Annotated in this window: 43 protein-coding genes and 1 riboswitch (1 of these 44 only partly in view); of the genes, 29 read left to right on the top strand and 14 right to left on the bottom strand. The window is 73.2% G+C overall.

The features are described 5' to 3' along the window. Positions 1-321 precede the first annotated feature (321 nt). Complete coding sequence (locus AC07F3_RS22615) at positions 322-1,635, bottom strand: SWIM zinc finger family protein (RefSeq protein ID WP_479116259.1); 1,314 nt, start codon at positions 1,633-1,635, stop codon at positions 322-324. Between the two features lie 108 nt (positions 1,636-1,743). On the opposite strand from AC07F3_RS22615, the gene AC07F3_RS22610 reads away from it, so the two are divergent. The 5 genes from AC07F3_RS22610 (at position 1,744) to sucD (ending at position 8,555) form a co-directional block, all read left to right on the top strand. Further along, positions 1,744-2,850: an ATP-binding protein gene (locus AC07F3_RS22610; RefSeq protein WP_479116258.1), complete on the top strand. Its 1,107-nt coding sequence runs from the start codon at positions 1,744-1,746 to the stop codon at positions 2,848-2,850. After that, positions 2,847-5,087 (top strand): DUF5682 family protein, encoded by a 2,241-nt coding sequence (locus AC07F3_RS22605; RefSeq protein WP_479116257.1) that lies wholly within the window; start codon positions 2,847-2,849, stop codon positions 5,085-5,087. The genes AC07F3_RS22610 and AC07F3_RS22605 overlap by 4 nt, the downstream gene beginning before the upstream one ends. Before the next feature lie 5 nt (positions 5,088-5,092). Beyond that, positions 5,093-6,238 (top strand): VWA domain-containing protein, encoded by a 1,146-nt coding sequence (locus AC07F3_RS22600; RefSeq protein WP_479116256.1) that lies wholly within the window; start codon positions 5,093-5,095, stop codon positions 6,236-6,238. 231 nt (positions 6,239-6,469) lie between these two features. Next, positions 6,470-7,648, top strand: coding sequence for an ADP-forming succinate--CoA ligase subunit beta (sucC, locus tag AC07F3_RS22595; RefSeq protein WP_388976261.1), 1,179 nt, complete (start codon positions 6,470-6,472; stop codon positions 7,646-7,648). A 22-nt stretch (positions 7,649-7,670) separates the two neighbouring features. Further along, on the top strand, positions 7,671-8,555 hold the full coding sequence (gene sucD, locus AC07F3_RS22590; protein WP_479116255.1) for a succinate--CoA ligase subunit alpha: 885 nt from the start codon (positions 7,671-7,673) through the stop codon (positions 8,553-8,555). 93 nt (positions 8,556-8,648) lie between these two features. Here the strand turns inward: sucD and AC07F3_RS22585 are convergent, their stop codons facing one another. Beyond that, a complete protein-coding gene (locus tag AC07F3_RS22585; RefSeq protein WP_479116254.1) occupies positions 8,649-10,148 on the bottom strand; it encodes a sigma factor-like helix-turn-helix DNA-binding protein in 1,500 nt (499 codons plus the stop codon). 165 nt (positions 10,149-10,313) lie between these two features. Here AC07F3_RS22585 and AC07F3_RS22580 point away from each other — a divergent pair, with 165 nt between their 5' ends. Next, the gene (locus AC07F3_RS22580; RefSeq protein ID WP_479116253.1) at positions 10,314-12,254 is read left to right on the top strand and encodes a cell division protein PerM; all 1,941 of its coding nucleotides are present in this window, start codon (positions 10,314-10,316) and stop codon (positions 12,252-12,254) included. Positions 12,255-12,281: 27 nt separating this feature from the next. Here the strand turns inward: AC07F3_RS22580 and AC07F3_RS22575 are convergent, their stop codons facing one another. Further along, positions 12,282-13,046, bottom strand: coding sequence for a hypothetical protein (locus tag AC07F3_RS22575; RefSeq protein ID WP_479116252.1), 765 nt, complete (start codon positions 13,044-13,046; stop codon positions 12,282-12,284). A 318-nt stretch (positions 13,047-13,364) separates the two neighbouring features. Here AC07F3_RS22575 and purN point away from each other — a divergent pair, with 318 nt between their 5' ends. Further along, positions 13,365-14,045 carry a phosphoribosylglycinamide formyltransferase gene (gene purN / locus AC07F3_RS22570; RefSeq protein ID WP_479116251.1) on the top strand — a complete coding sequence of 227 codons (681 nt, stop codon included), beginning with the start codon at positions 13,365-13,367 and terminating at the stop codon, positions 14,043-14,045. Further along, the gene (gene purH / locus AC07F3_RS22565) at positions 14,032-15,606 is read left to right on the top strand and encodes a bifunctional phosphoribosylaminoimidazolecarboxamide formyltransferase/IMP cyclohydrolase (RefSeq protein ID WP_479116250.1); all 1,575 of its coding nucleotides are present in this window, start codon (positions 14,032-14,034) and stop codon (positions 15,604-15,606) included. The genes purN and purH overlap by 14 nt, the downstream gene beginning before the upstream one ends. A 102-nt stretch (positions 15,607-15,708) precedes the next feature. On the opposite strand, the gene AC07F3_RS22560 is transcribed toward purH, so the two are convergent. Further along, the gene (locus AC07F3_RS22560) at positions 15,709-16,350 is read right to left on the bottom strand and encodes an RDD family protein (protein ID WP_479116249.1); all 642 of its coding nucleotides are present in this window, start codon (positions 16,348-16,350) and stop codon (positions 15,709-15,711) included. Between the two features lie 207 nt (positions 16,351-16,557). Between AC07F3_RS22560 and AC07F3_RS22555 the strand changes: the two genes are divergently transcribed. The 6 genes from AC07F3_RS22555 (at position 16,558) to AC07F3_RS22530 (ending at position 22,291) form a co-directional block, all read left to right on the top strand. Then, positions 16,558-17,418 carry a bifunctional methylenetetrahydrofolate dehydrogenase/methenyltetrahydrofolate cyclohydrolase gene (locus AC07F3_RS22555; RefSeq protein ID WP_114037099.1) on the top strand — a complete coding sequence of 287 codons (861 nt, stop codon included), beginning with the start codon at positions 16,558-16,560 and terminating at the stop codon, positions 17,416-17,418. Positions 17,419-17,436: 18 nt separating this feature from the next. Continuing rightward, positions 17,437-17,934, top strand: a complete 498-nt coding sequence (locus AC07F3_RS22550) for a DUF3017 domain-containing protein (protein WP_479116248.1) — start codon at positions 17,437-17,439, stop codon at positions 17,932-17,934. Between the two features lie 239 nt (positions 17,935-18,173). Next, the gene (locus AC07F3_RS22545; protein WP_479116247.1) at positions 18,174-19,343 is read left to right on the top strand and encodes a sensor histidine kinase; all 1,170 of its coding nucleotides are present in this window, start codon (positions 18,174-18,176) and stop codon (positions 19,341-19,343) included. Beyond that, complete coding sequence (locus tag AC07F3_RS22540) at positions 19,340-20,014, top strand: response regulator transcription factor (protein ID WP_479116246.1); 675 nt, start codon at positions 19,340-19,342, stop codon at positions 20,012-20,014. Before AC07F3_RS22545 ends, AC07F3_RS22540 begins: the two co-directional genes overlap by 4 nt. A gap of 111 nt (positions 20,015-20,125) precedes the next feature. After that, positions 20,126-21,118, top strand: coding sequence for a helix-turn-helix domain-containing protein (locus AC07F3_RS22535; RefSeq protein ID WP_479116245.1), 993 nt, complete (start codon positions 20,126-20,128; stop codon positions 21,116-21,118). A 183-nt stretch (positions 21,119-21,301) separates the two neighbouring features. After that, positions 21,302-22,291 (top strand): malate dehydrogenase, encoded by a 990-nt coding sequence (locus AC07F3_RS22530; RefSeq protein ID WP_479116244.1) that lies wholly within the window; start codon positions 21,302-21,304, stop codon positions 22,289-22,291. A 75-nt stretch (positions 22,292-22,366) separates the two neighbouring features. Here AC07F3_RS22530 and AC07F3_RS22525 read toward each other — a convergent pair whose 3' ends face one another. Beyond that, on the bottom strand, positions 22,367-22,681 hold the full coding sequence (locus tag AC07F3_RS22525; RefSeq protein WP_479116243.1) for a hypothetical protein: 315 nt from the start codon (positions 22,679-22,681) through the stop codon (positions 22,367-22,369). Between the two features lie 52 nt (positions 22,682-22,733). On the opposite strand from AC07F3_RS22525, the gene AC07F3_RS22520 reads away from it, so the two are divergent. Next, positions 22,734-22,979, top strand: coding sequence for a helix-turn-helix transcriptional regulator (locus AC07F3_RS22520; RefSeq protein WP_053728356.1), 246 nt, complete (start codon positions 22,734-22,736; stop codon positions 22,977-22,979). Further along, positions 22,979-23,482, top strand: a complete 504-nt coding sequence (locus AC07F3_RS22515) for a hypothetical protein (RefSeq protein WP_479116242.1) — start codon at positions 22,979-22,981, stop codon at positions 23,480-23,482. The genes AC07F3_RS22520 and AC07F3_RS22515 overlap by 1 nt, the downstream gene beginning before the upstream one ends. Before the next feature lie 70 nt (positions 23,483-23,552). Here AC07F3_RS22515 and AC07F3_RS22510 read toward each other — a convergent pair whose 3' ends face one another. Genes AC07F3_RS22510 through AC07F3_RS22500 form a run of 3 tightly spaced genes read right to left on the bottom strand, consistent with a single transcriptional unit; the run spans position 23,553 to position 25,221 of the window. After that, complete coding sequence (locus AC07F3_RS22510) at positions 23,553-24,281, bottom strand: isocitrate lyase/PEP mutase family protein (RefSeq protein WP_479116241.1); 729 nt, start codon at positions 24,279-24,281, stop codon at positions 23,553-23,555. Next, positions 24,269-24,727: a carboxymuconolactone decarboxylase family protein gene (locus tag AC07F3_RS22505; RefSeq protein WP_479116240.1), complete on the bottom strand. Its 459-nt coding sequence runs from the start codon at positions 24,725-24,727 to the stop codon at positions 24,269-24,271. The genes AC07F3_RS22510 and AC07F3_RS22505 overlap by 13 nt, the downstream gene beginning before the upstream one ends. Next, on the bottom strand, positions 24,724-25,221 hold the full coding sequence (locus tag AC07F3_RS22500) for a carboxymuconolactone decarboxylase family protein (protein ID WP_479116239.1): 498 nt from the start codon (positions 25,219-25,221) through the stop codon (positions 24,724-24,726). Before AC07F3_RS22500 ends, AC07F3_RS22505 begins: the two co-directional genes overlap by 4 nt. 46 nt (positions 25,222-25,267) lie before the next feature. On the opposite strand from AC07F3_RS22500, the gene pdxR reads away from it, so the two are divergent. After that, entirely contained in the window at positions 25,268-26,674 is a 1,407-nt protein-coding gene (gene pdxR / locus AC07F3_RS22495; protein ID WP_479116238.1) for a MocR-like pyridoxine biosynthesis transcription factor PdxR, read from the top strand. 12 nt (positions 26,675-26,686) lie between these two features. On the opposite strand, the gene AC07F3_RS22490 is transcribed toward pdxR, so the two are convergent. Next, on the bottom strand, positions 26,687-27,547 hold the full coding sequence (locus AC07F3_RS22490; RefSeq protein ID WP_479116284.1) for a hypothetical protein: 861 nt from the start codon (positions 27,545-27,547) through the stop codon (positions 26,687-26,689). 158 nt (positions 27,548-27,705) lie between these two features. On the opposite strand from AC07F3_RS22490, the gene AC07F3_RS22485 reads away from it, so the two are divergent. Together AC07F3_RS22485 and AC07F3_RS22480 are read left to right on the top strand one after the other, a co-directional pair. Continuing rightward, a complete protein-coding gene (locus tag AC07F3_RS22485) occupies positions 27,706-27,972 on the top strand; it encodes a hypothetical protein (RefSeq protein WP_189389511.1) in 267 nt (88 codons plus the stop codon). Positions 27,973-28,026: 54 nt separating this feature from the next. Next, positions 28,027-29,208, top strand: a complete 1,182-nt coding sequence (locus tag AC07F3_RS22480; RefSeq protein ID WP_479116237.1) for a glutathionylspermidine synthase family protein — start codon at positions 28,027-28,029, stop codon at positions 29,206-29,208. A gap of 436 nt (positions 29,209-29,644) precedes the next feature. Here the strand turns inward: AC07F3_RS22480 and AC07F3_RS22475 are convergent, their stop codons facing one another. Then, positions 29,645-30,352: a polysaccharide deacetylase family protein gene (locus AC07F3_RS22475; protein WP_479116236.1), complete on the bottom strand. Its 708-nt coding sequence runs from the start codon at positions 30,350-30,352 to the stop codon at positions 29,645-29,647. Positions 30,353-30,718: 366 nt separating this feature from the next. Here AC07F3_RS22475 and AC07F3_RS22470 point away from each other — a divergent pair, with 366 nt between their 5' ends. Genes AC07F3_RS22470 through AC07F3_RS22460 form a run of 3 tightly spaced genes read left to right on the top strand, consistent with a single transcriptional unit; the run spans position 30,719 to position 33,768 of the window. Continuing rightward, positions 30,719-32,488: a hypothetical protein gene (locus tag AC07F3_RS22470; RefSeq protein WP_479116235.1), complete on the top strand. Its 1,770-nt coding sequence runs from the start codon at positions 30,719-30,721 to the stop codon at positions 32,486-32,488. Between the two features lies 1 nt (position 32,489). Then, positions 32,490-32,867 (top strand): hypothetical protein, encoded by a 378-nt coding sequence (locus AC07F3_RS22465; protein ID WP_479116234.1) that lies wholly within the window; start codon positions 32,490-32,492, stop codon positions 32,865-32,867. A gap of 7 nt (positions 32,868-32,874) precedes the next feature. After that, positions 32,875-33,768 carry a hypothetical protein gene (locus tag AC07F3_RS22460; protein WP_479116233.1) on the top strand — a complete coding sequence of 298 codons (894 nt, stop codon included), beginning with the start codon at positions 32,875-32,877 and terminating at the stop codon, positions 33,766-33,768. Between the two features lie 6 nt (positions 33,769-33,774). Here AC07F3_RS22460 and rocD read toward each other — a convergent pair whose 3' ends face one another. Further along, the gene (rocD, locus tag AC07F3_RS22455; protein ID WP_479116232.1) at positions 33,775-35,010 is read right to left on the bottom strand and encodes an ornithine--oxo-acid transaminase; all 1,236 of its coding nucleotides are present in this window, start codon (positions 35,008-35,010) and stop codon (positions 33,775-33,777) included. Positions 35,011-35,101: 91 nt separating this feature from the next. Then, positions 35,102-35,192, top strand: a riboswitch (ZMP/ZTP riboswitch). 29 nt (positions 35,193-35,221) lie between these two features. Between rocD and AC07F3_RS22450 the strand changes: the two genes are divergently transcribed. The 3 genes from AC07F3_RS22450 (at position 35,222) to AC07F3_RS22440 (ending at position 38,659) form a co-directional block, all read left to right on the top strand. After that, positions 35,222-36,493, top strand: coding sequence for a serine hydroxymethyltransferase (locus tag AC07F3_RS22450; protein ID WP_479116231.1), 1,272 nt, complete (start codon positions 35,222-35,224; stop codon positions 36,491-36,493). A 410-nt stretch (positions 36,494-36,903) separates the two neighbouring features. Next, positions 36,904-37,965: a tryptophan--tRNA ligase gene (trpS, locus tag AC07F3_RS22445; RefSeq protein WP_479116230.1), complete on the top strand. Its 1,062-nt coding sequence runs from the start codon at positions 36,904-36,906 to the stop codon at positions 37,963-37,965. Positions 37,966-38,080: 115 nt separating this feature from the next. Next, a complete protein-coding gene (locus AC07F3_RS22440) occupies positions 38,081-38,659 on the top strand; it encodes a 2'-5' RNA ligase family protein (protein ID WP_479116229.1) in 579 nt (192 codons plus the stop codon). A 301-nt stretch (positions 38,660-38,960) separates the two neighbouring features. On the opposite strand, the gene AC07F3_RS22435 is transcribed toward AC07F3_RS22440, so the two are convergent. Together AC07F3_RS22435 and AC07F3_RS22430 are read right to left on the bottom strand one after the other, a co-directional pair. Beyond that, entirely contained in the window at positions 38,961-39,716 is a 756-nt protein-coding gene (locus tag AC07F3_RS22435) for a decaprenylphospho-beta-D-erythro-pentofuranosid-2-ulose 2-reductase (protein WP_479116228.1), read from the bottom strand. Between the two features lie 45 nt (positions 39,717-39,761). Beyond that, positions 39,762-41,147, bottom strand: a complete 1,386-nt coding sequence (locus tag AC07F3_RS22430; protein ID WP_479116227.1) for an FAD-binding oxidoreductase — start codon at positions 41,145-41,147, stop codon at positions 39,762-39,764. A gap of 278 nt (positions 41,148-41,425) precedes the next feature. Here AC07F3_RS22430 and AC07F3_RS22425 point away from each other — a divergent pair, with 278 nt between their 5' ends. The 4 genes from AC07F3_RS22425 to AC07F3_RS22410 are packed head-to-tail and all read left to right on the top strand — an operon-like array spanning position 41,426 to position 44,254. After that, on the top strand, positions 41,426-41,965 hold the full coding sequence (locus tag AC07F3_RS22425; RefSeq protein WP_479116226.1) for a phosphatase PAP2 family protein: 540 nt from the start codon (positions 41,426-41,428) through the stop codon (positions 41,963-41,965). Beyond that, entirely contained in the window at positions 41,962-42,912 is a 951-nt protein-coding gene (locus AC07F3_RS22420) for a decaprenyl-phosphate phosphoribosyltransferase (RefSeq protein ID WP_479116225.1), read from the top strand. Before AC07F3_RS22425 ends, AC07F3_RS22420 begins: the two co-directional genes overlap by 4 nt. Beyond that, the gene (locus tag AC07F3_RS22415; protein WP_479116224.1) at positions 42,909-43,367 is read left to right on the top strand and encodes a GtrA family protein; all 459 of its coding nucleotides are present in this window, start codon (positions 42,909-42,911) and stop codon (positions 43,365-43,367) included. Before AC07F3_RS22420 ends, AC07F3_RS22415 begins: the two co-directional genes overlap by 4 nt. After that, positions 43,355-44,254, top strand: coding sequence for a YihY/virulence factor BrkB family protein (locus AC07F3_RS22410; RefSeq protein WP_479116223.1), 900 nt, complete (start codon positions 43,355-43,357; stop codon positions 44,252-44,254). The genes AC07F3_RS22415 and AC07F3_RS22410 overlap by 13 nt, the downstream gene beginning before the upstream one ends. Here AC07F3_RS22410 and AC07F3_RS22405 read toward each other — a convergent pair. Further along, on the bottom strand, positions 44,223-44,496 hold the end of the coding sequence (locus AC07F3_RS22405) for a D-alanyl-D-alanine carboxypeptidase family protein (protein WP_479116222.1). It continues 1,031 nt past the right edge of the window; the window shows 274 of its 1,305 coding nt (coding positions 1,032-1,305); its start codon lies beyond the right edge, outside the window; its stop codon occupies positions 44,223-44,225. The two genes, AC07F3_RS22410 and AC07F3_RS22405, sit on opposite strands and share 32 nt — an antisense overlap.

Genomic DNA, 44,496 nt, shown 5'->3' with positions numbered 1-44,496 from the left:
CCTCCTTGCGGGGGCACCCCGCCACGTCCCCACCCGACCGAACAGCGCCCGCCCCTGACCCTTTGGTTCCGGTCCAGACACCGCACCACCACGGCCTCCGCCCGCGCAGACATGCACCCGTCCGTGATCCTTTGGATCGGGTCCGGGCGTCGCGCCGCCACGGCCTCTGCCCGCGCAGACACGTCACGTCCGTGACCCTTTGGTTCCGGTCCAGGCTCAGTCGTGCGGCCACGGTTCTGTGGGGGTGGGCACGTCCTGTCCGTGATCCTTTGGATCGGGTCCGGGCGTCGCGCCGCCATGGCTTCCGGCCGAGCTGCCCCCTCATGTCAGTGCCACCGGCTCTGAGTCCTCGGGCCATGCCGTCAGCGGGGTGAAGCCTCTGTGGCCGCATTCGCCGAAGACCGTGATCGGGGCGCCTCCGGAGAGGGCGAGCAGTCTCCACAGGCCGGGGCGAGTTGTTGCTGTGCGGGGTATGGGGAGGCTCAAGTCTGTTGTTGTGTCGGTCAGTTGCCAGCCTTCGGATGGTTCGGGTGGGGGGATGGGGATCGCTGCCTTCAGGGTTGCCGGGTACGCCTCCAGCCATGGGTCGTTCAGGAGGGCGCGGGCGTAGTGCTCGACCGCATCGGTCGCCGTGCCGCCCGGCGGCGGGGTTTGGGGAGCGGTCGTGCCGTAGCGCTCGCCCAGGGCTGCCCTCAGCTGGCCCGCGCCGGGGTACGGGGTGAGCTCCGCGTCGATGGACAGGCCCACCGGCAGCGTCGTTTCGGGGGAGCGGCCCGCGGCTCCGAAGTCGAGTATCAGCGCGGGGCCCGACTCCCTTCCGTGCAGCCAGATCCGGCGCGTGGTGAGCTTCGTGTCGGCCGTGTCGTACTGGGCGAGCACCTGCCAGCTGTCGCGGATCGCCGGGCCCTGGGGAGCGGCGGGCACGCCGATGCGCGAGCGGACCGTCGCGGCCAACTGTGCGGGCAGCATGTCACGGCCCAGCCAGGCCCGGTCGAGCAGGTGCAGCATGCCGCACTCTTCCAGGAGCCGCATCGGCCAGCCCGGGCCGGAGCTCGGGATCGCTCCCAACTCCCTTACCCGTGCGGCCAGTCCTGGGGCCTGGGCGTCGACCATGCGGGCCGCCGTCTCCTCCCACAGGGCGTAGCCCGGCCCTTCGGTCGCCGCCAGGCCGCCGCGCAGCAGATCCGCCAGGCGCTGCTCCAGCTCTGTGGCTCCCGCCGTGATCCGTTCGGCTCGTCTTTCGGCTCTTCGTCTGGCCGCTTCCGCGTCAACGGGGAGAGTTGGGACTTCTTTCGGCTGGTTCCTTTTTTCCGTCAGCCACTCGGCTGCCCAGTCGGGTGGTGCGGTCGGAGGTACCTGTTCGTCCGACCAGAGCAGGAGCAGGCCCACCGCGTGTTTGCACGGGGCCTTCCGGCTCGGGCAACTGCACTTGTAGCTCGGACTTGTTGTGTTGATTACTGTTCTGTACGGCTTGCTGCCGCTGCCCTTGCACAGGCCCCACACCCCCCTGTCGTCGCACCCGCTCTCCGACCACGGCCCCGCCACGCCGAGCTGGCTTCCCGCTGCGCGTGACGCATCGTCAGGTGCGAGTGCCAGCACCTGCTCCGACGTCCAGCGCGCCCCCTGCTGAGTCATGTTCCCGAAGGTACGGGTGACCACTGACAATCGGTTTTGACCTGCGGCGATGACGGATTGTCAGTGGCGTGGTGCACGGTTGGAGCACAACGATCCGGAGGGGGAGTCATGACCGTGAACGTCGAATCCCGCGGGGAAGAGGCCCTGCGGCCGCACGCCGAGCACGCCTTCGCGCACGAACTGGCCGCGCTGGCCGCGTCCGACGACCGGCCCCGGCCCGCGCGGTGGCGGCTCTCGCCGTGGGCCGTCGCCACCTATCTGCTCGGCGGCACCCTGCCCGACGGCACCGTGATCACGCCGAAGTACGTCGGGCCCCGGCGCCTCGTCGAGGTGGCCGTCGCCACGCTGGCCACCGACCGCGCGCTGCTGCTTCTCGGCGTCCCCGGCACCGCCAAGACCTGGGTGTCGGAGCACCTGGCGGCCGCCGTGAGTGGCGACTCCACCCTGCTCGTGCAGGGCACCGCCGGCACCCCGGAGGAGGCCATCCGCTACGGCTGGAACTACGCGCAGTTGCTCGCCCACGGGCCGAGCCGTGACGCGCTCGTGCCCAGCCCCGTCATGCGGGCCATGGCGCAGGGCATGACCGCCCGGGTCGAGGAGCTGACCCGCATCCCCGCCGACGTGCAGGACACGCTGATCACGATCCTGTCCGAGAAGACGCTGCCCATCCCGGAGTTGGGCGCCGAGACCCAGGCCGTCCGGGGCTTCAACCTGATCGCCACCGCCAACGACCGCGACCGCGGGGTCAACGAGCTGTCCAGTGCGTTGCGGCGCCGCTTCAACACGGTGGTCCTTCCGCTGCCCGCCACCGCCGACGCCGAGGTCGACATCGTCTCGCGCCGGGTCGACCAGCTCGGCCGCTCGCTCGACCTGCCCGCCGTGCCCGACGGCATGGCGGAGATCCACCGCGTCGTCACCGTCTTCCGCGAGCTGCGCGACGGCGTGACGGCCGACGGCCGCACCAAGCTCAAATCCCCCTCGGGGACGCTCTCCACGGCCGAGGCGATCTCCGTGGTGACCGGCGGGCTCGCGCTCGCCGCCCACTTCGGCGACGGCGTGCTCAGGGCGGGCGACGTGGCCGCCGGGCTCCTCGGCGCGGTGGTGCGCGATCCCGCGGCGGATCGCGTGGTGTGGCAGGAGTACCTGGAAACGGTGGTCCGCGAGCGGGACGGCTGGAAGGACTTCTACCGCGCCTGCCGCGAGGTGTCCGTATGACCCCCGCGCTCCTCGGCGTGCGGCACCACGGGCCCGGCTCGGCGCGCGCCGTGCTGGCCGCGCTGGAGGCGGTCCGGCCGCGCGCCGTGCTCATCGAGGGGCCGCCCGAGGGCGACGCCCTGCTGACCCTCGCCGCCGACGAGGCCATGCGGCCGCCGGTCGCGCTGCTCGCCCATGTCGTCGACGATCCGGGGCGCGCCGCGTTCTGGCCGATGGCCGGGTTCTCCCCGGAGTGGGTGGCCATCCGGTGGGCTCTGGCGCACGGGGCGCAGGTCCGCTTCATCGATCTGCCCGCCGCCCACTCGCTCGCGATGGAGGAGGGCGGGGTGCCGGGGGTCGACCCCGTCGGCGCGCTCGCCGGGGCCGCCGGGTACGACGACCCGGAGCGGTGGTGGGAGGACGTGGTCGAGCACCGGGACACCGCGGCGGACCCCCTCGCGCCGTTCGCCGCGCTGGGCCGGGCCATGGCCGTGCTGCGCGAGACCTACGGGGACGCCGCGCGTGATCTCGTGCGCGAGGCCTTTATGCGGCAACAAGTACGTTCTGCGGTGCGGGAGTTCGGGCGTGATGTCGCTGTGGTGTGCGGGGCCTGGCACGTGCCCGCGCTCGCCGGGAAGTTCACCGTCGCCGCCGACCGTGCCCGGCTCAAGGGGCTGCCCAGGGTCAAGGCCGAGCTGACCTGGGTGCCCTGGACGCACCGCAGGCTCGCCCGGCGCAGCGGCTACGGCGCGGGCATCGACTCGCCCGGCTGGTACGGGCATCTGTTCAGCGCTCCCGACCGGCCGGTCGAGCGGTGGATGACCAAGGTGGCCGGGCTGCTCCGCGAGGAGGACCGCCAGGTCTCGTCGGCCCATGTCATCGAGGCCGTCCGGCTCGCCGGAACGCTGGCCGCGCTGCGCGGCCGACCCCTGCCCGGCCTCGCCGAGACCACCGACGCCGTACGGGCGGTGATGTGCGAGGGCTCCGATGTTCCGCTCGCCCTGATCCGGGAGCGGCTGATCGTGGGCGACGTGCTCGGCGAGGTGCCCGACGCGGCGCCCGCCGTCCCGCTCCAGCGTGATCTCGTCCGGACCCAGCGCGGTCTCCGGCTCAAACCGGAGCCGCTGGAGCGGGAGTTGGAGCTCGACCTGCGCAAGGACACCGATGCCGGGCGCAGCCGGCTGCTGCACCGGCTGCGACTGCTCGGCGTCGGCTGGGGCGAGCAGACGGGAGCCCGGTCCACCGGCACCTTCCGGGAGAGCTGGCGGCTGCGCTGGGAGCCCGAGCTGTCGGTGCGGGTCGCCGAGGCCGGGGTGTGGGGCACCACCGTGCTCGGCGCGGCCACCGCCAAGGCCGACGCGGACGCCGCGGCCGCGACCCGGCTCGCCGAGATCACCTCGCTCGCGGAGCGCTGCCTGCTGGCCGAGCTGCCGGACGCCCTGCCCGTGGTGATGCGCGCGCTCGCCGACCGGGCCGCGCTCGACACGGACGTCGCCCACCTCGCCCAGGCCCTGCCGGCCCTCGCCCGCACCCTGCGCTACGGCGACGTGCGCGGCACCCCGACCGCCGGTCTGGCCGAGGTCGCGGCGGGGCTCGCCGAGCGGATCTTCGTCGGCCTGCCGCCCGCCTGCGCGGCCCTGGACGCGGACGGCGCCGCCGAGATGCGCACCCACCTGGACGCCGTGCACACCGCGACCGGCCTCCTGGCGGACGCGGCCGGGCTGCGCGAGCGCTGGTCCACCGTGCTCACCCGGCTCGCCTCGCGGGACACCGTGCCCGGCCTCCTCCGCGGCCGCGCGGTGCGGCTGCTGCTCGACGACGGCCGGATCGAGGGCGAGGACGCGGCTCGTCACATGGGCCTCGCGCTCTCACCGGGCACGGAGCCCGCCGACGCCGCCGCCTGGATCGAGGGGTTCGTCGGCGGGGCCTCGGGCGGCGGCATGCTCCTGGTCCACGACGAGCGGCTGCTCGGCCTGGTGGACGGCTGGCTGACGAGCGTGTCGCCGGACGCGTTCACCGACGTACTGCCCCTGCTGCGCAGGACGTTCGCCGCCTACGAGGCGGGCGTGCGGCGCACGCTGGGGGAGCTGGTGCGGCGCGGGCCCGGCGTGCGTACGGGACAGGGCGACGCCGCCGCGCCCGGCTTCGGGCCCGCTCTCGACGTCGCCCGCGCCGACGCCGTCCTTCCCCTGCTGGACCTTTTGCTGGGCAGGGACCAGCTCGACTACTCCAACGGCCTTGCGGAGGTGGGGAGATGACCAGCATGCGACCCGACGCTGACGAACGGCTGCGGCGCTGGCGGCTCGTGCTCGGCGGGGAGCCCGGCGCCGACGGGACCGGCCGCGCCCTGACCGGGCAGGACGCCGCCATGGACGGCGCGCTCACCGCCCTCTACGGCTCCGCCAAGGGCGCGAGCAAGGATCGCGGAGCCGGGCTCGGGGCGTCCGCCCCGTCCGTCGCGCGCTGGCTCGGCGACATCCGTACGTACTTCCCGAGTTCCGTGGTGCAGGTCATGCAGCGCGACGCCATCGAGCGGCTAGGGCTGGCCACCCTGCTCCTGGAGCCGGAGATGCTGGAGGCCGTCGAGGCCGACGTCCATCTCGTCTCCACCCTGCTCTCGCTCAACAAGGCGATGCCCGAGACCACCCGCGAGACCGCGCGCGCCGTGGTGCGCAAGGTCGTCGAGGACCTGGAGAAGCGGCTCGCCACCCGCACCCGGGCCACCCTCGCGGGCGCCCTCGACCGCACCGCGCGGATCAGCAGGCCCCGCCACCGCGACATCGACTGGGACCGCACGATCCGGGCCAATCTCAAGAACTACCTCCCCGAGCACGGCACCGTCGTGCCCGAGCGGCTCGTCGGACACGGGCGGGCCGCGCGGGGCGTGCGCAAGGACGTCGTGCTGTGCGTCGACCAGTCCGGGTCGATGGCCGCCTCCGTCGTCCACGCCTCCGTCTTCGGCGCCGTGCTCGCCTCGATGCGCTCGATCGCCACCCGGCTGGTGGTCTTCGACACCGCCGTCGTCGACCTCACCGACCAGCTGGACGACCCGGTCGACGTCCTGTTCGGCACCCAGCTCGGCGGCGGCACCGACATCAACCGCGCGCTGGCGTACTGCCAGGCGCGGATCACCCGTCCTGCCGACACCGTGGTGGTTCTCATCAGTGATCTTTACGAGGGCGGGATACGGGACGAGATGCTCAAGCGGGTCGCCGCGATGAAGGCGTCCGGGGTGCAGTTCGTGGCGCTGCTCTCGCTGTCCGACGAGGGCGCCCCGGCCTACGACCGCGAGCACGCCGCGGCCCTGGCCGCCCTGGGCGCCCCGGCCTTCGCCTGCACCCCCGACCTGTTCCCCGAAGTGATGGCCGCGGCCATCGAGCGGCGCCCGCTGCCGATACCCGAGGCGTGAGCGAGCTCATACCGCAACGCGCTGAGCAGGGTGATCTGTGACAGGTATCACCGCCCAGGTGTGATCTGTGATTTAGGGACCTACGTCCCGCGGAGATAACCTGCGAGACGGACATGCCGCGTGCTCGGACACCGTGTACGCCTCCCTCAGTGACAGCGCCGTCACGTTGCCCTTCGCGGCACGCCCAGCAGACAACGGAACCGCGATACCACTGAAAAGGGACGGACGCGCGTGGACCTGTTCGAGTACCAGGCGAGGGACCTCTTCGCCAAGCACGGTGTACCGGTGCTGGCCGGTGAAGTGATCGACACGCCTGAGGCGGCGCGCGAGGCCACTGAGCGTCTCGGCGGCAAGTCGGTCGTCAAGGCGCAGGTGAAGGTCGGTGGCCGCGGCAAGGCCGGCGGCGTGAAGCTGGCGGCCGACGCGGACGAGGCCGTCGCCCGCGCGACGGACATCCTCGGCATGGACATCAAGGGCCACACGGTCCACAAGGTGATGATCGCCGAGCTGTCCCCGGAGATCGAGGCGGAGTACTACGTCTCGTACCTCCTCGACCGCACCAACCGCACCTTCCTTGCCATGGCGTCGGTGCAGGGCGGCATGGACATCGAGGAGGTCGCGGAGAAGACCCCCGAGGCCCTCGCGAAGGTCCCGGTCAACGCCGTCGAGGGCGTCGACATCGAGAAGGCCCGCGAGATCGTGGCCCTGGCGAAGTTCCCGGCCGACGTGGCCGAGGGCGTCGCCGAGGCCATGGTGACCCTGTGGAAGACCTTCGTCGCCGAGGACGCGCTCCTCGTCGAGGTCAACCCGCTGGTGAAGACCAAGGACGGCCGCATCCTGGCCCTCGACGGCAAGGTGTCGCTGGACGAGAACGCCGAGTTCCGTCAGCCCGACCACGAGGCCCTTGAGGACAAGGCCGCGGCCAACCCCCTCGAGGCGGCCGCCAAGGCCAAGAACCTCAACTACGTGAAGCTCGACGGCGAGGTCGGCATCATCGGCAACGGCGCGGGTCTCGTCATGAGCACCCTGGACGTCGTCGCGTACGCCGGTGAGAACCACGGCGGCGTGAAGCCGGCCAACTTCCTCGACATCGGCGGCGGCGCGTCCGCCCAGGTGATGGCGAACGGCCTGGAGATCATCCTCGGCGACCCGGACGTCAAGTCCGTGTTCGTCAACGTCTTCGGCGGCATCACCGCCTGCGACGAGGTCGCCAACGGCATCGTCCAGGCGCTGGCCCTGCTCGCCGAGAAGGGCGAAGAGGTCACCAAGCCGCTCGTCGTGCGTCTCGACGGCAACAACGCGGAGCTGGGTCGCAAGATCCTCAGCGACGCCAACCACCCGCTGGTGCAGCGCGTGGACACCATGGACGGCGCGGCCGACAAGGCCGCCGAGCTCGCGGCTGCGAAGTAAGGGAAGAGGTTAAGACACCACCATGGCTATCTTCCTCACCAAGGACAGCAAGGTCATCGTCCAGGGCATGACCGGCGCCACCGGCATGAAGCACACCAAGCTCATGCTCGGTGACGGCACCAACATCGTCGGTGGCGTGAACCCGCGCAAGGCCGGCACCTCCGTCGACTTCGACGGCACCGAGGTCCCGGTCTTCGGCACCGTCAAGGAAGCGATGGAGAAGACGGGCGCCGACGTCTCCGTCCTCTTCGTCCCGCCGGCCTTCGCCAAGGCCGCCGTCGTCGAGGCGATCGACGCGGAGATCCCCCTCGCCGTCGTCATCACCGAGGGCATCGCCGTCCACGACTCCGCCGCCTTCTGGGCGTACGCGAACTCCAAGGGCAACAAGACCCGCATCATCGGTCCGAACTGCCCGGGTCTGATCACCCCCGGCCAGTCCAACGCCGGCATCATCCCGGGCGACATCACCAAGCCGGGCCGTATCGGCTTGGTGTCGAAGTCCGGCACGCTGACCTACCAGATGATGTACGAGCTGCGCGACATCGGCTTCTCGTCCGCCGTCGGCATCGGTGGCGACCCGGTCATCGGCACCACGCACATCGACGCGCTCGCCGCGTTCGAGGCCGACCCCGAGACCGACCTGATCGTGATGATCGGCGAGATCGGCGGCGACGCCGAGGAGCGTGCGGCCGACTACATCAAGGCCAACGTCACCAAGCCGGTCGTCGGCTACGTCGCGGGCTTCACCGCGCCCGAGGGCAAGACCATGGGCCACGCCGGCGCCATCGTCTCCGGCTCCTCCGGCACCGCCCAGGCGAAGAAGGAGGCCCTTGAGGCCGCCGGCGTCAAGGTCGGCAAGACGCCGACCGAGACCGCCAAGCTCGCGCGCGCCATCCTCGGCAGCTGAGCACCGCCTGACGGAGCCCGGCTCCGCGGGTACGCATGAAGGGCCCGCACCCCTCCCGGGGGTGCGGGCCCTCGTGCGTACGGGGACGGGCGGTCAGCGGATGTCGAGCACCAGGCGGGCCGGACCGCGGGCGGGCTCCGAGCGCAGTTTGTCGCGCAGTTCCAGGTCCTCGCTGGTCAGCTGCTGCGGGCCGTAGTGGGCGGGGACGCCGCTGACGCGTGCGCCGGGGGGCACCGGGCGGACGTGGTAGGGCGGCACCGTCACCACGCTGAAGGCCGTCGCCCCGACGATCAGGGTGGTGAAGGCGATCGCGGCCCGGGTCCAGAACCGGCGCCGTCGCTCGCCCCCGGTGCGTACGACCGGGGGCGACGGCAGCCGGGTGACGGACTCGGGTCCGGCGAGCGCGAGGTCGGTGATGCGTTCGCGCAGCACCGAGGACAGCTCCTGCGGGCTCGCGGCCCCCGCCGCCGCGGGCACCCGGCGGGCGATGGCCTCCCGGGCGTGCAGCAGGCGGTTGGCGGCGGCCGGGGTGCTCGCCTGCGTCTCGGCCGCGGTCTCCGGAAGGTCGAGCCCGAGGCCGTCGTACAGCATCACCGTGCGCCGGTAGGCGGGCGGCAGATCGAGCAGCGCGTCGAGCAGCGCCCGGCGTTCGGGCTCGGCGGGCGGGTGGTCGGGACGTTTGTGGGCGCGCCGGAAGCGGTGCCAGGGGGCCATCGCGTATTCGTACGCGGCCGCCCGCACCCACCCCGCCGGGTCCCGGTCGGTGGCGACCTCGGGCCAGTTCTCCCAAGCCAGGTGGAAGGCGCGCTCCACCGAATCCCGGGAGAGCCGGGTCCGCCCGGTGAGCAGGTAGGCCTGCCGCGCGAGGGCGGGCGCGGTCGCCTCGTAGAGCGCGTCGAACGCGTCGGCGGGGGTGAGCGGGCCCGGCACGGCGGCCTGCTCGGGGTGCGGGGCGGCGGGCGCGTCCGCGGCGAGCGGCGCCGGAGCCTCGGCCACCACCCCACCCCCGGGTCCGCCCGCCGCGGCCTCCTCGTCGATGTCCCCGGGCCGCTCGGGAAGCAGCGGGCCGCTCCTGACGGGTGCTCCGGCGCCGCTCAGCGCGCCGGAGTTGAGCGCCTTGGCGGGCTCGGGCACGGAGGCGGGCGCGGGCGCCGGGGGGTGGTGGCGGGTGTGCGGCGCGGCCAGGGGCTTCGCCGTGCGTCCCCCCGGCCGCGACGGCTTGGGGCCGTCGGCGGCCGGTTTGGGCCGGGGGTGTGCCGCGTGCGGCTTCGGGTGCGACGCGGCGGACTTGGCGTGCTGGGCGCGGGCCGTGTCCTGCCCGCCGGAGCCGTCCTCGTCGGGCGCGTCCTGCTCGGCCACGGCCGCCATCTCTTCCTCGATGGTGGCAAGCAGCCGGGCGTAGTTCTCCCCCTTGCGTCCGCGCGGCGTGGCGCGTCCCGTCTCCCAGGAGCGCACGGTCGCCCGCGTGACGCCGACGGCCGTCGCCACCTGCGCCTCGCTCAGGTCCTTGGCCTCCCGCAGGCGGCGCCGTTCCTTGGGGGTGGGCAGGGGGGAGGCATCGGTGTCGTTGGTGTCGGCCGTGCTCTGTGTCATGAAGGGCTCCTAGGGCTCCCCGCGAAGGCCGTAACGGTGGTCGCACCCTCGGCGCCGCAGCGCGCGGCACCCCGGGTGAAAAAGTACATAAACGTATATTGGGCGACACATCGGTCATTTGCCTGTTACGCGTAGAAAGCGCGTGTCGTTGGCAGCATGGCCCGCGTGACCCAAGTGACCGACCGCAGCCTGACGTTGCTTCCCGCCCAGGCGCGCTCCTCCGTACTCGCCACCTGTTTTCTGCGCGGCGCGATCGCGGCGGGGCTCGGGCTCGGCGCCCTGGCCGTGCTCGTGATGGTGCTGTGGATCAGCTCCCCCTACCCCGACAGCGGGCCCGGCGGCGCCCTGCGCACGGCGGCCTCCCTGTGGCTGCTCGCCCACGGGACGCAGCTGGTCAGACCCGGCACCCTGAGCGGGACACCGGCGCCGGTCGGCGTGGTCCCGCTGCTCCTGGTGGCCCTGCCCGCCTGGCTCGCCCACCGCGCGGCCCGCGACGCGATGCTTCCCCAGGACGAGGACCACGAGCCGTACGAGGACGGCGAAGCCGGGCCCGCGCCCTCGGGGCGGGCCGTGTTCTGGGCGGTGACGTGCGGATACCTCGTGGTCGCGACGGCCACCACGCTGTACGCGGCCACCGGGCCGCTGCCCGCCGACCCGCTCAGCGCCGGGCTGCACCTGCCGCTCACGGTGGCGCTCGCGACGGCCGCCGGTGTCTGGACCGCGCACGGCCGCCCGCTCGGGCCGCTGCCCGACCGGGTGCCCGAGCGGCTGCGGACCGCGCTGGTGGACGTATCCACCAGCGCCGCCGTGCGGGCCGCCGGGGCCGCGGTCGCGGTGCTCCTCGGCGGCGGGGCGCTGCTCGCCGCGGCCGGACTCGCCTGGCGTCTCGGCATCGCCGAGGACTCCTTCCTGCGGCTCGCCGAGGACTGGTCGGGACGGTTCGCGGTCCTGCTGCTCGGCCTCGCGCTGGCCCCCAACGCGGCCGTGTGGGGCGCCTCGTACGGACTCGGACCGGGCTTCGCCGTCGGTACGGGGGCCGTCGTGAGCCCGCTCGGAGTGGCGGGCGACCCCGCGCTCGCACACTTCCCGCTGCTCGCCGCGGTGCCGACGGGCTGGCACGGGTCCTGGTGGAACTGGGCTGCGGCCGGGGTGCCACTGGTGGCCGGGGCGGTCCTCGCCCGGTGCGCCGCGCGCTCCGCGGCCGCCGAGGGGTGGGGGCGGCGGGAGACCGCGCGGGTCGCCCTGACGGCAGCGGTCCTGTTCGGCTGCGCCCTCGCGGTGGTCGCCGCGCTCGCGGGCGGCCCGCTCGGCACCGGCGCGCTCGCGGCGTTCGGCCCGGTGTGGTGGCGCACGGGCGGCGCGGCCCTGCTGTGGGCGGTGGCGGTGGGGGTGCCGGGGTCGGTGGCCCTGCGGGCCTGGCACACACGGACCCGGGCGGGCGCACGGCGGCGGCCCCTGCGGGCGCGGATCGCCGGAGTGTTCTCGTGGCGGCCCGGTCGGCGCGCGGCGGCGGTGGTGCCGGTGGCCGACGAGGGTGGGGCGCCTGCGGTCGGGGCCGAGTACTCCTACGACTTCCTGCCCGCGGGCGGGGGCGGACTCTGGCACGAGGACGGTGCGCGGGAGGCCCGCTGGGCGGCGCTCAAGGAGGCGTCGGGCGGGCTCATGGCGGACATTCCGCCGGTCGCGGGCGGCGCGGCCGCGGCGTTCCCGGGCTTGGTCGCGGAGGGAGCGGTTCCGCCCGAGCCCCATCCCCAGGCTCCGGCCCAGGCCGCGGCCGAGCGTGGCGCGGATGTTCCGTTGTCCCAGACCTCGGCCGAGCGTGGTGGGGGCGTTCCGTTGTCCCAGTCTCCGGCCGGGTCGGGCGCGGAGTCCGGCTTCGCGCCCGGCCCCTTCCCCGGCTGGAGCCCCGACCCGGGCCCCGCGTCGCAGGGGTGGGCAGCCGAGCCCGAGCCGGGCCCGGCCGGCGCGTCCGGCTGGGGGCCGGGGTGGTCCGCGCCGGGAGCGGACGGCGCCCCCGCCTCGCGCCCGGAGTGGCCCGCCCCCGAAACCGACCCCGAACCGGAGCCCGATCCCGCGTCCCGCACGTGGCCCGACCCCGCCGAGTAGGGCCAACTGCCGTGATCGTGGGCCGAGTTACTCCTTGACCCCGAACAGCGGCACCAGCTTCTCCGGGAGGAGGTCGTTGCAGGCGAGCTGGCCCGTCTTGGTCAGGGCGTCGTCCACGCACGTGTAGTAGTCGCGGTACACGAGCTGCATCGTGAAGCTGGAGGCCACCACCGTCAGCGCCAGGACCGCCGTGACCAGGCCGGTCACCGCAGCCGTCAGCTGCGGCCTGCCCTGCGGGGCGGGCGGCGCGGCCGGTGCCGGCGAGGTGGCGGACGGCTCCGCCGGGGGCTTCGGCTTCGCCCGCAGGGAGCTGATCGCCCAGTACAGGCCGAGCGCCCCCAGGAGCAGTGCGATCTCCGGCATGTCGAACAGGGCGAAGAAGAACCCCCACATCCCGGACAGCAGCGCGTAGCGGGCGCGGCGCTGGGCCGGGTCCGTGGGGTCCCAGCGCAGGCCGGGCGGGGGAGGCGGGTTCTGGCCCGGGCCTCCCTCCGGGCGTTCGGGGCGCTGGCCGAAGCCGCCCTGCGCGCGGCCGGGCTGCCGGTCGCTCCACTGACTGCCCCAGGGCGAACCCTGGTGGTCGCCGCCCTCGCCCGGCGCTGGGTGGCGCGGCTGCCAGGGCTGGTCGGGGCGGCCCTCGGGCGGCGGGGCGAAGGGGTTGTCGTCGGCGGCGTCCGCTCCGGTGCCGCTTCCCGTGCCCTCGGGCCCCGAGTTCCCCGGGTCCGTCGAATGAGGGGAGCCGGGGGTGGAGGACTGGCGGGCTGCGAACAGCTGGTGGCGTCGGTCCGGCATCTGGTGAACGTCTTCCCCTCGGACCCACGACCGGCCGGTCCGGCCAGCGGGGTCACATCTCGCAATACAAGTGAACAAACAAGTCGAACAAGCACGTGAGCCCGGGCCCGTCCCCGGTCTCGTTCACGTGAGACAGGTCTCGTCTCGCGGCGTCCTCCCAGACGCTACCTGGCGGTCCGGCCCCCGTCCCGTGGGGGCCGTCCGGTGTGCCGGTATCGTTGCTGACGGTCGGCGCTTTCGTAGAGTTCCCCGTATCGAGGGGCGCGATTCGTTCGTACGACCACACAAAGACGTACGACCGCGAGAAAGAGCCCCGCCGTGGCCTCCCCGCCCCCCTCCGCGTCCCCTTCCCCTGACGGACCCCCGCCCGGAACACCCGGCGCCGCCCGCCTCGTCGTCCTGGTGTCCGGGTCCGGCACGAATCTGCAGGCCCTGCTCGACGCCATCGCCGCCGATCCGGACGGATACGGCGCCGAGATCGTGGCCGTCGGCGCCGACCGGGACGCCATCGCCGGTCTGGAGCGCGCCGAGCGGGCCGGGATCCCGACCTTCGTCTGCCGGGTCAAGGACTACGCCTCGCGCGAGGAGTGGGACGCGGCGCTGGCCGCGGCGACCGAGGCGTACGCGCCGGACCTGGTCGTCTCGGCCGGGTTCATGAAGATCGTGGGGAAGGAATTCCTCGCCCGGTTCGGGGGCCGCGTGGTCAACACCCACCCCGCGCTGCTGCCCAGTTTTCCCGGAGCCCACGGCGTCCGCGACGCGCTCGCGTACGGCGCCAGGGTCACCGGGTGCACCGTCCACTTCGTCGACGACGGCGTCGACACCGGCCCGATCATCGCCCAGGGCGTGGTCGAGATCCGGAACGAGGACGATGAAGCCGCTCTGCACGAGCGGATCAAGGAAGTCGAGCGACGGCTGCTCGTCGAGGTCGTGGGGCGCCTGGCCCGCGACGGCTACCGCATTGAGGGACGAAAGGTTCAGATCGGTGAACTCGGTTAAGACGGACACCGTCAAGCCCATCCGGCGGGCGCTGGTCAGCGTCTACGACAAGACGGGTCTGGAAGAGCTGGCGCAAGGGCTCCACGCGGCCGGGGTCGAGCTGGTGTCCACCGGGTCGACCGCCGCGAAGATCGCCGCCGCCGGAGTGCCCGTCACCAAGGTCGAGGAGCTCACCGGGTTCCCCGAGTGCCTCGACGGGCGGGTCAAGACGCTGCACCCCAAGGTGCACGCGGGCATCCTCGCCGATCTGCGCCTGGACGCGCACCGCGCCCAGCTCGACGAGCTCGGCGTGCGCCCCTTCGAGCTGGTCGTCGTGAACCTCTACCCGTTCAAGGAGACCGTCGCCTCGGGCGCGAGCCCCGACGAGTGCGTCGAGCAGATCGACATCGGCGGCCCCTCGATGGTGCGCGCCGCCGCCAAGAACCACCCCTCGGTCGCCGTCGTCACCAGCCCCCAGCGGTACGCGGCCGTGCTCGACGCCGTCAAGAACGGCGGCTTCGACCTGACCGCGCGCAAGCGCCTGGCGGCCGAGGCGTTCCAGCACACGGCGGCCTACGACGTGGCCGTCGCGTCCTGGATGACCAACGTGTACGCGCCCGAGGAGGACGGGGCCCAGCTGCCCGAGTTCCTCGGCGGCACCTGGGAGCGCAAGTCGACGCTGCGCTACGGCGAGAACCCGCACCAGGCCGCCGCGCTCTACACCGACGGACAGCCCGGCGGCATCGCCAACGCCGAGCAGCTGCACGGCAAGGAGATGTCCTTCAACAACTACGTGGACACCGAGGCCGCGCGCCGTGCCGCCTACGACCACGACGAGCCCTGCGTCGCGATCATCAAGCACGCCAACCCGTGCGGCATCGCGGTCGACGCGGACCTCGCGGCCGCGCACCGCAAGGCCCACGAGTGCGACCCGCTCTCCGCGTTCGGCGGCGTCATCGCCGTCAACCGGCCCGTGACGGTGGCGATGGCCGAGCAGGTCGCCGAGATCTTCACCGAGGTCATCGCGGCCCCGGACTACGAGCCCGGCGCCGTCGAGGTGCTCGCCCGCAAGAAGAACATCCGGGTGCTCAAGGTGGACGGCACCCCGCACCAGCCCGGCGACCTCAAGTCGGTCTCCGGCGGCGCGGTGCTCCAGCAGACCGACGTCTTCCAGGCCGAGGGCGACGACCCCGCGAACTGGACGCTGGCCAGCGGAGAGGCCCTGAACGAGGCCGAGTTGAAGGAACTCGCCTTCGCCTGGGTCGCCTGCCGGGCGGTCAAGTCCAACGCGATCCTGCTCGCCAAGGACGGCGCCTCGGTCGGCGTCGGCATGGGCCAGGTCAACCGGGTCGACTCCGCGAAGCTCGCGGTGGAGCGGGCCGGCGAGGAGCGCGCGCGGGGTTCGTACGCCGCGTCCGACGCGTTCTTCCCGTTCCCCGACGGCTTCGAGATCCTGGCGAACGCCGGGGTCAAGGCCGTGGTCCAGCCCGGCGGTTCGGTCCGCGACGAGCTGGTGGTCGAGGCCGCGAAGAAGGCGGGCGTGACGATGTACTTCACCGGCACGCGCCACTTCTTCCACTGACCACGGACACGCGAAGGGCCGCGCCCCTCGACGAGAGGAGCGCGGCCCGGTCCGTGACCGGCCCACCCGTCCGGGGGGCCGGTCACGCCGCAGCGCTGCGGGTCAGACCGACTTGACGACCACGGTCGAGCACACCTTGTCGGCGAAGGTCTGCTTCTTGGTGTCCCACAGCGGCCAGAGCCAGCCGAGGTAGCAGGCGATGCTGTCCAGGAAGTGGGCGAGACGGCGAACGAACGCCATGCCGAAGCCGATCGGCTGGCCGTCCGCCTCGCGCAGCAGCTTGATGCCGACGGCCTTCTTGCCAGGGGTCTGGCCGGTGGTGCCCTCCTTGTAGATGAGCCAGAGCCCCACGCCGATGAGGGCGAGGAAGCCGAGGAGCGAGAAGACGACGCTGATGCCCTTGCCGCCACCGGCGGCGGCGATGATCGCCAGGACGCCGTACGGGACGCCCATGATCAGGCCGTCGATGATGGTCGCACCGACGCGCTGGATCCAGCCGGCGTACGGGGGCATGCCGCCGTTGTAGCCAAGGGGGGCCTGCGGGTACGCGCCGTAGGGCTGCTGGCCCGGGACCTGGCCGGGCTGCTGCGGGTAGCCGTAGCCCTGCTGCGGCGGGACGCCCTGGGGGGCCTGCTGCGGGTAGCCGTAGCCGGGCTGGCCCTGCTGCTGGCCGTACGGGTTGCCGCCCTGCGGGGGCTGCTGGGGCTGCTGCCCGTAGGGGTTGTTCGGGTCGCCGAAGCTCATGACGGATTTTCCTCCGTTGGTGTTGCGGGGACGACGCGGTCCGAGCGGAGGAAAAAAGCTGTTCTGAGCGGTTAGCCCCCCGGCACTGCCCGCGGCACTGCGCGGGTCATCGTTCTAAATAAGACATAAGTTTGTCCAGCCGGTTGCTGGATGCGTTGTGCAAGTGCAACTTGGGCGATCATGCGTCGCCCTGAAAGAATGGGAAACATGACCGCCCAGATTCTCGATGGCAAGGCCACCGCCGCAGCGATCAAGTCCGAACTGGCCGTCCGTGTGGCGGCCCTGAAGGAGCGGGGCGTCACGCCCGGCCTGGGAACCGTGCTGGTCGGGGAGGACCCCGGCAGCCAGAAGTACGTCGCGGGCAAGCACCGCGACTGCGCGCAGGTCGGCATCGCCTCCATCCAGCGCGAGCTGCCCGCGACCGCGACGCAGGAGGAGATCGAGGCGGTGGTGCGGGAGTTGAACGAGGACCCCGCCTGCACCGGCTACATCGTCCAGCTGCCGCTGCCCAAGGGCATCGACGAGAACCGCATCCTGGGCCTGATGGACCCGGCCAAGGACGCCGACGGTCTGCACCCCACGAACCTCGGGCGCCTCGTCCTCAACGAGCCCGGCCCGCTGCCCTGCACCCCGTACGGCATCATCCAGCTGCTGCGCAAGCACGGCGTGGAGCTCAACGGGGCCGAGGTCGTCGTGGTCGGACGCGGTGTCACCATCGGCCGCTCGATGCCGCTGCTGCTCACCCGCCGCTCGGAGAACGCGACGGTCACCCAGTGCCACACCGGCACGCGTGACCTGTCGGCACACCTGAAGCAGGCCGACATCATCATCGCCGCGGCCGGTGTGCCGCACCTGATCAAGCCCGAGGACGTGAAGCCGGGCGCGGCCGTGCTCGACGTCGGCGTCAGCCGCGACGAGAGCGGCAAGATCCTCGGCGATGTGCACCCCGGCGTCGCCGAGGTCGCCGGCTGGCTCTCGCCGAACCCCGGCGGAGTGGGCCCGATGACCCGCGCCCAGCTGCTCGTCAACGTCGTCGAGGCGGCCGAGCTCGCCGCCGACGCCGGCTGACCGGAAAGGCCTGAGGCCATGGGCGCTGGTACGAGTCACGAGCCGGCCAAGGAAGCGGAGCCGTCGGCCGCGCAGGGCGAGTCCGCTCCGGACGCGTCCTCGGCGCGTGCCCGCACGGGCCGCTCCCGCCGGTTCCCCTCCGTCACACGGGACACCGCACGCCCCGAGGGCGGCGGGCGCGCGGCGCCCGGTGACGCCTCGGCACCCGCCCGCCAGTGGCCCCTGCTCTCGGTGCTGCTCGCGGTCGGGCTCGGGCTGCTGACGGTGGCGACCGAGCCGTTCGGGCAGGCCTTCCGGGTCGGCCTCGTCATCATCGGCGCGGCCCTGCTGGCGGGCGCGGCCCTGCGCTGGACGCTGCCGTCGGTCGGCATGCTGGCCGTGCGCTCCCGCTTCACCGACATCACCACGTACGGGGTGCTCGGGCTGGCCATCGTGCTCCTGGCCCTGATGGCCCAGCCCCGGCCCTGGCTGAACGTGCCGTTCCTGGAGGACGCGGTCCACTTCACCGTGCGCTAGCGGATCACGCGCGCTCCAAAGGGGCGCGTGGCCCCGCACTCTCCCCCGGATGAGTGCGGGGCCACGCCCCCGCCGGCCGGCCTCCGCCCGAAGAACCTACGGCGGTCTGCCCGGGCGGTCGTCCGCCGCCGGGTTGAACTCCCTCTGGTACAGCGGCAGTAGACGCCCGTCCCCTGCAACTGCCGTTGTACCGCCAGGGGTTGACGTCCGCGCGTGCGTGCCGGGGTTACCCTGCGACGATGCGGATCCGCCCCCAGGTCGCCGATGTGCTCATCGCGGTGGCGCTGACGTGTGTCTCCGCGGTGCTCGGCCAGGAGTCCGGGAGCCAGGGCTGGGACCCGCTGGACGCCTGGGGATACCTGCTGGTCGCGCTCGCCGGGCTGCCGCTCGCGTTCCGGGTCAGGGCGCCGCTGGCCGTACTGCTCTGGACGCACCTCGTCTTCGTCGTCTACGTGGCGAGCGGCTACTGGCCCGTCGTGACCACCTTCGGTCCGATGCTCGCGCTGTACACGGTGGCCTCGCTGTGCGCCCTGCGCACGGCGGTGGGCTGCGGGGTCCTCATGACGGGGGCGTGGATCTACGCCGGGGCGGTGAGCCCGCGCGGCTCCATGGCGTCCGTCGTCACCCAGGCGCTCGGCTTCGCCCTCGTGCTGATCCGGTTCGGGGTGCTGGCCCGCCGCGCCACCGAGCTCGCCCGGCAGCTGCGGCGCGAGCAGGCCGAACGGGCCCGGCAGGAGGTGGCCGCCGAACGGGGGCGCATAGCACGGGAGTTGCACGACGTGGTCGCGCACCACATGTCCGTGATCTCGGTGCAGGCCGGGCTCGCGGGCTTCGTCTTCGCCTCCGACCCGCCGACCGCGCGGGCCGCCCTCTCCACCATCTCCGGCGCCAGCGCCGAGGCCCTCGACGAGCTGCGCCGGATGCTCCACGTGCTGCGCGAGGCCGAGGACGGGGCGGCGCCCATCGCCCCGATGCCGGGCCTGGACCGGATCGGCGAGCTGGCCGACCGGATCCGGGCCGGCGGCATTCCCGTCACCGTCCGCACCCTCGGTACCCCGCGCCCGCTCGCTCCCGGCGTCGAGCTGTGCGCCTACCGCGTGGTGCAGGAGGCGCTCACCAACGTACTGAAGCACGCCGGAAGGACCCGGGCGGAAGTCCAACTGCGGTACGAACGGCACCAGTTGACGGTCTCTGTCACCAATGAGGGCGGCGGGGCCGAGCGGGAGGGGGTGATTTCGGACAGAGTGCGCACGGGTGGTGGACACGGCTTGATTGGCATGCGGGAGCGGGCCAAGCTCTACGGCGGGTCGATCAGCGTCGGCCCGCGGAGCGGAGGCGGGTTCGCCGTGACCCTGACCCTGCCGACCTCCGCAGGGGCGGTTCAGGGGGAAGAAGACGCATCGGGATGATCAGGGTGCTCGTCGTGGACGACCAGTTCCTCATCCGGGCCGGACTGGTCGGACTGCTGAGGGCCGCGCCCGGGATCGAGGTCGTGGGGGAGGCGGGCGACGGCGCCGAAGCCGTGCGCCAGGCCGCCGCGACGCGTCCCGACGTGATCCTCATGGACATCCGGATGCCCGGCACGACCGGCATCGAGGCCACCCGGCGCATCCTGGCCGACGCCCCCGACCCGGCGCCCCGCATCCTCATCCTGACCACTTTCGACCTCGACGAGTACGTCTACCAGGCGCTGCGCGCCGGGGCCGCCGGGTTCCTGCTGAAGGACTCCGGGCCCGAGCGGCTGCTCGCCGCGGTGGCCGCGGTCGGCGGCGGCGACGGGCTCTTCGCGCCGAGCGTCACCCGCCGCCTCGTCGAGGCCTTCGCCCACCGGGTCGGGCGGGCCGAGGGCGAGCCGCCGCCCGAGATCGGCGCGCTGACCGCGCGCGAGACGGAGGTGCTGCGCCTGACCGCGTGCGGCATGTCCAACCTGGAGATCGCCGACCAGCTGTTCATCAGCGAGGCCACCGTCAAGACCCACCTCAACCGCACCATGAGCAAACTCGACCTGGGCAGCAGGGCCCAGGCGGTGGTGGTGGCGTACGAGAGCGGTCTCGTCACCCCGGGCGGCGCCCGCCCCTGAACGTCCCCGGCCGCCCCCGGCACCGTCCTTCGGCCCGGTGCGCCCTCCTGCGGGAACTGACATCCTGGGGCCGTGCATCCCTGGGGGTAGCGACGGAATTTGGGGGAAGCGATGCCTCGCTGGAAGGCGCTGCCGGAGGAACTCGACCCGCAGGTGCGGGAGTTCGCGAGCCAGCTGCGCAGGCTGGTGGACCGCAGCGGGCTCAGCGTGGCGGCGGTCGCCGACCGCACCGGGTACAGCAAGACCTCGTGGGAGCGGTATCTGGGCGGCCGCCTCCTCGCCCCGAGGACGGCCGTCCTCGCCCTCGCCGAGGTGACCGGCACCGACCCCGTGCACCTGACCACCATGTGGGAGCTGGCCGAGCGGGCCTGGAGCCGCTCCGAGCAGCGGCACGACCGCACCATGGACGCCCTGCGGGTGGACCGGGCGCGGGCCGCGCTCGGCGAGTTCGGGCCGCCCGAGCCGCCGGGCGGCGCGCGCGCCCAGTCGCCCAGCGCCGGGCTCACCGACCGGCGGCCGAAACCGCCCAAGCAGTGGGCCCCCAAGCCGCCCGGCCCGCCCGCCGACCGGCGCCGGATCTTCATGTTCCTGGCCGGGGTGGTCGGCGCGCTCCTGGTCATCACCTCCGCCGTGCTCCTGACCGACCTCGGCCGGAGCGACGGCAGGCCGAAGGCCGCGCCGAGCCCGAGCCCCTCCGCCTCGGCGCCCGCGCTGCCCCCCGGCGTCAAGTGCGTGGCCGCCTCGTGCACCGGCCAGGACCCCGAAGCGATGGGCTGCACCGACAAGTTGGTCCAGACGGTGGGCAGCGCGAAGGTCGGCGTCTCGACCGTCGAGGTGCGCTACAGCAGGACGTGCGGGGCCGCCTGGGCCCGGCTCAAGCAGGTCGCGCCCGGCGACCGGGTGCAGATCGGCGCGGGGGGCACGGCCGGGGACGCGGTGGTGGCGGACGCCTACCGCGACACGTACACCAAGATGCTCGCGGTGCCGGGCCCGGCGGCGGCGAAGGCGTGCGCCACGCTGAAGAGCGGGAAGAGCGGCTGCGCCGCGGGCCGGGCCCCCTCGGACCCGCCGGGCAGGTCGGGCGGGGCCGGCCGAGGTCAATGATCGATCAGCGTGAGGCGTCCCACAGGGGTGCGGGGGTGTGGGACGCCCAGGGTCGGATAGCCTGACCGCTGGACATCTCTTCACGTCAAGATTCAGACGGTCGCACGTCAGATTTCCGGCGTACGGGGTGCCCGGAAACGAGGGGCAACCCCCCACCACCCGCTGTTTCTAACGGAGATCGCCATGACCCGCACTCCCGTGAATGTCACCGTCACCGGCGCGGCCGGCCAGATCGGCTACGCGCTGCTCTTCCGCATCGCCTCCGGTCACCTGCTCGGCCCGGACGTGCCGGTCAACCTGCGCCTCCTGGAGATCACCCCGGCCCTGAAGGCCGCCGAGGGCACCGCCATGGAGCTCGACGACTGCGCCTTCCCGCTGCTGCGGAACATCACCATCACGGACGACGCCAACGTGGCCTTCGACGGCGCCAACGTGGCCCTGCTCGTCGGCGCCCGCCCGCGCACCAAGGGCATGGAGCGCGGCGACCTGCTCTCGGCCAACGGCGGCATCTTCAAGCCGCAGGGCAAGGCCATCAACGACAACGCCGCGGACGACATCAAGGTCCTCGTCGTCGGCAACCCGGCCAACACCAACGCGCTCATCGCGCAGGCCTCGGCCCCGGACGTACCGGCCGAGCGCTTCACCGCGATGACCCGTCTGGACCACAACCGGGCGATTTCGCAGCTGGCGAAGAAGACCGGCACCACGGTCTCCGACATCAAGCGCCTGACCATCTGGGGCAACCACTCGGCGACGCAGTACCCCGACATCTTCCACGCGGAGATCGCGGGCAAGAACGCGGCCGAGGTCGTCAACGACGAGCAGTGGCTGGCCGACGAGTTCATCCCGACCGTCGCCAAGCGCGGCGCCGCGATCATCGAGGCCCGTGGCGCGTCCTCGGCCGCCTCGGCCGCCAACGCCGCCATCGACCACGTGCACACCTGGGTGAACGGCACCGCCGAGGGCGACTGGACCTCGATGGGCATCCCGTCGGACGGCTCCTACGGCGTCCCCGAGGGCCTCATCTCCTCCTTCCCGGTCACCGTCAAGGACGGCACGTACTCGATCGTCCAGGGCCTGGACATCAACGAGTTCTCGCGCAAGCGCATCGACGCCTCCGTCAAGGAGCTCGCCGAGGAGCGCGACGCGGTCCGCGAGCTCGGCCTCATCTGAGCCCGGCGGCACGCCCGTCGACCCACGCGTGACGAAGCCCCGGCAGCCACTGCCGGGGCTTCGCCCGTTCCCGGCCTAGGCCGCCGCGTCCCTCGTCAGCTGGACGGCGGCGAGCAGACTGAGCTCGGGCCGGGCCTGGCGCAGCGCCTTGACGGCGTGCACCGACTCGTCGTCCGGACCCGTGTAGCCCACCGAGGCGCGCTGCTCGCGCACCCAGCGGGCGCGCAACTCGCGGTCGGGCGCGGCCGCCGCCCGCTCGGCGATCCGGAGGGCCGCTTCCAGGCCCGGCCGTTCCGCCTCCTGCGCGCCCGCCAGCGCCTGGCGCAGCGCCCGCGCGATGTCGTCCGCGTCGCGCAGCACCAGGACCGGAAGTTCCTTGCGGCCAAACATGCGCACTCTCCGATCGTTGTGTTCCTGCTCATCAATGTAGTACTTCTTATACATGAGCGAGCAGGTGCACAACAGGTTGGCGATGGTGCGTGCCGAACGGAAGGTGTCGCGGCAGAGCCTGGCCGAGGCGGTGGGCGCCCACTACCAGACCATCGGCTACATCGAGCGGGGGCAGTACAACCCGAGCCTCGACCTGGCGTTGAAGATCGCGGAGTACTTCGGGCTGCCGGTGGAGGCGCTGTTCTCCCTGAAGCCGTTCCGCCCGCTCACCGACGAGGCCTACGGGAGGAACCAGTGATGGACGGCCAGTTGACGCGCTACGACCGGTGGCTGCACAGGACCATGAACCGGCGCGAGGCGGCGCCGCTGTACGCGACCCGGGCGCGCAGGCGGGTGCTGGTCGGCGCCCATGTCGCGCTGACCGCGGCCACCGTGGCGGCCGCTCTCGCCGCGACCGTCGGCGGGTCGCCGGCCGGGGCCCTGGTGATGATCGCGCTGGTGCTTCCGTGGTGCGTGGCCACCGGCGGCATCAACGCCTCCACGCGCGGCCTGCTCGAACTGCGCCGCCGCGCCCTCGACGAGCGCCAGCGGGCCGAGCGCAGCGAGGTCCTGGCCCGCGCGCACCGGATCACCACCGGGCTGCTGGGCGCCACCGTCGTGGCCGTCGGCGGGTACCGGCTCGCGGGCGGGGGCCTGGCGGACGTGGCCCTGCCGGCGCTGCTCGGCGTCCTGGTCGCGCACTGGCTGATGCCGATGTGGGTCGCGGGCCTGCGTGCCCAGGACGAGCCGGACGACGAGTAGCGGAGCCGGTGCGCACGGGAAAGTGCCCCGGGCCGGGTCGGCCGGGGGCACTCTCGCATCCGTACGGCGGCTACAGCTCGCGCACCTGGCGGGCGATGTCCCGCAGCGCGTGCGTCGCGCGGATCTGGAGGCCGGGTCCGAAGGTGATGCGGCCCGCGCCCAGTTCACCGAGCCGGCGCGGCCCGGGGGCGTCCGGCAGGACCGCCATGTTGACCGGCACCGGCACGGCCGCGGCGATCTCCGGGAGGTGCTCCGGCGGCGCGGCGAACGGGTACACGCCGTCCGCGCCCGCCGCCACGTAGGCCCGGGCCCGCGCGATGGTCGCGTCGAGCTCGGCCTGCCCGCGGATGTACGTGTCGACCCGGGCGTTGATGAACAGCCGGTCGCCCGCCTCCGCCCGCACCTCGGCCAGCCAGTCGGCGTGCCGGGCCGGGTCCTTGAGGGCGCCCCCGGCCGAGTCCTCCAGGTTGCAGCCGACCGCGCCCGTCTCCAGGAGGCGGTCCACCAGCTCCTTGGGGTCCAGGCCGTAGCCGCCCTCGATGTCCGCCGACACGGGGATCGAGACCGACCGCACGATCCGGGTCACGGCGGCGAACATCTCGTCCGCCGGGGTCGAGCCGTCCTCGTACCCGAGGGACGCCGAGACCCCCGCGCTCGGCGTCGCCAGGGCCGGGAAGCCGGCCTCCTCGAAGACGCGGGCGCTCGCCGCGTCCCAGGGGCCCGGCAGGATCAGCGGATCGCCGGGGGTGCGGCCCTGGTGCAGGGCGCGAAAGGTCGCGGAGGGGTTCAGCTGTGCCATTCCGTCTCTCCGGGTGCCGTGCGGCGGGTCACCATCAGCCGGTTCCAGCTGTTGATGACGGTGATCGCCGCGATGAGGTGGGCGAGTTGGGTGTCCGTGAAGTGTTCGGCGGCCCGCTCGTACACCTCGTCCGGGACGAATCCTTCGGTGAGGACGGTGACCGCCTCGGTCAGGGCGAGCGCCGCGCGCTCCCGCTCGGTGAAGAGGTCGCCGGCCTCCTCCCAGGCGCCGAGGAGGTCGAGCCGCTCCTCGCTCTCACCGGCCTTGCGGGCGAGGCCCAGGTGCATGTCCAGACAGAACACGCAGTGGTTGAGCTGCGAGGCGCGGATCATCACCAGCTCGGCGAGGGCCGGGTCGGCCAGCCCCCGCTTGGCGGCCGCGCCGAGCCCGGCGAGGCCCAGGTAGACCTGCTCGGGAACCTGGAACTCCCGTGCGGCGACGGTCACTTGTACATTCCCGGCGTGTAGTGGCCGGCCACGCCGCGCGTGGTCACGCCGAACCGGTTCCAGGCGTTGATCACGGTGATGGTCGCGATGAGGTGTGCCAGCTCGCCCTCCTCGAAGTGCTTCGCGGCCGTCTCGTACACCTCGTCCGGGACGAATCCTTCGGTGAGGACGGTGATCGCCTCGGTCAGCGCGAGGGCCGCGAGCTCCTTCCCGGTGTAGAAGTGCGCGGACTCCTCCCACGCGCTGAGCTGCACGATCCGCTCCACCGACTCGCCCGCCGCGAGCGCGTCCTTGGTGTGCATGTCCAGGCAGATGGCGCAGTGGTTGAGCTGCGAGGCGCGGATCTTGACCAGCTCGGCGATCACCGGGTCAAGACCCTGCTCGGCCGCGGCGGACAGCTTGATCATGGCCTTGTAGACCTCGGGCGCGGCCTTGGCCCACGCGAGGCGGGGGGCGTGCTCGGGCGCGTACGTCGTGTTCTCGTTCGTGGTCATGGAACGAAGGTACGGGGCGTGTGGCACACGAGTATGGTCCATTCCCATGGTGAAATCCTGGGCCACTTCTCCGGAAACTCTCGGTGTCGATCTGCACATCGACGTGGGCGGCGCGGGCCTGCGCTCGGGCCTCACGGAGGCGCTGCGCGAGGCCGTGCGCGGCGGGCGGCTCGCGCCCGGCACCCGGCTGCCGTCCTCGCGTTCGCTCGCCGCCGACCTCGGGATCGCCCGCAACACCGTCGCCGACGCCTACGCCGAGCTGGTCGCCGAGGGCTGGCTCACCGCGCGCCAGGGCTCCGGCACCAGGGTGGCCCAGCGCGCGGTGGCCCGCCCGGACCGCAGCCACACCCGTCGCCTCCCGGCCCGCCGCAGGCCCGCCTACAACCTGATGGCGGGCTCGCCCGACCTCGCCTCCTTCCCGCGCGCCGACTGGCTCAAGGCCGCCCGCCGGGCCCTCACCGAGGCCCCGCACGAGGCCTTCGGCATCGGCGACCCGCGCGGCCGGATCGAGCTGCGCACGGTCCTGGCGGACTACCTCGCCCGGGCGCGCGGCGTCTACGCCTCGCCGGACCGCATCGTGGTCTGCTCCGGGTTCCTGCACGGCCTGATGCTGATGGCCGCGGTGCTGCGGGCCCGCCGGGTGCGGGAGATGGCCGTCGAGTCGTACGGCCTCGACTTCCACTGGAAGGTGCTGACCGACGCGGGGCTGCGCACCCCGGCCCTGCCGATCGACGAACTCGGCACGCGCACAGAGGAGTTGGGGGCGATGAAGGGGGTCGGGGCGGTGCTCATGACGGCCGCGCACCAGTTCCCGATCGGGGTGCCGCTGCCGCCCGACCGGCGGGCCGCCGCCGTCGACTGGGCGCGCACCACGGGCGGGCTGATCGTGGAGGACGACTACGACGGCGAGTTCCGCTACGACCGCAAGGCGGTCGGCGCGCTCCAGGGCCTCGACCCCGAGCACGTGGTCTACATCGGCACCGCGAGCAAGTCCCTGGCGCCGGGCCTGCGCATCGGGTGGATGGTGCTGCCCGAGCACCTCGTCGAGGAGGTCGCGCAGGCCAAGGGCGGCTACTGGGCGGGCGGCGCCTTCGACCAGCTCACCCTCGCCGAGTTCATCAGGTCCGGGGCGTACGACCGTCATGTGCGCGGCATGCGGCTGCACTACCGGCGCCGCCGCGACCAGTTGGTGGCCGCGCTCGCCGAGCGGGCGCCCGGCGTGCGGGTCAGCGGCATCGCGGCCGGGCTGCACGCGGTGGTCGAGCTGCCGCCCGGCACCGAGCGCTCCATCATCCAGGCCGCCACCTGGCAGGGGCTGGCCCTGGAGGGGCTCTCGCGCTTCCGCCACCCCGAACACGCCCCGGACCGGGACGCGTTGGTGGTCGGATACGGCACGCCACCGGACTCGGCGTGGACGGGGGCGCTGGACGCCCTGTGCCGGGCGCTGCCCTGACGCCCGCCGCCCTCAGTGCTCCCGTACGTCCTGGAGCGAGGGCTCCGGCTCCGCCTCCGGGGCCTCGCCGAAGCGGGCCAGGGCCAGCGCGCCCGCCACCGCCACCGCGAAGCCGGCGATGGTCAGCCAGCCGAGCCCGTCCCGGGTCCGGTCGCCCAGCCAGGCCACGCCCACCAGGGCCGGGCCGATGGTCTCGCCGATGACCATGCCCGCCGTCGCCGTGGTGACCGAGCCGCGCGACAGCGCCGACGTCAGCAGCAGGAACGCCGCGCCGCCGCCGAGCAGCAGGGCGTACAGCGCCGGATTCGTCAGGTCGAAGGGGTCGTCGATGAGGCGGACCGCGACCTCGACCACGCCGAATCCGCAGCCCGCGCCGAGCCCCAGGACCAGTGCCCGGGCCCGGTCCGGCAGCCGCCCGCCGACCACGCCCGCGGCCAGCACCGCGGCGGCCACCCCGAGCAGCCACCAGGGCAGGGAGGCGGGGCCCGGGTCCGTGCCCTCGGCACCGGACGACAGGCCCAGCATGGCGAGACCCGCGCAGACCACCCCGACCGCCGCCCATTCCGTACCGGACAGCCTGACCTTCAGGAGGCGGGCCGCGACCACCGCCGTCACGGCGAGCGAGGCGGCGAGCGCCGCGCCGACCGCGTAGATCGGCACCGAGCGCAGGGCGAGGATCTGAAAGACGAAGCCGAGACCGTCCAGGGCGAGCCCCGCGACGTAGCGCCACTGGCGCACGGCGCGCAGCAGCAGCGCGGCGTCCACACCGGAACCGGCGCCGGCCCCCTGACTCGGCTCGGCCGCGCGCGTCGCGGCGGCCTGGAGGACGGTGGCCGTACCGAAGCAGACCGCGGACGCGAGCGCGCAGATCATCCCAAACACAGGGGGACTGTAGTCGCAGGCAGGGCGGGCCGGTGAAGGCCGGGGGGTGGACCGGGAACGGCCGGGAACTAGTGTGTGGCCGGAACGCGTCCTACAGCGAAGTTCCGTACACCTCGGGGCACGGACGGAAGAACGGGGGAGGTCGGCCGATGCGCAGGTTCAGGTCCACGACGGTGGTGCTCGGCGGGATGGGGGTGCTCGCCGCGACGCTCGCCGCGTGCGGCAGCGAGCCGGACCGGCGCTGCGTGCACCCGGTCACCTACAAGGAGCTCCCGAAGTACGAGTGCAAGAGCGGCGGCAGCGGCCAGTACTACTACGGCGGGTCCAGCCGCGGCGGCAAGGTCTCCGGCGGCTCCTTCGACAAGTCGGGCGTCTCGCGCGGCGGATTCGGCCACGGCGGATCCGGCGGCGGCTGAGGGACGGGCGCGAGCCGAGAGCCGCCGAGGGACACGGACGACAGGACCCGGGACATGGAACGCCATCGCATACAACCGCGCCCCGACTGGCAGCGCACCGTCGAGGAGCAGGGCCTGATCTACCCGCTGACCCGCTACCCCGACGACTCGCTGCGCCCGTACTGGGACGAGAGCGCCTACTACTCCTTCACACTGCCCGAGGTCGAGGCGCTGGAGGAGACCGTCGAGGAACTGCACGCCATGTGTCTGGCGGCGGCCGCGCACATCGTCGAGAAGGGGCGCTTCGCCGACCTCGGCATCATGGACGGCCGCCTCGCGGACCTGGTCGCCGAGTCCTGGCGCCGCCGGGCCGAACTCCCTTCCCTGTACGGCCGGTTCGACCTCCGGTACGACGGTGCCGGGCCCGCCAAGATGCTGGAGTACAACGCCGACACCCCGACCTCGCTCGTGGAGGCGGCGAGCCCGCAGTGGTTCTGGATGGAGGAGCGGTTCCCCGGCGCCGACCAGTGGAACTCGCTGCACGAGCGCCTCGTCGCGGCCTGGAAGCGGCAGGCCCCGCTGCTCCCGCCCGGGCCCGTGCACTTCGCCCACTCCGACGGGGACGAGCTCGGCGAGGACCTCATGACGGTCGCCTATCTGCGCGAGACGGCCGAGCAGGCCGGTCTCGACACGGAGGCGCTGTCCGTCGAGTCCATCGGCTGGGACGACATCACCGGCCGCTTCGTCGACGAACGGCTCCGCTTCATCCGGGCCTGCTTCAAGCTGTATCCGTGGGAGTGGCTGGCCTCCGACGCGTTCGGGCCGCAGGTCCTTGACACCCTCGACAACGGGGGCGGCACCGGCACGACGTGCTGGATCGAGCCGGCGTGGAAGATGCTGCTCTCCAACAAGGCGCTGCTCGCGGTGTTGTGGGAGCTGTACCCCGGCCACCCGAACCTGCTCCCGGCGTACCTGGACGGCCCCCGGGACCTGGCCTTTGGCCGCGGGTACGTGGCGAAGCCCCTGCTCGGCCGGGAGGGCGCGGGCGTCACCGTCCACCCCCCGGGCTCCGGCTTCGTACGGCCCGAAGAGGCTTGCTGCTACCAGGAGTTGGCGCCGCTGCCCGATTTCGACGGGAACCGGGTGGTGCTGGGGGCGTGGGTCGTGGAGAACGAGGCGGCGGGGCTGGGCATCCGGGAGTCGTCGGGGCTGGTCACGGACGAGTACGCGAGGTTCGTCCCGCACGTGATCCGCTGAGCGGGGGTCCCCCCACCCCGCCCCTCCCCGAAACCCGCCGGGGGATCGTTCGGCTGCGAGCCGAGGGCGACCGATCGCGCAGTTCCCCGCGCCCCTAGGCCCTCTTTCGGCTGCGGACTGTGCCCGCTTCTCGCGCAGTTCCCCGCGTCCCTCAGCAGCGTGGTGCGGCCCAGCGTGGGCAACCTCAGCCCGTCCGGCGTTTGAGGACGAGCGCCGTTCAGGCGCGATTGGGGTTCGGGGCGGAGCCCCGGGTGGTTTGCTGCGGACCGTGCGTGCTTCTCGCGCCGTTCCCCGCGCCCCTGGCCGGGTCGTGCTGGTCTGCGTGGGCATCCTCAGCCCGTCCGGCGATTGAGGACGAGCGCCGTTCAGGCGCGATCGGGGTTCGGGGCGGAGCCCCGGGCAGGGGGGCTGGGGGCGAAGCCCCCGGCGGGGGGCGTCACTCCGGGATGTAGGAGTTCAGCAGGGCCGGCCGCAGGCCCGCCGCGTCCGCCGCCCCCAACGCCCGCCCCAGATCGGCAGCCACCGTGTCGTTGAAGTGCACCAGCACGATGTCCCCCGCCCGCAGCACGGGCGTGGGCGGAACCACCCCGCCCCACGTCGTGAAGTCGTACGTCCACGTCACCAGCGCCTTCGCCCCGCACGCCCGGGCCACCGTCCGCGTGGTGGCGTCGTACGCCCCGTACGGCGGCCGCGCCAGCCGGGGCTCGGAGCCGAACCGGGCGAGGGCCTGTTCGCGCGCCCCGCACAGTTCGGACCGCTGCCCCGCCTCGGGCAGCGTCGTGAGGTCGGGGTGGTTCACCGTGTGGTTCTCGACCCGGGAGGGCCCGTGGTCGAGCAGCGTGCGGAAGTACCCGGGGTCGTAGGAGTAGGCCCCGGGCAGCAGGAACAGGGAGGCGGGGACCTGGCGGTCCAGGAGCATCCGCTGGGCGGCGGGGTCGTGGTTCCACCCGTCGTCGAGGGTGATGAAGACGACCGGGTCCGCCGTGTCGACGTGGGACACCACGGGAACCGGCTCGGGCCAGCCCGCCGCGCCCGCCCCGGTGGCCCGCGCGGGCCCGGCCAGGCCGAGGAGCAGCAGCACGGGGGCGAGGACGGCGAGCGAGGCGCGACGGGCACGGCGGCGAGCGATGCGGGGTCTCGGCATGACCGGCATCATTGGTCCAGACCAACTGGGTTGTCAATGGCCCGAGTTGGCCCGCACCGCGGTCGGCGGCCACGCGGGCCGCGCCGGACACCCTCGCCCGCCGCCCGCACCCGGAGGGCCCCGCTCCCGGCGCCAGGGCCCCGTACCCGGCGCCAGGGCCCACCCCCGCCCACCCGGTGCGCCCCCTTCGCGACCCCCTGCTCCTCCAGCGTGCCCCGGACGTACCCGTGGGGAGGATGTGAACGAGGCGGTGCGCACAGCGGTGCGCCGCTAGCATGTCCACCCTGGCGGCGCCATCGAACACCCTTTTCCGGCCTGACGAGTTGATGGCACCCGGCGCCGCCGCCGTATTCGGGGGAGCAGTACATGACGCAGGCTCAGGTGCCGCCTCAGGCGCACGCGACGGCTCAGTCGCCCGGCGGGCTGCCGCCGGTGCACCCGTCGCTCAGCGAGGCGACCCGGCTGATGGCCGCGGGCACCTATCTCGACGAGGACTACCGCGACGCCGTCATCGACGAGCTGTACGTGCACGAGGAGCGGGTCGTCGCGCCCTCGCTCGGCTTCGACGCGGCCCGCGTGCTCGCCCACGCGCTGCGCGCCCGCAACCTGGAGATCGCCTGGTCGCTCGGGCTCGTGGTGCTCTGGGTGCTCGGCGTGGTCGTCACCCAGGGCGTCTTCCTCGTGGTCGCGGGCCCCTGCCTGCTGCTCGGAATCGCCCGTCTGGTGCGCGGCACCGCCCGCCCCGCGCCGTGGTACCGCGCCCTGCCCGCGTTCTTCCTGCGCTGGTGGGCGCGGACGCTGCTCGTGGCGTTCGTCGTCACGGTGGTGGTGTCCCTGTTCGGCGGCTACGGCTCCTCGTACCACGACTCGTCGAGCGGTTACGGGAGTTACGGCGAGGGCGACCTCGTCCGTTCCCCCCGGAGCTCCGACACCGTCCCGCCGTTCGTGGCCGGTCCCGCCCAGTTGGTCGGCGCGGGCGCGCTCGACCTCGCGGGCCAGGGCATGAGCCCCGGGCTCGGCTGGGGCGTCCTCGCCTGCTTCGCCGTGCTCGCCCTCTGCGTCGGCCTGCAACGCCACCAGTTCACCCGGATCATGGCGGGCGAGCTGTCGCCGGCAGGCTTCCAGGACTTCGCCGCCGACCCCGCGCAGCACAACGACAACGGACGGCTCCAGCGGCTGGCGGCCATGATCCGGGTCGAGCAGCACGCGCCGCTCGCGGTCTACCGCGCCGACGCCCCCTTCCGCGGCGCGGGCAACCCCTTCGACCCCTGGTCGGTCTCCATCCAGCTGCGCCCCCGCAAGTCGCTGGGCGACCGGCCGCCGGCCCGGGTCGGCAACGCCGAGATCCTGCGCATCGTCGAACCCCTCGTCACCCAGCTCCGCATCCCCGCGCCGACGGTGGCCGCCGAGGCCCTTGCCGTACGCGACCGGCTGCGCCAGCTCGAAGTGACCGAGTACGTCTTCCTGCCCGTCGAAGGGCTGCCCGCGCGCATCCACGCCCCCTACCGCGACGGCGACTTCGAGCAGCACCGCGCCGCCGCCCTGGAGGAGGGCGGCGAGGCGCGCCGGCACTTCCTGCGCATCCGGGTCGGCGGCTGGGAGGAGCACCTCGTCACCACCGTGTTCGTACGCGTCCACACCCAGGGCGGCATGCTGGTCCTGGAGATCGCGCCGCACGTCCTGGCCCCGCTGCGGGAGGACTTCCTGCGCGCCGACCGGACCGCCCACGACTTCGCCTGCCGCAACCCGCTGGGCAAGGCGGCCTGGGCGCTGGCGCGCACCCCGGCGACCGCCTTCGGCTCCCTGCTCGTCCTCGGCCGCGCGATCGGCTCCACCTGGCACCGCCTCACCGGCGGCTACGGCCGGGCACTGCCCGACGGCCCGGCCCGCTCGGTGCGCGAACTGGCCGCCGCGCCCGACACCTCCCTCTTCCAGGCGATGGACTACCAGCGCTACGTGAAGTCCATCGAGGACCGGGTGACCAGCGGCGTGCGCAGCGCGCTGTACGAAGCCGGGTACGACACCGGGCAGTTCGAGCAGAAGATCGTCAACGTGGCCCAGGGCGGCGTCATGATCGAGAATTCCCGAGGGGCGATCAGCGTCGGCGACCACAACACCGTCAGGAACGAGGGTTGAGATGACCATGCCGGGTGACGACAGCACGCAGCGGGCCGTGCACATCAGCGGAGTGACCGGGTCCGTCTCGGTCGGCGACCACAACAAGGTGTCCAGCAGCTATCGCGCGGGCGGCGCCGACGACGAGGCACACCGCCAACTTCTCGACGCCATCGTCCAGTTCAGGGCGGGCCTCGCCCAGCTGGCGGCCAACGACCGGACCCGCGCCCTGGACGGCGAGCTCGCCGACACCGAGGACGAGATCCGCACCGGCGGCCGGGCCACCCCGGGCCGCCTCGCCCGCCTCGGCGAGGTCCTCACCGGCGCCACCGCCCTGACCGGCCTGCTGGCCTCGGGTGAGGCGCTGGTCCAGCGGGTCCGCGAACTGACCGGGATGTGAGCCCGTGGTGAGCGGCGGCAAGGACGAGGTCCGCTGGAACGCGGCCACCCAGAAGTGGGAGACGGTGCGCGACGCCGCCCCGGCCCGGCCCGTACCCCCACCGGTCCCGCAGGCCCCGCCCCCCGTCCCCGGGCCCGGGCCGGGACACACGTATGTGACGCCCGGGCCGCACCAGCAGCCCGCGGTGGACCCCGAGCCGCGTCCGGCCCGGCGGGTGCCCCTCGCCGTCGTCGTCGCGATGGTCGTCGTCGCCGCGGCCGGGGCGGGCGGCGGCTGGTGGCTGGCCGGCGGCGGGCCGGACCACCCTAAGGCCGTCGCGAGCCCGTCCGCGTCCGGTTCGCCCTCCGACACCCCGGAGCGGACCGGCGACGGCAAGCCGATCCCGTCCGCCCCTGCCTCCGCCCCCGCCTCGCCGGGCGCAACCGTGCCCGCCGGATTCCAACTCTCCCAGGACCCACGGGGGTTCAGGCTCTACGTGCCGCAGGGCTGGACCCGTGAGGACCAGGGCGCCAAGGGCGTCTTCTACAACTCGGCGGACCACAGTCGGCTGATCCAGGTGTACCCGGTCGCCGAGGCCGGCCTGAGCCCCTACGACGCGCTGAGGCAGACCTCGGGCGAGCTGGCGAACAACCCCGGCTACCAGCAGATCAGCCTCGACAACGACGCGAGCGTACCCGGCGTCGCCACCCGGGCCGCGCGGCTCGTCTACGCGTACGACAACCAGCAGCTCGGCCACCGGCGCCAGGTGGTGGACTACGCCTTCCTGACGCCCGGCGGCCGGCACTACGCCGTCCTCTCCGCCGCCCCGGCCACCGCCTGGCCGGAGCAGGAGCAGACCCTGAAGACCGCCCTCAGCGTCTTCTGCTCGGACACCGACTGCCCCACGGTTCCGCCGGGTTGAGGCACCTCACCGCTCCGCGAGCACCGCGCGCAGCTGGTCGAGGCCCCAGTCCAGATCCTCCTTGCTGATCACCAGCGGCGGGGCGATGCGGATCGTCGAGCCGTGGGTGTCCTTCACCAGGACCCCGCGGTCCATGAGCTTCTCCGAGATCTGCCGCCCCGTCCCGTACGACGGGTCGATGTCGACGCCCGCCCACAGCCCGCGCCCGCGCACCGCCTCGACGGCGCCCGCGCCCGTCAGCAGGCCCAGCTCGTGGTGCAGGTGGTCGCCCAGCTCGGTGGCGCGCTGCTGGTACTCGCCGGTGCGCAGCATCGCGATGACCTCCAGGGCGACCGCGCAGGCCAGCGGGTTACCGCCGAAGGTCGAACCGTGCTCGCCCGGCCGGAACACGCCGAGCACCTCGGCGGACGCGGCCACCGCCGACACCGGCACCACGCCGCCGCCCAGCGCCTTGCCCAGGATGTACACGTCCGGCACGACGCCCTCGTGCTCGCACGCGAAGGTCTTCCCGGTGCGGCCGAACCCGGACTGGATCTCGTCGGCCATGAACAGCACGTTCCGCTCGCGCGTCAACTCCCGTACGCCCGCGAGGTATCCGGCTGGCGGGACCAGCACGCCCGCCTCGCCCTGGATGGGTTCGAGCAGCACGGCCACGGTGTTGTCGGTGACCGCGGCGCGCATCGCGGTGAGGTCGCCGTACGGGACGATCTCGAAGCCCGGGGTGTACGGCCCGTAGTCCGCGCGGGCCTCCGGGTCGGTGGAGAAGCTGACGATCGTGGTCGTACGGCCGTGGAAGTTGTCCCGGGCCACCACGATCTTCGCCGTCCCGTCCGGCACGCCCTTGACCCGGTACCCCCACTTGCGGGCGGTCTTGACGGCGGTCTCCACCGCCTCCGCCCCGGTGTTCATGGGCAGCACCATGTCCATGCCGCACAACTCCGCGAGCTCCGTACAGAACTGGGCGAAGCGGTCGTGGTGGAACGCCCTCGACGTCAGCGTCACCCGCTCCAGCTGGGCCTTCGCCGCGTCGATGAGACGGCGGTTGCCGTGGCCGAAGTTGAGCGCCGAGTAGCCGGCCAGCATGTCGAGATAGCGGCGGCCCTCGACGTCCGTCATCCAGGCGCCCTCGGCGGAGGCGACCACGACGGGCAGGGGATGGTAGTTGTGCGCACTGTGTGCCTCGGCGGAACGGATGGCGTCTTCGGTCGCTGCGTGGGTCGACACGGGTTCTCCGATCGTCATGCGGCATGGGGCGTCAGTGGTGCCCTTTTCTATCGTCGCTCGGATACTGGACGAAGAAACCTTGCCGTGGGACGTGGCCGGTAGGGTGTTCGGTACGCACGGCGACTGGCGAGCGGGGAACCGACCCCGGGGGAGCCGTGCGCGGCCTGCCGCACGAGGTGCCGCCCGCCTGGGCACCCCGGGAACCTGTCAACGGACCCCGGAGGACGCCATGAGCCTTCCCCTTTCGCACCCCGCCCTGCTCGCCACCGACCCGGAGCTGGCCGCGCTCGTCGCCGCCGAGGAACGCCTCCAGTCGGACACCCTGCGCCTGATCCCCAGCGAGAACTACGTCTCGACGGCGGTCCTCGAAGCGTCGGGGACGGTGCTGCAGAACAAGTACAGCGAGGGCTACGCGGGCCGCCGCTACTACGAGGGCCAGCAGAACATCGACAAGGTCGAGAGGCTGGCCGTCGACCGGGCCAAGGCCCTGTTCGGCGTCGAGCACGCCAACGTCCAGCCGTACTCGGGCTCGCCCGCCAACCTCGCCGTCTACCTCGCCTTCGCCGAGCCCGGCGACACCGTGATGGGCATGGCCCTGCCCATGGGCGGCCACCTCACGCACGGCTGGGGCGTCTCGGCCACCGGCAAGTGGTTCCGGGGCGTGCAGTACGGGGTGCGCGCGGACACCGGTCTGATCGACTTCGACGAGGTGCGCGACCTCGCCCTGAAGGAGCGCCCCAAGCTGATCTTCTGCGGGGGCACGGCGCTGCCCCGCACGATCGACTTCGCCGCGTTCGCGGAGATCGCGCGGGAGGCGGGCGCGGTGCTCGTCGCGGACGTCGCGCACATCGCGGGCCTGATCGCGGGCGGCGCGCACCCGTCCCCGGCCCCGTACGCGGACGTCATCTCCACGACCACCCACAAGACCCTCCGGGGTCCGCGGGGCGCGATGCTGATGTCCCGCGAGGAGCACGCGAAGGCCATCGACAAGGCGGTCTTCCCCGGTCTCCAGGGGGGCCCGCACAACCAGACCACCGCGGCGATCGCCGTCGCCCTGCACGAGGCGGCGCAGCCCGCCTTCTGCGCGTACGCCCACCAGGTGGTGGCCAACGCCAAGGCGCTGGCCGAGGCGCTGCTCGCCCGGGGCTTCGACCTCGTGTCGGGCGGTACCGACAACCACCTGATCCTGATGGACCTCACGCCCAAGGACGTCCCCGGCAAGATCGCCGCGAAGGCGCTCGACCGGGCGGGCCTGGTGGTCAACTACAACACCGTGCCGTACGACCCCCGCAAGCCCTTCGACCCGTCCGGCATCCGCATCGGCACGCCGTCCCTGACGTCCCGGGGGCTCGGGGTCGAGCACATGCCGGTGGTGGCGGCGTGGCTCGACCGGGGGGTGGAGGCGGCTCGGGCCGGTGACGAGGGTGCGCTGTCGGTGATCCGCGCGGAGGTGGCCGACCTCCTGTCCGCCCACCCGGCCCCGGGCCTCCCCCTCGCCTAGCCCCTGGGGGCTCCGCCCCCAGACCCCGTTCGCGCCTGAACGGCGCTCGTCCTCAATCTCCCCCAAGGCCTTAAGGGCCAGGGGGGACCCCCATGACGGGCTGAAGGTGCCAGCACGGGCCCGCACCAGTACCGCCAGGGGCGCGGGGAACTGCGCGAGAAGCGAGCACGGTCCGCGGATCGAAGGGGGTTGCAAGCGGGCACGGTCCGCAGATCGAAGGGGGTTCAAGGGGCGCGGGGAACTGCGCGAGAAGCCGGCGGCGGGCCGCAGACGAAGACCGGCCGCCCATGAGCCCCTCCGGCGTTTGAGGAGCGGGGGACCGGGGGCGGAGCCCCAGGGGGTGGCCCTGTGGGGCCGGTCACAATGGCGGGGTTTCCGACAGACCGCACGCACCTGAGAGAATGCTGAGCATGGCCTCGACTCGCCCACCCGTCGCCCACCTCCACCCCCAGGGGAATGGCTTGCAGCAGCGCCCGCGTGTGCTCTCCGGAATCCAGCCCACCGCGGGCTCGTTCCACCTCGGCAACTACCTCGGCGCGGTCCGCCAGTGGGTGGCGCTGCAGGAGTCCCACGACGCGTTCTACATGGTCGTCGACCTCCACGCGATCACCGTCCCGCAGGACCCGGCCGAGCTGCGCGCCAACACCCGGCTCGCCGCGGCCCAGCTGCTCGCCGCCGGTCTCGACCCCGAGCGCTGCACGCTGTTCGTCCAGAGCCACGTCCCCGAGCACGCCCAGCTCGCCTGGATCATGAACTGCCTGGCCGGTTTCGGCGAGGCCAGCCGGATGACGCAGTTCAAGGACAAGTCCGCCAAGCAGGGGGCCCAGAACGCGACGGTGGGCCTGTTCACGTACCCGATCCTCCAGGTCGCCGACATCCTGCTCTACCAGGCGAACGAGGTCCCGGTCGGCGAGGACCAGCGCCAGCACATCGAGCTCACCCGTGACCTCGCCGAGCGCTTCAACGGGCGGTTCGGCGAGACGTTCACCGTCCCGGCGCCGTACATCCTCAAGGAGACGGCGAAGATCTACGACCTTCAGGACCCGTCGATCAAGATGAGCAAGTCGGCGTCGACGCCGAAGGGCCTCATCAACCTCCTCGACGACCCGAAGACCACGGCCAAGAAGGTCAAGAGCGCGGTCACCGACACCGACACGGTGATCAGGTACGACACCGAGAACAAGCCCGGCGTCTCCAACCTGCTGTCCATCTACTCCACCCTCACCGGCAAGACGGTCGCCGCCCTGGAGGCCGAGTACGAGGGCAAGATGTACGGCGCGCTCAAGACCGACCTCGCCGAGGTGATGGTCGAGTTCGTGACGCCGTTCCGGACCCGTACGCAGCAGTACCTGGACGATCCCGAGACGCTGGACTCGCTGCTCGCCAAGGGCGCGGAGAAGGCCCGCGCGGTCGCCGCCGAGACGCTGGCGACGGCGTACGACAAGGTCGGCCTGCTGCCCGCCAAGCACTGATCCGGACGTCCGGACGGAGCCGGCCCCCCGGTCTCTGGTCAGACGCGGGCAAGCCCGTCACACTGCACAGCACCGCACCAACGAGAGCACAACCGACAGCATGGAGGAGAACGACGTGGGGACCGTAACGCTCGGCGTTTCGATCGCGGTCCCGGAGCCGTACGGCAGCCTGCTCCAGGAGCGGCGCGCGGGCTTCGGGGATCCCGCCGCGCACGGCATCCCCACGCACGTCACCCTCCTGCCGCCGCACGAGGTCGAGGCGGAGTGCCTGCCGGCGATCGAGGCGCACCTCGCCTCGGTCGCGGCGGCGGGCCGCCCGTTCGGGATGCGGCTCGCGGGCACGGGGACGTTCCGTCCGCTGTCCCCGGTCGTGTTCGTCAACGTGGTGGAGGGCGCGGCCGACTGCGCGTGGCTCCAGCAGCGGGTACGGGACGAGGCGGGGCCGCTGGTGCGCGAGCTCCAGTTCCCCTACCACCCCCATGTGACGGTGGCCCACGGCATCTCCGAGGAGGCGATGGACGTGGCGTACGAGGCGCTCGCCGGGTTCTCTGCGTCCTGGACGTGTGGGGGGTTCGCGCTGTACGAGCAGGGGGTGGACGGGGTGTGGCGCAAGCTCCACGACTACCCGTTCGGGATGGGGGCGCGGGGGGTTCCCGCCCAGGCCACCACCCTGGACCACCCCTCCCTCCGCTAGCCCGTCCCCTCGGGGGCTGCGCCCCCGGCCCCCTTTCGGCTGCGGGCCGCCGTCGGCCATTCGCGCAGTTCCTCGCGCCCCTGAAACCCCCTTCGGTCTGCGGATCGTGCTCGCTTCTCGCGCAGTTCCTCGCGCCCCTGAAACCCCCTTCGGTCTGCGGGCCGTGCTTGCTTCTCGCGCAGTTCCCCGCGCCCCTGGCGGTACTGGTGCTGGTCGGCATGGGCATCTTTAGCCCGTCCGGCGATTGAGGACGAGCGCCCTTTAGGCGCGAACGGGGTCTGGGGTGGAGTCCCGGGGGCGGCTAGACCGGGAGGCGGCGGAACACCCCCCGTGGGGCGTGTCGTAGTGCTGACATCACCACCCGCAACGCCCCCGGCACCCACACCAGTTCGGCCCGCCGCCGCAGCCCCGTCTCGATGGCGAGGGCCACCGCCTCGGGGGTCGTGGCGAGGGGCGCCTCGGCGAGACCGGCCGTCATCCTCGTACGGACGAAGCCGGGGCGTACGACCATGACGTGCACCCCCGACCCGTGCAGCGCGTCGCCCAGGCCCTGGGCGAACGCGTCGAGGCCCGCCTTGCTCGACCCGTAGATGAAGTTGGCGCGGCGGGCGCGTTCGCCGGCCACCGAGGACAGCACGACCAGCGAGCCGTGGCCCTGCCGCTGGAGGGCCTTCGCGCAGATGAGGCCCGCCGAGACCGCGCCGGTGTAGTTGGTCTGGGCGACCCGCACCGCGGCGAGCGGCTCGCCCTCGTCGCGGGTCTGGTCGCCGAGCACCCCGAACGCCAGCAGCACCATGTCGATGTCGCCCTCGGCGAACACCTTGCCGAGCGCGTCCTCGTGCGCGGCCGCGTCGAGCGCGTCGAAGGCGAGCGTGTGGACGTCCGCGCCCAGCTCGCGCAGGCCGGACGCGGCCGCTTCGAGGGCGGGTGACGGCCGGCCCGCGAGCCAGACCGTACGGGTGCGGCGGGCCACCAGGCGCCGGGCGGTGGCGAGGCCGATCTCGGACGTGCCGCCGAGCACGAGCAGGGACTGCGGGGTGCCGAATGCGTCCTTCATCAGGGCTCCGTGGGTTGAGGGTGTACGGGAGTGGCCGGGCGGAGGTCAGAGGCCGAGGCGGCGGCTCATGTCGGAGCGGAAGACGCCGGACGGGTCCAACTCAGCGCGCAGGGAGCGGAATTGGGGCAGCATCGGGTACATGCGCTCCACCAGTTCGGGCCGCATGCGCGCGTCCTTCGCCAGATAGACCCGGCCGCCCGCGTCCGCCACCTGCTCGTCCAGCTCGTCGAGGAGGGCGCCGAGCCCGGGCAGGTTGGCGGGGATGTCGAGGGCCAGCGTCCAGCCGGGGAGCGGGAAGGACAGCCAGCCGGGGTCGGCCTCGCCGAAGCGCTTGAGGACGGCGAGGAAGGAGGGGCAGCGGTGCCGCGAGATGCGGCGCACGACGGCCCGCAGGGTGTCCTCCTGCCCGTACCCGACGACGAACTGGTACTGCACGAAGCCGCCCCGGCCGTAGACCCGGTTCCAGTGCGGCACCCCGTCGAGGGGGTGGAAGAACGTGGAGATGCGCTGGAGCTGGCCCGTGCGGTGCTTCGGCGCCCTGCGGTACCAGAGTTCGTTGAACGCCGAGACGGAGGCGCGGCCGAGCAGTCCCTCGGGCAGGAAGGCGGGGGCGGCCGGAAGCCTGCGGGGCCGGAAGGCGAGCGGGCTGCGGCGGGCGCGGGGCGGCAGCATGTCGAGCGGCGCGTGGTCCCCGCGGGTCAGCACGGACCGCCCCGTCCCGGCGCCCCGCGCGAGGAGGTCGATCCACGCCACCGAGTACCGGTAGCGGTGGTCACCCGATTCCAGCCGGGCCATCAGGTCGTCCAGATCGGCGGCCCGTTCGGTGTCCACGGTCATCAACGAGGTGTGCACGGGCAGGAGTTGGACGGTGGCCCGCAGGACGACACCCGTCAGGCCCATCCCGCCCGCCGTCGCGTCGAAGAGCTCGCTGCCCGGGGTGACGGTGCGTACGGTGCCGTCCGCGGTGAGCAGTTCCAGCTCCCGCACATGGCGGGCGAAGGAGCCCGAGACGTGGTGGTTCTTGCCGTGGATGTCGGCGCCGATCGCCCCGCCGACCGTCACGTACCGCGTGCCGGGCGTCACGGGCACGAACCAGCCGAGCGGCAGCAGGACTTCCATCAGGCGGTGCAGGCTCACGCCCGCGTCGCAGACGACCACGCCCGCGTCGGCGTCCACGCCGCGGACGCGGTCGAGGTCGGTCAGGTCGAGGACGGTGCCGCCCGCGTTCTGCGCGGCGTCCCCGTAGGCCCGGCCGAGTCCGCGCGCGATCGTGCCGCGCTCGCCGCACGCCCGTACGGCGGCGGCCGCCTCCTCGTAGCTACGGGGGCGCAGGACCCGTGCCGTAGTGGGGGCGGTGCGGCCCCAGCCGCTCACGGACGTCGGCGGGCCCGGGGGAGCGAGCGTGATGTCGGGTGACGTGTCGGCAGCCATGAAGGCGACCGTAGCGCGTCAATAGTCCGGTTTGTCTTCGCCTCTCCCTGCCTCGCGGTCTCCATCACCCACCCCGGCTCCGCGGCCCTCACCCCTCGCGCCGCCGCCCTTGGTCCCGCTCGCCCGCCGAGCGAGCCGCCCCGATAAACCACTCAGCGAAATGGGTGATTACCTGGGTGTCAGTCCGGTTTGTCCCCGATTCGGGTGCGCTGGCGCAGGAGAGTCGCCGGTGGCCTACGGCCAGTTGGCGGGCCGACGTCACGGATGAGGGGTGACAGATGCGGAAGTCGTCGTGCACCGACGCCGAGCGGCGGCTGCTGGCCGCACTGCGCGACTGCGGCACCGATCCCCGGGTGGCCGCGGCCACCCGCGTGCTGTCCTGGGCCGGGGAGCACGGCGCGCTCTGGCTCGGGGCCGGGCTCGCCGCGGCCGCCGCCGACCGGGACCGGCGCGCGGCCTGGCTGCGCGGCACCGCGCTGGTCGCCGCCGCCCACCTGGCCAGCATGGGCGTCAAGCGCGTGGTGCGCAGGCCCCGGCCGCACCTTCCGGCGGCCGAGCCCCTGGTGCGTACCGCCGGGCGGCACTCCTTCCCCAGCTCGCACGCCAGCTCCGCGGCAGCGGCCGCCGTCGCGTTCGGCGCGCTGCGCCCGGCCGGGGCGCGTCTGGTGCCGCCGCTGGCCGCCGCGGTGTGCGTGTCCCGCATGGTCGCGGGCGTGCACTACCCGAGCGACGTCGCGGCGGGCGCACTGCTCGGCGGCGTCACCGCGCGGGCGGGCGCGGCCTGGATGCGCGGACCGATCGAAGGGGGGCGACGATGACCGAGCCCGGCGCGGTACTCCTCGAAGAGCCGGGGCCCGCCTCCGCCTCCACCCCCCGGCGCCTGTTCGCGCTGCCCGCCGCCCTGGTGCGCACCGCACGGCCCCGCCAGTGGATCAAGAACGTGCTCGTGGTGGCCGCGCCCGCCGCCGCTGGCAGGCTGACCAGCCCCCATGTCATCGTCCAACTCGCCCTGGTCTTCTGCCTGTTCACGGCCGCGGCCAGTGCCGTCTACCTCGTGAACGACGCCCGCGACGCCGAGGCCGACCGCGCCCACCCCGACAAGCGCCACCGGCCGGTCGCCGCCGGACGGGTCCCGGCGGGCCTCGCCTACGCGACCGGCGGCGTCCTCGCGGTGCTCGCGCCGCTGGCCGCCGCGCTGACCTGCAACGCGATGACGGCCACCCTGCTGACCGCGTACGTCGTGATGCAACTGGCCTACTGCGTCAAGCTCAAGCACGTCCTGGTCGTCGACCTGGTCGTCGTCACCACCGGGTTCCTCATGCGGGCGATGACCGGCGGGGTCGCGCTCGGCATCCCGCTGTCCCGCTGGTTCCTGATCACCGCCGGGTTCGGCGCGCTGTTCATGGTCTCCGCCAAGCGCTACTCCGAGGCCCTGCGGATGGAGGGGCAGGGCGCCGCCACCCGCTCGCTCCTGGACGTGTACACCACCGGCTATCTGCGCTTCGTGTGGCAGCTCGCCGCCGGGGTCGCGGTCCTCGCCTACTGCATGTGGGCGCTGGAGGGCGGCGGCGTCACGGGCGGATCGCTGCTGCCCTGGCGGCAGTTGTCGATGGTCCCGTTCATCGGGGCGATCCTGCGCTACGCCGTCTTCGCCGACCGGGGGAGCGCGGGGGCGCCCGAGGACGTCGTCCTGCACGACCGTGCGCTGGCGGTGATCGGTCTGGTCTGGGTCGCGATGTACGCGCTCGCGGTGATCGGCCTGTGAGCGTCGCCAGGTCCGAGGTGGTCGGGTTCGCGCTGGCCGGGATCTGCGCCTACGCCGCCGACCTCGGGCTGTTCGTGTGGCTGCGGTCCGGGCTCGGCTGGGACCCCATCGCCGCCAAGTCCCTTTCGTTCGTGGCCGGTTGTACGGTCGCCTACCTCGGCAACGCCTTCGGCACCTATCGCGGGCGCCGGGCCGGGCGGCGCGGGTACGCGGTGTTCCTCGCCGTGAACCTCGCGGGCGCCCTCGTGCAACTGCTCTGCATCGCCGTCTCGCACTACGGCCTCGGCTTCACCTCGCCGCGCGCCGACACGCTCTCGGGCGCCGTCCTCGGCATGGCACTCGCCACCTGCCTGCGATTCTGGGGTACGAGAACGCTGGTGTTCGGCGCCGGGAGCCCGGCCGCGGACGGACAGAGCAGCGCGGGAAAGGGTAGTCGTACGTCATGGACTGGCTGAAGAAACTCCCCGTCGTCGGGCCGTGGCTCGCCCGGCTCATGCGGACCCACGCCTGGCGTTCGTACGAGCGGCTCGACCGGGTCGCCTGGTCCAGGCTGGCCGCCGCCATCACCTTCATCAGCTTCCTCGCGCTCTTCCCGCTGCTCACCGTCGGCGCGGCCGTCGCCGCCGCGCTGCTCTCCACCGGGCAGGTGCACAAGCTCCAGCAGACCATCGCCGAGCAGGTCCCCGGCATCTCCGACCAGCTCGACCTCCAGGCGCTGATCGACAACGCGGGCACCGTCGGCGTCGTCGCGGGCGCGCTGCTGCTCTTCACCGGCATCGGCTGGGTCTCCCAGATGCGCGGCTGTCTGCGCGTGGTGTGGGAGATGGAGGAGGCCGACGAGGGCGAGAACCCGATCCTGCGCAAGCTCAAGGACGGCGGCGTGCTCCTCGGCCTCGGCGGCGCCGGGCTCGCCTCCTGGGCCGCGTCCTCCATCGGCTCCACCGCGATCGGCTGGACCGCCGACCGGCTCGGCATCGACCAGGGCGGCGCGGGCGGGGTGCTGCTGCGCATCGCCGCGATCGCGGTCGCCGTGCTCGCCGACTTCCTGCTGCTGCTGTACGTCCTGACCCTGCTGCCCGGGGTGAGCCCGCCGCGCCACCGTCTGATGGTGGCCGCGCTGGTCGGCGCCGTCGGCTTCGAGCTCCTGAAGATGCTGCTCGGCGGCTACATGAAGGGCGTGGCCGCCAAGAGCATGTACGGGGCCTTCGGGGTGCCCATCGCGCTGCTGCTCTGGATCAACTTCACGGCGAAGCTGCTCCTGTTCTGCGCGGCGTGGACGGCCACCCCGGCCAAGGAGGACGACCCGGAGCTCACCGCTTCCGAAGCGGCCAGCGACGGTTGATCAGGAAGACCGCGCCCGCGACGAGGACCAGCGCGCCGCCCGCGATGGCGAGTGCCACGCCCGCCCCGCCGCTCTCGCCCTGGGCGGCGGCCGCCTCCTGCCCGCGGCGGTTCTTCGTGCCGCCCTGGGTGCTGCCCGGGCCGGTGCCGGTCGTCGCCGACTTCGGAGGCACGAGCTCACCGACCGGGGTGACCTTGCCGTTCGCCGCGAACCCCCAGTCGAGCAGCCGGGCCGCCTCCTTG

Source organism: Streptomyces sp. NPDC045846, assembly GCF_056431605.1.
The sequence above is the reverse complement of the archived record's forward strand: the minus strand, read 5'-3'. Positions and strand labels throughout refer to the sequence as shown.

Bases quoted from the DNA above. Each gene is read 5' to 3' on its own strand.
- AC07F3_RS22615 (WP_479116259.1), bottom strand. From the start codon at position 1,635: ATGACTCAGCAGGGGGCGCGCTGGACGTCGGAGCAGGTGCTGGCACTC.
- AC07F3_RS22610 (WP_479116258.1), top strand. From the start codon at position 1,744: ATGACCGTGAACGTCGAATCCCGCGGGGAAGAGGCCCTGCGGCCGCAC.
- AC07F3_RS22605 (WP_479116257.1), top strand. From the start codon at position 2,847: ATGACCCCCGCGCTCCTCGGCGTGCGGCACCACGGGCCCGGCTCGGCG.
- AC07F3_RS22600 (WP_479116256.1), top strand. From the start codon at position 5,093: ATGCGACCCGACGCTGACGAACGGCTGCGGCGCTGGCGGCTCGTGCTC.
- sucD (WP_479116255.1), top strand. From the start codon at position 7,671: ATGGCTATCTTCCTCACCAAGGACAGCAAGGTCATCGTCCAGGGCATG.
- AC07F3_RS22585 (WP_479116254.1), bottom strand. From the start codon at position 10,148: ATGACACAGAGCACGGCCGACACCAACGACACCGATGCCTCCCCCCTG.
- AC07F3_RS22575 (WP_479116252.1), bottom strand. From the start codon at position 13,046: ATGCCGGACCGACGCCACCAGCTGTTCGCAGCCCGCCAGTCCTCCACC.
- AC07F3_RS22560 (WP_479116249.1), bottom strand. From the start codon at position 16,350: ATGAGCTTCGGCGACCCGAACAACCCCTACGGGCAGCAGCCCCAGCAG.
- AC07F3_RS22555 (WP_114037099.1), top strand. From the start codon at position 16,558: ATGACCGCCCAGATTCTCGATGGCAAGGCCACCGCCGCAGCGATCAAG.
- AC07F3_RS22550 (WP_479116248.1), top strand. From the start codon at position 17,437: ATGGGCGCTGGTACGAGTCACGAGCCGGCCAAGGAAGCGGAGCCGTCG.
- AC07F3_RS22545 (WP_479116247.1), top strand. From the start codon at position 18,174: ATGCGGATCCGCCCCCAGGTCGCCGATGTGCTCATCGCGGTGGCGCTG.
- AC07F3_RS22540 (WP_479116246.1), top strand. From the start codon at position 19,340: ATGATCAGGGTGCTCGTCGTGGACGACCAGTTCCTCATCCGGGCCGGA.
- AC07F3_RS22535 (WP_479116245.1), top strand. From the start codon at position 20,126: ATGCCTCGCTGGAAGGCGCTGCCGGAGGAACTCGACCCGCAGGTGCGG.
- AC07F3_RS22530 (WP_479116244.1), top strand. From the start codon at position 21,302: ATGACCCGCACTCCCGTGAATGTCACCGTCACCGGCGCGGCCGGCCAG.
- AC07F3_RS22525 (WP_479116243.1), bottom strand. From the start codon at position 22,681: ATGTTTGGCCGCAAGGAACTTCCGGTCCTGGTGCTGCGCGACGCGGAC.
- AC07F3_RS22520 (WP_053728356.1), top strand. From the start codon at position 22,734: ATGAGCGAGCAGGTGCACAACAGGTTGGCGATGGTGCGTGCCGAACGG.
- AC07F3_RS22515 (WP_479116242.1), top strand. From the start codon at position 22,979: ATGGACGGCCAGTTGACGCGCTACGACCGGTGGCTGCACAGGACCATG.
- AC07F3_RS22510 (WP_479116241.1), bottom strand. From the start codon at position 24,281: ATGGCACAGCTGAACCCCTCCGCGACCTTTCGCGCCCTGCACCAGGGC.
- AC07F3_RS22500 (WP_479116239.1), bottom strand. From the start codon at position 25,221: ATGACCACGAACGAGAACACGACGTACGCGCCCGAGCACGCCCCCCGC.
- pdxR (WP_479116238.1), top strand. From the start codon at position 25,268: ATGGTGAAATCCTGGGCCACTTCTCCGGAAACTCTCGGTGTCGATCTG.
- AC07F3_RS22490 (WP_479116284.1), bottom strand. From the start codon at position 27,547: ATGATCTGCGCGCTCGCGTCCGCGGTCTGCTTCGGTACGGCCACCGTC.
- AC07F3_RS22485 (WP_189389511.1), top strand. From the start codon at position 27,706: ATGCGCAGGTTCAGGTCCACGACGGTGGTGCTCGGCGGGATGGGGGTG.
- AC07F3_RS22480 (WP_479116237.1), top strand. From the start codon at position 28,027: ATGGAACGCCATCGCATACAACCGCGCCCCGACTGGCAGCGCACCGTC.
- AC07F3_RS22475 (WP_479116236.1), bottom strand. From the start codon at position 30,352: ATGCCGAGACCCCGCATCGCTCGCCGCCGTGCCCGTCGCGCCTCGCTC.
- AC07F3_RS22470 (WP_479116235.1), top strand. From the start codon at position 30,719: ATGACGCAGGCTCAGGTGCCGCCTCAGGCGCACGCGACGGCTCAGTCG.
- AC07F3_RS22465 (WP_479116234.1), top strand. From the start codon at position 32,490: ATGACCATGCCGGGTGACGACAGCACGCAGCGGGCCGTGCACATCAGC.
- rocD (WP_479116232.1), bottom strand. From the start codon at position 35,010: ATGACGATCGGAGAACCCGTGTCGACCCACGCAGCGACCGAAGACGCC.
- AC07F3_RS22450 (WP_479116231.1), top strand. From the start codon at position 35,222: ATGAGCCTTCCCCTTTCGCACCCCGCCCTGCTCGCCACCGACCCGGAG.
- trpS (WP_479116230.1), top strand. From the start codon at position 36,904: ATGGCCTCGACTCGCCCACCCGTCGCCCACCTCCACCCCCAGGGGAAT.
- AC07F3_RS22435 (WP_479116228.1), bottom strand. From the start codon at position 39,716: ATGAAGGACGCATTCGGCACCCCGCAGTCCCTGCTCGTGCTCGGCGGC.
- AC07F3_RS22430 (WP_479116227.1), bottom strand. From the start codon at position 41,147: ATGGCTGCCGACACGTCACCCGACATCACGCTCGCTCCCCCGGGCCCG.
- AC07F3_RS22425 (WP_479116226.1), top strand. From the start codon at position 41,426: ATGCGGAAGTCGTCGTGCACCGACGCCGAGCGGCGGCTGCTGGCCGCA.
- AC07F3_RS22420 (WP_479116225.1), top strand. From the start codon at position 41,962: ATGACCGAGCCCGGCGCGGTACTCCTCGAAGAGCCGGGGCCCGCCTCC.
- AC07F3_RS22410 (WP_479116223.1), top strand. From the start codon at position 43,355: ATGGACTGGCTGAAGAAACTCCCCGTCGTCGGGCCGTGGCTCGCCCGG.